This is a genomic window from Paenarthrobacter sp. AB444 (assembly GCF_028736865.1).
GTDB classification, from domain to species: domain Bacteria; phylum Actinomycetota; class Actinomycetes; order Actinomycetales; family Micrococcaceae; genus Arthrobacter; species Arthrobacter nicotinovorans_B.
The window spans coordinates 171,115-228,785 of record NZ_JAQZBY010000006.1 but is presented as its reverse complement, the minus strand read 5'-3'; the positions used below and the strand labels follow the sequence as shown (position 1 = coordinate 228,785).

Annotated in this window: 50 protein-coding genes and 1 tRNA gene (2 of these 51 only partly in view); 38 read left to right on the top strand and 13 right to left on the bottom strand. The window is 63.5% G+C overall.

Going from position 1 to position 57,671, the window contains the following annotated elements:
- From treY to PQ627_RS10095, 4 genes are all read left to right on the top strand, one after another.
- Nucleotides 1-2,168, top strand: partial view of a malto-oligosyltrehalose synthase gene (gene treY / locus PQ627_RS10110; protein ID WP_274260581.1) — the 3' portion only. The gene continues 145 nt to the left of window position 1, outside the view; 2,168 of the gene's 2,313 nt are visible here — the last part of the coding sequence; the start codon falls outside the window, past its left edge; it ends in the stop codon at nucleotides 2,166-2,168.
- Between the two features lie 53 nt (nucleotides 2,169-2,221).
- A complete protein-coding gene (gene treZ, locus PQ627_RS10105) occupies nucleotides 2,222-3,994 on the top strand; it encodes a malto-oligosyltrehalose trehalohydrolase (protein ID WP_274260578.1) in 1,773 nt (590 codons plus the stop codon).
- A gap of 82 nt (nucleotides 3,995-4,076) precedes the next feature.
- Nucleotides 4,077-5,114, top strand: coding sequence for an L-glyceraldehyde 3-phosphate reductase (gene mgrA, locus PQ627_RS10100; RefSeq protein ID WP_274260576.1), 1,038 nt, complete (start codon nucleotides 4,077-4,079; stop codon nucleotides 5,112-5,114).
- 170 nt (nucleotides 5,115-5,284) lie between these two features.
- Nucleotides 5,285-6,370: an inositol-3-phosphate synthase gene (locus tag PQ627_RS10095; RefSeq protein ID WP_274260573.1), complete on the top strand. Its 1,086-nt coding sequence runs from the start codon at nucleotides 5,285-5,287 to the stop codon at nucleotides 6,368-6,370.
- Between the two features lie 286 nt (nucleotides 6,371-6,656).
- Here the strand turns inward: PQ627_RS10095 and PQ627_RS10090 are convergent, their stop codons facing one another.
- Nucleotides 6,657-8,345, bottom strand: coding sequence for a formate--tetrahydrofolate ligase (locus PQ627_RS10090; RefSeq protein ID WP_274260571.1), 1,689 nt, complete (start codon nucleotides 8,343-8,345; stop codon nucleotides 6,657-6,659).
- Between the two features lie 101 nt (nucleotides 8,346-8,446).
- Nucleotides 8,447-9,691 carry a D-inositol-3-phosphate glycosyltransferase gene (gene mshA, locus PQ627_RS10085; RefSeq protein WP_274260569.1) on the bottom strand — a complete coding sequence of 415 codons (1,245 nt, stop codon included), beginning with the start codon at nucleotides 9,689-9,691 and terminating at the stop codon, nucleotides 8,447-8,449.
- 153 nt (nucleotides 9,692-9,844) lie between these two features.
- On the opposite strand from mshA, the gene PQ627_RS10080 reads away from it, so the two are divergent.
- Nucleotides 9,845-10,354 carry a GNAT family N-acetyltransferase gene (locus PQ627_RS10080; protein ID WP_274260567.1) on the top strand — a complete coding sequence of 170 codons (510 nt, stop codon included), beginning with the start codon at nucleotides 9,845-9,847 and terminating at the stop codon, nucleotides 10,352-10,354.
- 10 nt (nucleotides 10,355-10,364) lie between these two features.
- Here PQ627_RS10080 and PQ627_RS10075 read toward each other — a convergent pair whose 3' ends face one another.
- Nucleotides 10,365-11,738, bottom strand: a complete 1,374-nt coding sequence (locus tag PQ627_RS10075) for a family 4 glycosyl hydrolase (RefSeq protein WP_274260565.1) — start codon at nucleotides 11,736-11,738, stop codon at nucleotides 10,365-10,367.
- A gap of 47 nt (nucleotides 11,739-11,785) precedes the next feature.
- Here PQ627_RS10075 and PQ627_RS10070 point away from each other — a divergent pair, with 47 nt between their 5' ends.
- Genes PQ627_RS10070 through tsaD form a run of 6 tightly spaced genes read left to right on the top strand, consistent with a single transcriptional unit; the run spans nucleotide 11,786 to nucleotide 17,078 of the window.
- On the top strand, nucleotides 11,786-12,880 hold the full coding sequence (locus PQ627_RS10070; protein ID WP_274260563.1) for a carbohydrate kinase family protein: 1,095 nt from the start codon (nucleotides 11,786-11,788) through the stop codon (nucleotides 12,878-12,880).
- Nucleotides 12,881-12,937: 57 nt separating this feature from the next.
- Nucleotides 12,938-14,191, top strand: a complete 1,254-nt coding sequence (gene alr, locus PQ627_RS10065; protein ID WP_274260561.1) for an alanine racemase — start codon at nucleotides 12,938-12,940, stop codon at nucleotides 14,189-14,191.
- Nucleotides 14,188-14,757, top strand: coding sequence for a tRNA (adenosine(37)-N6)-threonylcarbamoyltransferase complex ATPase subunit type 1 TsaE (gene tsaE, locus PQ627_RS10060; RefSeq protein WP_274260559.1), 570 nt, complete (start codon nucleotides 14,188-14,190; stop codon nucleotides 14,755-14,757). The genes alr and tsaE overlap by 4 nt, the downstream gene beginning before the upstream one ends.
- Nucleotides 14,757-15,428, top strand: coding sequence for a tRNA (adenosine(37)-N6)-threonylcarbamoyltransferase complex dimerization subunit type 1 TsaB (tsaB, locus tag PQ627_RS10055; protein WP_274260557.1), 672 nt, complete (start codon nucleotides 14,757-14,759; stop codon nucleotides 15,426-15,428). Before tsaE ends, tsaB begins: the two co-directional genes overlap by 1 nt.
- 13 nt (nucleotides 15,429-15,441) lie before the next feature.
- Nucleotides 15,442-15,945, top strand: coding sequence for a ribosomal protein S18-alanine N-acetyltransferase (gene rimI / locus PQ627_RS10050; protein ID WP_274260555.1), 504 nt, complete (start codon nucleotides 15,442-15,444; stop codon nucleotides 15,943-15,945).
- On the top strand, nucleotides 15,942-17,078 hold the full coding sequence (tsaD, locus tag PQ627_RS10045; protein WP_274260553.1) for a tRNA (adenosine(37)-N6)-threonylcarbamoyltransferase complex transferase subunit TsaD: 1,137 nt from the start codon (nucleotides 15,942-15,944) through the stop codon (nucleotides 17,076-17,078). The genes rimI and tsaD overlap by 4 nt, the downstream gene beginning before the upstream one ends.
- Nucleotides 17,079-17,153: 75 nt before the next feature.
- On the opposite strand, the gene PQ627_RS10040 is transcribed toward tsaD, so the two are convergent.
- Nucleotides 17,154-18,305, bottom strand: coding sequence for a glutamate--cysteine ligase (locus tag PQ627_RS10040; protein ID WP_274260551.1), 1,152 nt, complete (start codon nucleotides 18,303-18,305; stop codon nucleotides 17,154-17,156).
- A 179-nt stretch (nucleotides 18,306-18,484) separates the two neighbouring features.
- On the opposite strand from PQ627_RS10040, the gene PQ627_RS10035 reads away from it, so the two are divergent.
- Genes PQ627_RS10035 through PQ627_RS10025 form a run of 3 tightly spaced genes read left to right on the top strand, consistent with a single transcriptional unit; the run spans nucleotide 18,485 to nucleotide 20,620 of the window.
- Nucleotides 18,485-19,612 (top strand): GTP-binding protein, encoded by a 1,128-nt coding sequence (locus PQ627_RS10035; RefSeq protein WP_274260548.1) that lies wholly within the window; start codon nucleotides 18,485-18,487, stop codon nucleotides 19,610-19,612.
- 42 nt (nucleotides 19,613-19,654) lie between these two features.
- Complete coding sequence (gene ykgO / locus PQ627_RS10030) at nucleotides 19,655-19,777, top strand: type B 50S ribosomal protein L36 (protein WP_011775528.1); 123 nt, start codon at nucleotides 19,655-19,657, stop codon at nucleotides 19,775-19,777.
- Between the two features lie 30 nt (nucleotides 19,778-19,807).
- A complete protein-coding gene (locus tag PQ627_RS10025; RefSeq protein WP_144659486.1) occupies nucleotides 19,808-20,620 on the top strand; it encodes a shikimate 5-dehydrogenase in 813 nt (270 codons plus the stop codon).
- Between the two features lie 4 nt (nucleotides 20,621-20,624).
- Here PQ627_RS10025 and PQ627_RS10020 read toward each other — a convergent pair whose 3' ends face one another.
- On the bottom strand, nucleotides 20,625-21,854 hold the full coding sequence (locus PQ627_RS10020; RefSeq protein WP_274260541.1) for a THUMP-like domain-containing protein: 1,230 nt from the start codon (nucleotides 21,852-21,854) through the stop codon (nucleotides 20,625-20,627).
- Nucleotides 21,855-21,921: 67 nt separating this feature from the next.
- On the opposite strand from PQ627_RS10020, the gene PQ627_RS10015 reads away from it, so the two are divergent.
- From PQ627_RS10015 to PQ627_RS09985, 7 genes are all read left to right on the top strand, one after another.
- The gene (locus tag PQ627_RS10015; RefSeq protein WP_274260539.1) at nucleotides 21,922-22,284 is read left to right on the top strand and encodes a hypothetical protein; all 363 of its coding nucleotides are present in this window, start codon (nucleotides 21,922-21,924) and stop codon (nucleotides 22,282-22,284) included.
- A gap of 192 nt (nucleotides 22,285-22,476) precedes the next feature.
- A complete protein-coding gene (groES, locus tag PQ627_RS10010) occupies nucleotides 22,477-22,773 on the top strand; it encodes a co-chaperone GroES (RefSeq protein WP_018776625.1) in 297 nt (98 codons plus the stop codon).
- A gap of 84 nt (nucleotides 22,774-22,857) precedes the next feature.
- The gene (groL, locus tag PQ627_RS10005) at nucleotides 22,858-24,471 is read left to right on the top strand and encodes a chaperonin GroEL (protein WP_144659493.1); all 1,614 of its coding nucleotides are present in this window, start codon (nucleotides 22,858-22,860) and stop codon (nucleotides 24,469-24,471) included.
- A 286-nt stretch (nucleotides 24,472-24,757) separates the two neighbouring features.
- Nucleotides 24,758-26,869, top strand: a complete 2,112-nt coding sequence (locus PQ627_RS10000) for an acyltransferase family protein (protein WP_274260534.1) — start codon at nucleotides 24,758-24,760, stop codon at nucleotides 26,867-26,869.
- Nucleotides 26,866-28,944 carry an acyltransferase family protein gene (locus tag PQ627_RS09995; RefSeq protein ID WP_400372929.1) on the top strand — a complete coding sequence of 693 codons (2,079 nt, stop codon included), beginning with the start codon at nucleotides 26,866-26,868 and terminating at the stop codon, nucleotides 28,942-28,944. The genes PQ627_RS10000 and PQ627_RS09995 overlap by 4 nt, the downstream gene beginning before the upstream one ends.
- Nucleotides 28,945-29,148: 204 nt before the next feature.
- Nucleotides 29,149-30,660, top strand: coding sequence for an IMP dehydrogenase (guaB, locus tag PQ627_RS09990; protein WP_144659498.1), 1,512 nt, complete (start codon nucleotides 29,149-29,151; stop codon nucleotides 30,658-30,660).
- 89 nt (nucleotides 30,661-30,749) lie between these two features.
- Complete coding sequence (locus tag PQ627_RS09985; protein WP_274260530.1) at nucleotides 30,750-32,648, top strand: ABC transporter ATP-binding protein; 1,899 nt, start codon at nucleotides 30,750-30,752, stop codon at nucleotides 32,646-32,648.
- Here the strand turns inward: PQ627_RS09985 and PQ627_RS09980 are convergent.
- From PQ627_RS09980 to PQ627_RS09970, 3 genes are read right to left on the bottom strand one after another with little or no spacing between them, the layout of a single operon-like run.
- Entirely contained in the window at nucleotides 32,645-33,295 is a 651-nt protein-coding gene (locus PQ627_RS09980; protein WP_274260528.1) for a hypothetical protein, read from the bottom strand. The two genes, PQ627_RS09985 and PQ627_RS09980, sit on opposite strands and share 4 nt — an antisense overlap.
- Before the next feature lie 5 nt (nucleotides 33,296-33,300).
- The gene (locus tag PQ627_RS09975; RefSeq protein WP_144659504.1) at nucleotides 33,301-33,930 is read right to left on the bottom strand and encodes a hypothetical protein; all 630 of its coding nucleotides are present in this window, start codon (nucleotides 33,928-33,930) and stop codon (nucleotides 33,301-33,303) included.
- 49 nt (nucleotides 33,931-33,979) lie between these two features.
- Nucleotides 33,980-34,879 (bottom strand): WXG100 family type VII secretion target, encoded by a 900-nt coding sequence (locus tag PQ627_RS09970; RefSeq protein WP_144659507.1) that lies wholly within the window; start codon nucleotides 34,877-34,879, stop codon nucleotides 33,980-33,982.
- A 147-nt stretch (nucleotides 34,880-35,026) separates the two neighbouring features.
- On the opposite strand from PQ627_RS09970, the gene PQ627_RS09965 reads away from it, so the two are divergent.
- The 7 genes from PQ627_RS09965 to PQ627_RS09935 all read left to right on the top strand — a co-directional run bounded on the left by PQ627_RS09965 (nucleotide 35,027) and on the right by PQ627_RS09935 (nucleotide 46,009).
- The gene (locus tag PQ627_RS09965) at nucleotides 35,027-36,160 is read left to right on the top strand and encodes a GuaB3 family IMP dehydrogenase-related protein (RefSeq protein ID WP_144659509.1); all 1,134 of its coding nucleotides are present in this window, start codon (nucleotides 35,027-35,029) and stop codon (nucleotides 36,158-36,160) included.
- Between the two features lie 90 nt (nucleotides 36,161-36,250).
- A complete protein-coding gene (locus tag PQ627_RS09960; RefSeq protein WP_274260521.1) occupies nucleotides 36,251-38,002 on the top strand; it encodes a glycerol-3-phosphate dehydrogenase/oxidase in 1,752 nt (583 codons plus the stop codon).
- 47 nt (nucleotides 38,003-38,049) lie between these two features.
- On the top strand, nucleotides 38,050-38,538 hold the full coding sequence (locus PQ627_RS09955) for a PTS sugar transporter subunit IIA (protein WP_144659511.1): 489 nt from the start codon (nucleotides 38,050-38,052) through the stop codon (nucleotides 38,536-38,538).
- 80 nt (nucleotides 38,539-38,618) lie between these two features.
- Complete coding sequence (locus tag PQ627_RS09950) at nucleotides 38,619-39,494, top strand: SURF1 family protein (protein WP_274260517.1); 876 nt, start codon at nucleotides 38,619-38,621, stop codon at nucleotides 39,492-39,494.
- On the top strand, nucleotides 39,491-39,991 hold the full coding sequence (locus PQ627_RS09945) for a DUF3817 domain-containing protein (protein ID WP_144659516.1): 501 nt from the start codon (nucleotides 39,491-39,493) through the stop codon (nucleotides 39,989-39,991). Before PQ627_RS09950 ends, PQ627_RS09945 begins: the two co-directional genes overlap by 4 nt.
- A 109-nt stretch (nucleotides 39,992-40,100) precedes the next feature.
- Entirely contained in the window at nucleotides 40,101-41,690 is a 1,590-nt protein-coding gene (gene guaA / locus PQ627_RS09940) for a glutamine-hydrolyzing GMP synthase (RefSeq protein WP_144659519.1), read from the top strand.
- A gap of 161 nt (nucleotides 41,691-41,851) precedes the next feature.
- Nucleotides 41,852-46,009 (top strand): DUF4011 domain-containing protein, encoded by a 4,158-nt coding sequence (locus tag PQ627_RS09935; RefSeq protein WP_274260511.1) that lies wholly within the window; start codon nucleotides 41,852-41,854, stop codon nucleotides 46,007-46,009.
- Between the two features lie 14 nt (nucleotides 46,010-46,023).
- Here PQ627_RS09935 and PQ627_RS09930 read toward each other — a convergent pair whose 3' ends face one another.
- From PQ627_RS09930 to PQ627_RS09920, 3 genes are all read right to left on the bottom strand, one after another.
- Nucleotides 46,024-46,824: an RcpC/CpaB family pilus assembly protein gene (locus PQ627_RS09930; protein WP_274260507.1), complete on the bottom strand. Its 801-nt coding sequence runs from the start codon at nucleotides 46,822-46,824 to the stop codon at nucleotides 46,024-46,026.
- A gap of 71 nt (nucleotides 46,825-46,895) precedes the next feature.
- A complete protein-coding gene (locus PQ627_RS09925; RefSeq protein ID WP_274260504.1) occupies nucleotides 46,896-47,168 on the bottom strand; it encodes an FmdB family zinc ribbon protein in 273 nt (90 codons plus the stop codon).
- Nucleotides 47,169-47,311: 143 nt separating this feature from the next.
- On the bottom strand, nucleotides 47,312-47,926 hold the full coding sequence (locus PQ627_RS09920) for a 5-formyltetrahydrofolate cyclo-ligase (RefSeq protein WP_274260501.1): 615 nt from the start codon (nucleotides 47,924-47,926) through the stop codon (nucleotides 47,312-47,314).
- Between the two features lie 97 nt (nucleotides 47,927-48,023).
- Between PQ627_RS09920 and galU the strand changes: the two genes are divergently transcribed.
- The 6 genes from galU (at nucleotide 48,024) to PQ627_RS09890 (ending at nucleotide 52,061) form a co-directional block, all read left to right on the top strand.
- Nucleotides 48,024-48,959 carry a UTP--glucose-1-phosphate uridylyltransferase GalU gene (gene galU, locus PQ627_RS09915; protein ID WP_186313510.1) on the top strand — a complete coding sequence of 312 codons (936 nt, stop codon included), beginning with the start codon at nucleotides 48,024-48,026 and terminating at the stop codon, nucleotides 48,957-48,959.
- Nucleotides 48,960-48,964: 5 nt separating this feature from the next.
- On the top strand, nucleotides 48,965-49,591 hold the full coding sequence (locus PQ627_RS09910) for a GNAT family N-acetyltransferase (protein WP_274260499.1): 627 nt from the start codon (nucleotides 48,965-48,967) through the stop codon (nucleotides 49,589-49,591).
- Between the two features lie 130 nt (nucleotides 49,592-49,721).
- Nucleotides 49,722-50,600, top strand: a complete 879-nt coding sequence (locus PQ627_RS09905; protein ID WP_274260605.1) for a hypothetical protein — start codon at nucleotides 49,722-49,724, stop codon at nucleotides 50,598-50,600.
- A gap of 6 nt (nucleotides 50,601-50,606) precedes the next feature.
- Nucleotides 50,607-51,407, top strand: a complete 801-nt coding sequence (locus PQ627_RS09900) for an SDR family oxidoreductase (RefSeq protein ID WP_274260497.1) — start codon at nucleotides 50,607-50,609, stop codon at nucleotides 51,405-51,407.
- A gap of 36 nt (nucleotides 51,408-51,443) precedes the next feature.
- Nucleotides 51,444-51,516: transfer RNA gene (locus tag PQ627_RS09895), tRNA-Ala, on the top strand.
- An 80-nt stretch (nucleotides 51,517-51,596) separates the two neighbouring features.
- The gene (locus tag PQ627_RS09890; protein WP_274260495.1) at nucleotides 51,597-52,061 is read left to right on the top strand and encodes a DUF3806 domain-containing protein; all 465 of its coding nucleotides are present in this window, start codon (nucleotides 51,597-51,599) and stop codon (nucleotides 52,059-52,061) included.
- 10 nt (nucleotides 52,062-52,071) lie between these two features.
- Here PQ627_RS09890 and PQ627_RS09885 read toward each other — a convergent pair whose 3' ends face one another.
- Entirely contained in the window at nucleotides 52,072-52,962 is an 891-nt protein-coding gene (locus tag PQ627_RS09885) for a helix-turn-helix domain-containing protein (RefSeq protein WP_274260491.1), read from the bottom strand.
- A 213-nt stretch (nucleotides 52,963-53,175) separates the two neighbouring features.
- Between PQ627_RS09885 and PQ627_RS09880 the strand changes: the two genes are divergently transcribed.
- Nucleotides 53,176-54,570: an MFS transporter gene (locus PQ627_RS09880; protein ID WP_274260603.1), complete on the top strand. Its 1,395-nt coding sequence runs from the start codon at nucleotides 53,176-53,178 to the stop codon at nucleotides 54,568-54,570.
- On the opposite strand, the gene PQ627_RS09875 is transcribed toward PQ627_RS09880, so the two are convergent.
- A complete protein-coding gene (locus PQ627_RS09875) occupies nucleotides 54,553-55,170 on the bottom strand; it encodes a DedA family protein (protein ID WP_443192750.1) in 618 nt (205 codons plus the stop codon). The genes PQ627_RS09880 and PQ627_RS09875 overlap by 18 nt on opposite strands.
- Nucleotides 55,171-55,236: 66 nt before the next feature.
- Between PQ627_RS09875 and PQ627_RS09870 the strand changes: the two genes are divergently transcribed.
- From PQ627_RS09870 to PQ627_RS09860, 3 genes are all read left to right on the top strand, one after another.
- Nucleotides 55,237-55,530: a transcription initiation protein gene (locus PQ627_RS09870; RefSeq protein WP_274260488.1), complete on the top strand. Its 294-nt coding sequence runs from the start codon at nucleotides 55,237-55,239 to the stop codon at nucleotides 55,528-55,530.
- A gap of 81 nt (nucleotides 55,531-55,611) precedes the next feature.
- Complete coding sequence (locus tag PQ627_RS09865) at nucleotides 55,612-56,145, top strand: PadR family transcriptional regulator (RefSeq protein ID WP_260842340.1); 534 nt, start codon at nucleotides 55,612-55,614, stop codon at nucleotides 56,143-56,145.
- A 3-nt stretch (nucleotides 56,146-56,148) separates the two neighbouring features.
- Nucleotides 56,149-57,671, top strand: the 5' portion of a protein-coding gene (locus PQ627_RS09860; RefSeq protein ID WP_274260485.1) for an ABC1 kinase family protein. Its footprint extends 190 nt past the window's final position; the window shows 1,523 of its 1,713 coding nt (coding positions 1-1,523); its start codon is at nucleotides 56,149-56,151; the stop codon falls past the right edge of the window.

The window sequence follows — 57,671 nt, the reverse complement described above, 5'->3', positions numbered from 1 at the left end:
ACCATGGCTATGACGTGACCGACCCCTCCACCGTTGACCCGGCCAAGGGAGGTCCCGAGGGCTTGGCCGCACTGTCCAAGGCTGCCAAGGACCATGGCCTCGGGATTCTTGCGGACATCGTGCCCAACCACATGGGTGTTGCCTCTCCCAAGCAGAATGCCTGGTGGTGGAGCCTCCTGAAGGAAGGGCAGGAGTCCAAGTACGCGGAGGCGTTCGACATCGACTGGGACTTCGGCGGCGGCAAGATCCGGATCCCGGTGCTCGGCAGCGACGACGACCTCGATGAACTCAAGGTCGTGGACGGCGAACTGCACTACTACGATCACCGTTTCCCGTTGGCTGATGGAACCTACGGGGCCGGCGACAGCCCCAAGGATGTCCACTCACGCCAGAACTACGAGTTGATCGGTTGGCGACGGGCCGACGCGGACCTGAACTACCGCCGGTTCTTCGCCGTGAACACCCTGGCGGGCATCCGGGTCGAGATCCCGTGGGTCTTCGACGAATCTCACGCCGAAATTGTCCGCTGGTTCCGTGAGGGCTTGGTTGACGGCCTCCGCATCGACCATCCGGATGGGCTTGCCGATCCTGAAGGCTACCTTGCAAGGCTTCGCGAAGTCACCGGCGGCGCCTACTTGCTGGTGGAGAAGATCCTGGAACCTGGCGAGCAGCTTCCGGAGACCTTCAATTGCGAAGGCACCACCGGGTACGACGCCCTCGCGGACGTCGACCGCCTGTTTGTGGACCCCACGGCCGCGGAATACCTCAACTCGCTCGATGCGCGGCTGCGGAACTCGGAGAAACCGGCCGATTACGCCGAGATGATCCATGGGACCAAGCGCCGCATCGCCGACGGCATCCTCCGCTCGGAGATCCTCCGGCTTGCGCGCTTGGTGCCGGCCACGCTGGAACTGCCGTTCGCCAAGGTAGCCGATTCCCTGGCCGAGATCATCTGCTGGTTCCCCATCTACCGGACCTACCTGCCCCATGGCGCGAAAACACTGGTCGAGGCGATCGAGAAAGCAGGGCGTCACCGTCCCGAACTTGAGCCCGTCCTGGGCAAACTGCAACCACTGCTGCTGGATGCCGGCAACGCTCTGGCTCAACGGTTCCAGCAGACCTCGGGCATGGTGATGGCCAAGGGGGTGGAGGACACCGCGTTCTTCCGCTACACCCGGCTCGGCTCGCTCACCGAGGTCGGCGCGGATCCGACCGAGTTCTCCCTGCCCAACGGGGTCTTCCACGAGCGGATGGCGCGTCGCCAGCAGCTCCTGCCGCACTCCATGACCACCCTGAGCACGCACGACACCAAGCGGAGCGAGGACGCCAGGGCCCGGATATCGGTCATTTCCGAGGCCGTGCCGGAGTGGGAACTGTTCCTTGGCACGGTGCAGCAGCTCGCACCGATCCCGGACGGCCCGCTGGCTGCCTTGGTGTGGCAGTCGATCGTTGGTGCTTGGCCGGCAGACCGCGGACGCCTTCAGTCCTATGCACTGAAAGCGGCACGCGAGGCCGGCAACTCAACCAACTGGACCGACCCGAACCCGGAGTTCGAACGGCAGCTGGCAGCCGCCGTCGACGCCGCGTTCGACGTTCCCGAGGTCGCGGCCGCGCTGACCAACTTCGTGGCCGAGCTGGAACCGTATGGAACCTCCAACTCACTGTCCGCCAAGCTGATCCAGCTCACCATGCCAGGCGTCCCGGACGTCTACCAAGGCACGGAGTTCAGGGACGGCTCCCTGACTGACCCGGACAACCGCCGGCCAGTGGACTTCCAGGCCCGCCAGGCGGCACTGGCGAAGCTGGACCAAGGGACCACTCCATCCTTCACGGAGGAATCCGCCAAGCTGCTGGTGGTTTCCCGTGCGCTGAGGCTACGGAAAACCCGGCCGGAGCTGTTCGAAGGGTACTTGCCCGTCGCAGCGCAGGGGGCTGCAGCGGCGCATGTTGTGGCCTTCGACCGCGGTGCGGGCCGACGAGGTGCATTGACTGTGGCCACGCGTCTGCCCAGGCGTCTCGCCCGGGAAGGCGGCTGGCGGGACACCACCATCGAACTCACCGTGAACTGCAAGGACGAACTCACCGGAGCAAGCTACGGCCCCGGCCCCGTCCAGGTGGGGAAGCTGCTGGAACGGTACCCGGTGGCGCTGCTGGTACCCACCGACTGAAGCCAACCTGAATTCGCGGCAACGCACGCTTAAGGAACGTACAGGGGAACATCATGCTCAAGCACGCTGCTGGAAAAAATAGATTTGATGTGTGGGCGCCGAACGCCAAGAGCGTTCGGCTGGTGGCCGGAGGCCACGAGTACGGCATGGAGCAGTTCGACGACGCCGCCGCTCACGGTTGGTGGCACGCGCCGGCTGACGTCGTGGCGCAGGATGCCGACGGCGTGTCGTACGGCTATCTCGTGGATGGAGAAGGGCCGTTCCCTGACCCACGCTCACGGCGGCAGCCGGAGGGAGTCCATGGGCTGTCCGCAATTTTCGACCCTTCCATCCATGAGTGGAAGGACGGCGGGTGGAAGGGGAAGAACCTCAAGGGCTCGGTCATCTACGAGCTGCACCTCGGAACCTTCACCCCCGAGGGCACGCTGGATGCTGCCGCTGCGAAATTGGACTACCTGGTGGACCTGGGCATCGATTTCATCGAGCTCCTGCCGGTCAACGGGTTCAATGGGGTGCACAACTGGGGCTACGACGGTGTTCTTTGGTACGCCGTCCACGAGCCCTACGGTGGCCCGGCCGCCTACCAGCGCTTTGTTGATGCTGCGCATACGGCGGGGCTCGGAGTCATCCAGGACGTTGTCTACAACCACCTCGGTCCCAGCGGGAACTACCTGCCAAAGTTCGGGCCCTACCTGAAATCGGGGGAGGGCAACACCTGGGGCGACTCAGTGAATCTTGACGGCCCGGGCTCGGACGATGTGCGGCGCTACATCCTGGAGAACGCCGCGATGTGGCTCCGGGATTACCACGTGGACGGACTCCGCCTCGATGCCGTGCACGCCCTCCGTGATGAGCGTGCCGTGCACATCCTCGAGGACTTCGGGGCGTTGGGGGACCAGATCGAATCCGAAACGGGGATCCCACGGACCCTGATTGCGGAATCGGATCTGAACAACCCGCGCCTGATCTACCCCCGCAAGGACAACGGCTACGGTCTGGAAGGCCAGTGGAGCGACGACTTCCACCATGCAGTCCACGTCAACCTCAGCGGGGAGACCACCGGCTATTATTCGGACTTCGATTCGTTGTCCGTATTGGCCAAGGTCCTTGAGCACGGCTTCTTCCATGATGGAAGCTACTCGAGCTTCCGGGAACGCCACCACGGACGGCCCATCCGGCACGACCTCGCCCACCCCTCGGCTCTGGTGGTGTGCCTCCAAAACCACGACCAGATCGGAAACCGGGCAACCGGCGACAGGCTCACGGCGTCGTTGTCCTACGGCAAATTGGCTGTTGGGGCAGTCCTGACCATGACCTCTCCATTTACGCCCATGTTGTTCATGGGAGAGGAGTTCGGGGCGTCAACTCCATGGCAGTTCTTCACTTCCCACCCGGAACCGGACCTGGGCAAGGCTACAGCCGAGGGCCGGATCAAGGAGTTCGAACGGATGGGGTGGGATCCGGCCGTCGTGCCCGATCCCCAGGATCCCGAGACGTTCCAGCGCTCCAAGCTCAAGTGGGAGGAAGCCGGCGAAGGGGACCACGCACGGCTGCTGCAGCTGTACAAGGATTTAGCACAGCTGCGCCGGAACACGCCTGAACTCGTCGACGGCGGCTTTGGAGATACCTCCGTGGAGTTCGACGACGACGAGCACTGGCTGCAGTTCTCCCGCGGCAGTGTCCGCGTGGTGTGCAACCTGGGTGAGGACGCACTCTCGACCCCCCTCCAAGGCTCACTGTTGCTGGCCACCGACCCTGAAGCAGTCCTCGACGAGGACACGCTGACGCTTCCCGGCGGTAGCGCCGCCGTCGTACGCGTCAGCTGAAGCAACCACCAGGCCGGGGTGACGGCGCCCACATGGCGGACAACGCCGTCGCCCCGGTTTCTGCAGTGGCAGGATGGTGCGTATGACTTATTCGGCCGCGGAAAACCGCTACGAAACAATGCCCTACCGCCGTGTTGGACGCAGCGGACTCAAGCTGCCCGCCATCTCGTTGGGCCTTTGGCACAACTTCGGCGACGACAAGCGATTCGACGAGCAACGCGCCATCCTGCGACGTGCTTTCGATCTCGGAGTCAACCACTTCGACCTCGCCAACAACTACGGTCCGCCGGACGGATCTGCTGAAACGAACTTCGGGCGTCACCTGAAGGACGACTTCAAGCCCTACCGCGACGAGCTGGTTATCTCCACCAAGGCCGGCTACTACATGTGGCCTGGACCCTACGGAGAGTGGGGCTCGCGCAAGTACCTGATTTCCAGCCTCGACCAGTCCCTCGAACGCATGGGCCTGGATTACGTTGACATCTTCTACAGCCACCGGCCCGACCCCGAGACGCCGCTGGAAGAAACCATGGGCGCATTGGATTACGCGGTCCGCTCAGGCAAGGCGCTGTACGCGGGTATCTCTTCCTACACCCCGGAGCAGACCCTCGAAGCGGCCCGAATCCTCAAGGAACTTGGCACTCCGCTCCTGATCCACCAGCCGAGCTATTCGATGCTGAACCGCTGGACCGAGAACGGCTCACCCAACCTCTACGAAACCCTGGACCAGGTAGGTGCCGGTTCCATCGCCTTCTCGCCGCTGGCACAGGGGATGCTGACCGACCGCTACCTCAACGGAGTGCCGGCGGATTCACGCGCGGCCAAGGAACGGTTCCTGTCCGAGTCGCAGCTGACCGAAGACAAACTTGACCGTGTTCGTGGGCTGAACGCCATCGCCAAGGAGCGTGGGCAGACGCTCGCCCAAATGGCCGTAGCCTGGATCCTCCGGGACCAGCCAAAGGGTTCTCCGGTGACGTCGGCGTTGATCGGTGCCTCGAGCGTGACGCAGCTCGAAGACACCCTCAGTGCCATCAACAACCTGGAATTCAGCACGGAAGAACTGACGGCGATCGACGAGTTCGCCGTCGAATCCGACATCAACCTGTGGGCGCAGAAGTAACCGTCCAGTAACGACATAAACGGAAGGGACCGGCGGGGAACAAAGCCGGTCCCTTCCCTGTTGGCTACAATGCAAGTGTGCGCCGAATGGCGCCGTGCCAATCAGCCGCGCCCTGTGCTCAGTCAGGGTTTTGCGCTTGGCACCTGAGCTTTAGTTCTCAAAGGAGTTCCGTGTCTTCACATCCGATTCGTGTTGCCATTGTCGGCGTAGGAAACTGCGCCGCATCGCTGGTCCAAGGTGTTCAGTACTACCGCGACGCTGACCCCAAGGCCACGATCCCGGGTCTGATGCACGTCGAGTTCGGCCAGTACCACGTAAACGACGTCCAGTTCGTTGCTGCTTTCGATGTCGATAGCAAGAAGGTTGGACTGGACCTGGCGGACGCCATCGGCGCCAGCGAAAACAACACCATCAAGATCGCCGACGTCCCCGCCACGGGCGTCACCGTTCAGCGTGGCCACACCCTGGACGGCTTGGGGAAGTACTACCGCGAGACCATCGTTGAGGCCCCCGAGGAAGCAGTCGACGTCGTTGCCGCCCTCCGCGAAGCCAAGGTCGACGTCATGGTCTGCTACCTGCCCGTCGGTTCTGAGCAGGCTGCAAAGTTCTACGCCCAGTGCGCCATCGACGCCGGCGTCGCCTTTGTGAACGCCCTCCCCGTGTTCATTGCCGGTACCAAGGAATGGGCCGACAAGTTCACCGAAGCAGGCGTGCCGATTGTTGGCGACGACATCAAGAGCCAGATCGGTGCCACCATCACCCACCGCGTCATGGCCAAGCTGTTTGAAGACCGCGGCGTCACCCTGGACCGTACGTACCAGCTGAACGTCGGCGGCAACATGGACTTCAAGAACATGCTTGAGCGCGACCGCTTGGAATCCAAGAAGATCTCCAAGACCCAGGCCGTCACCTCCAACGTCGAGGCCGAGCTGCACGCCGACGACGTCCACATCGGACCGTCCGACTACGTTGCCTGGCTTGATGACCGCAAGTGGGCATTCGTCCGCCTTGAGGGCCGCAACTTCGGCGATGCCCCGGTTTCCCTCGAGTACAAGCTTGAGGTATGGGATTCCCCGAACTCCGCCGGCGTGATCATCGACGCCATCCGCGCCGCCAAGATCGGCCTGGACCGTGGAGTCGGCGGCCCGCTGCTCTCTGCCTCCAGCTACTTCATGAAGTCGCCGCCGGAGCAGTTCAACGACGACATCGCCCGTGAGAAGGTTGAAGCCTTCATCCGCGGCGACATCGAGCGCTAAACACCGCGCTATCTCTGACGCCCCCGCACTTCTGTGCGGGGGCGTCAGTCGTTTCGGGGCCTCTCTCACGTTCCCGGGGTTTGTGCGGGTCCCTCTCTCATGTTCCCGGGGTTTGGGCGGGTCGCTCTCTCATGTTCCCGGGGTTTGGGCGGGTCCCTCTCTCATGTTCCCCACCCCAATGGAGGAGGGTTTGGGATGAAGCGGTCGGGACGTGAGTGAGGGATGGGGTGAAGCGGTCGGGACGTGAGAGAGGGTTTGGAGGAAACACGGGGGATGTGAGAGAGGGTCAGAAGAGGCCGGTGGGGTTGCCGTCGGCGTCGACGTCCATGCGCATCGCGGCCGGTTCCTTGGGCAGCCCGGGCATCGTCATGACGGCCCCGGTCAAGGCGACGATGAAGCCCGCACCGGTTTTGGGAATCAGGTCCCGGACATGCACCCTGAAACCCTTGGGCGCGCCGATCCGGGAGGCGTCATCGGTGAATGAATACTGCGTCTTTGCCATGCAGACCGGCATGCCGGACCAGCCGTTCTTCTCGATCTCCGCCAGCCGACGCAACGCAGGCACCGAGAATTCGACGCCGTCGGCCCCATAGATCTCCTGCACAATCGTCCGGATCTTGTCCTCGACGGGCAGCTCCAGCGGATAGAGGTGGTGGAAGTCCGACGCCGCGCCCAATGCGGCCGCCACCTTGGCTGCGAGCTCGTCTCCGCCGTCGCCACCACCGCCGCGACCCCAGACATCGGCGACGGCGGCCTCCACGCCTTCGGTGGCGCACCAGGACAAGAGCCATTCGAGTTCCTCGGGCGTATCAGTGGCGAACTTGTTAATGGAGACAACAGGCGTGATGCCGAACTTGGCCACGTTCCGCAGATGCCTCCTAAGGTTCTCCACCCCGGCCGCCATCGCGTCCAGGTCCGGTTCACTGAGGCGCTCCCTGGGAACTCCGCCTTGCATTTTGAGCGCGCGGATGGTGGCAACAACCACGACGGCGGATGGCGCCACGTCTGCGATGCGCGCCTTGATGTCCATGTACTTTTCTGCGCCAAGGTCCGCGCCGAAGCCGGCTTCGGTGACCACGACGTCAGCCAGCTGCATGGCCGTCCTGGTGGCGATCAATGAGTTGCATCCATGGGCGATGTTCGCGAATGGACCTCCGTGAACCAATGCCGGAGTCCCGGCGATGGTCTGGACAAGGTTTGGCTTGATGGCGTCCTTCAGCAGCATGGTGAGCGCGCCTTCAACGCCGAGATCAGCCACGGTCACCGGTGCGCGGTCGTAGGTGTACCCAAAGGTGATCCGGCCCAGTCGGGTCCGCAGATCGTCCAGGTCAGAGGCCAGGCAGAACACGGCCATGATTTCCGACGCCACGGTGATGTCGAAGCCGTCCTGGCGCGGTACGCCCTGGGCGGGGCCGCCGAGGCCTATGACCACTTCCCGCAAAGCACGGTCATTCATGTCCAGCACGCGTTTGAACGTCATGCGCCGTGGATCGATGCCAAGCTGGTTACCTTGGAAGATGTGGTTGTCCACCAACGCCATGAGTGCGTTGTTCGCTGAGGTGATCGCGTGGAAATCCCCGGTGAAGTGCAGATTGATGTCGTCCATCGGCAGGACCTGGGAATATCCGCCGCCCGTGGCCCCGCCCTTCATTCCAAGAATGGGACCCAGTGAAGGCTCCCTGAGGGCAATCATCACCTTGTGGCCCGCACGTGCCAGGGAATCGGCAAGGCCCACCGTTGTGGTCGACTTGCCCTCGCCCGCCGGGGTGGGGGACATGGCAGAGACCAGGACCACTTTTCCCGGTGACTTGTTCCCGGGAACAACCAGCTTGCCAGTGTTGATCTTCGCTTTGTAAGGCCCGTACAACTCCAGGGCGTCACGCGGGATGCCGGCTCTCTGGGCGATCTCCTCGATGGGGAGGATGGCGGCTTGATGGGCAATCTCAAGATCACTCAAGACCTGGTCTTCAGACATCGTTGTCCTTCGGCTGGATGTTCCCGTTTCAGGGCTGACGCTTGTGGCGCAGACGCTGTGCGCGCCAATCTACCAGCACTGGGGCAGGATGCTGAGGAACCTCAACCCCTGGGGAGCAGCAGTCCTCCGACGGCTTCGCGGTAGCTCTCCAGAGTGATGGCAGCCGTGCGTTGCCACCCGAAGGATTCAGCGTGGGTGGCAGCGAGCCTGCCCATGTCTTCGCGGGTTTGCACGTCGTCGTACAGATCCTCGAGGGCATCTGCCCAGTCGGAGGGGTTGTGTCCGTCCACGAGGATGCCGGTGCGGCCATCCGAGATGGCCCGGGAGAGCCCTCCGACGTTGGTGGCAACCACGGGCGTGCCGCACGCCTGTGCTTCCAAAGCGACCAGACCGAAGGATTCACTGAAGGAAGGCATCACTACGACGTCGGCCGAGCGGAACCAGCCAGCCAACTCCGTCGCCACCACCGGCGGGCGGTGAGTAACGACGTCGTCCATTCCGGCGTCGCTGATGATTTGCTGGAGATTGAAGTCCTTGGCCCCGCTGAGCGCACCAAGAATGGTCATTTCCAGGTCAATGTCGGGTCGCCGCTGACGGAGGATGCTGGCGGCCTTGACAAAAATCTGGGGGCCCTTGAGCCGCTGGATCCGGCCTGCGAACAGGATATGGAAGCTGTTCGGCCGCACGTCCAGCCTGGCGCGGGACTTCTTGCGGAAAGCGGGCGTGAAAATGTTCAGGTCCACACCGGGCGGAGCGACATCAATGCGGTCACGGTCCGCTCCATAGTGCGACACGAGCTCATCAGCCTCGGCGGGGGTGTTGGCAATCAGGCGGTCGGCGCCGTCGACAATCCGTTGCTCGCCGTTCTCCCGGCGTCGCGGCTCCGGATGTTCGCCCGGTTGCAGCACCAGGTTCTTCACCTTCGCCATGGTGTGCATGGTGTGCACCAGTGGGACGCCCCACAAAGCGGACAGTTCCAGGCCCGCAACACCGGAAACCCAATAGTGGGAATGGATGGCGTCGTAACGGCCATGCAGCTGCCGGTTCCGAATGTTGTCTATCTCCACCACCATCTGGTGCAGGAGTTCGGGCAGTTCTTCCTTGGGAACCTTGCGGCGGGGTCCGGCGGGAATGTTGTGGACGCACACGCCCGGGCCCGGATGCTCGACGGCGGGCTGGCTGGCTTTGGTGGCCCGGGTGAAAATCTCCACCTCCACGCCGGATTCAGCGAGGGCCATTGCCAAAGCTCGAACGTAGACATTCATTCCGCCGGCATCGCCGGCGCCGGGCTGCTCCATGGGGGAGGTATGCAGCGACAGGAACGCCACACGACGGACCATCGGCATGGCATCCCTCCTGACTTTCACCACTTCACTGCAGAAAACACTACTCCTGCCGGTGCATGCCCCGGGAAAGTGCCCCCCGGTATGTGGACAGTCGCTGGAAAGTCGCCGCTATGTGGAAAACCCCCGCCCTACCAGGCTGCTAGCGTGTGGCCTGTGAGCCAAGAACAAACCTTCGACATCCGCAAGGCAAGCGCAGAGGACTGGGCCGGGATCTGGTCCATCCTGGAGCCCGTGATCCGTGAAGGCGAGACCTTCACCTGGGACCGGGACACCACCGAGGAAGCGGCCAAGGCCAAGTGGACCAAGGAAGCTCCCGGCCAGACCTTTGTTGCCGTGGACAAGGAAACCGGCAAGATCCTGGGCACCGGTGAGTTCCATGCCAACCAGGGCGGCGGCGGAAGCCACGTGGCCAACGCAGGCTATATGGTGGCGGCCAACCATTCGGGCCAGGGTATTGCCCGCGCTCTCTGCGCATACTCCCTTGAGGAGGCCAAAGCCTCAGGTTTCTACTCAATGCAATACAACGCCGTGGTGGAGAGCAACGTCAGGGCCGTATGGCTGTGGCAGTCGATGGGGTTCCGTATCCTCGCCACCGTCCCGGAGGCCTTCAACCACCCTGAGATCGGCTACGTCGGCCTGCACGTGATGTACCGCAAGCTGTAAAGCCGGAGCGTCACTCCCAGAGCCCGGCCAGCGTGGGAAATGCCTCCTCATACCCCGCGAGCAGTTGCCGGCCCAACAGTTCCGATCCAACCAACGGATGCGAGGCAAAGGCCTGGACAGCTGCCTCGCGGTCGTGCTCGCGCACCGCGCGGATCGTGAGCCGCTCCACCTCCTTGACGTGCTGCATCAAGGTGAGGAACTGCCCGGGCGGGCGATCCTGCGCAACCGCCACCGCGCCGTCGGGCGTCACCTGGGACGGGACTTCGACGACGGCGTCCGCCGGCAACCCGGGCACCGCCACCCCAGCGGCGGTGTGAGTCGCCAGCACTGGCGCGTTGGGCACGTTGAGGATGAGCTGGGCGGTCCCGCCTCCCGCGAGAGCCCGCATGACGGACAAAGCCACCCGCTCATAACCGCCGCCGGCGAGGTCGGCCTCATCCCGTTGTTCCCCGTGGAGGCGGGCTTCGGCAAGGTATCCCTCTTCTCGGGACCGCCGCGCCGCGTCCCAGAGGGCGTAGGGATCGCCGGACCGGAGCAACTCCGGATACAGGGAATGCTGCTGTTGGTGGATGGATGCCCCACGGGTCTGGCTTTGTCCACGGATGGCTGCCGTGGCCTGCGCTGTTTGGTAGTAGTAGTACAGGTACTCGTTGGGGATGCACTGGAGTCTCTCCAAGAGGTGTTGCCCGAACAGCCGCCCTTCCTCCAGCGACTCCAGGGCGGTGCGATCCTGCAGCAACCCGGGCAGCAGCTCCGTTCCACCTGGCGCCAGCCGGTAGAGCCAGCCGAGGTGGTTCAGCCCGTAGTAGCCCACGCCGTCGAGATTTCCCTCCTCCAGCGCAAAGCCCGCCGCCCGCGATGCCCGCTGGACCAGTCCTCCGGCGGAATCGCAGATCCCGATGACCCGCTTCCCAAGGACCGGCACCAAGGCCTCCGTGACCATTCCCGCAGGGTTGGTGAAGTTGATCAACCAGGCCTCGGGGCAATGACGCAGCATGGCCTCGGCGAGTTCCAGCATCCGGGGGATGGATCGAAGGGCATAGGAAATTCCCCCCGCGCCGGTGGTCTCCTGGCCCAGCAGGCCAAGGGACAACGGAACGCCTTCATCAGCGATCCGGCCAGCCGTTCCGCCGGGCCGGATGGCCGCGAATACGACGTCGGTCCCCGTGAGCGCTTCGTCAAGATCCGTACAGCCCACGACGGCGGGAACGGAGCCGGAGGTTACTGGCATGGCGCTCAGTACGGTCTGGATGGCCCTGAGCCGCTGATCGTCGACGTCGTAAAGCACCAGTTCGCTGACCAGGCCGGCGAACGGGCCCTCACACAACGCCCGGTACACAAGGGGAACCCGGAACCCGCCACCACCGGCGATCATGAGCCGCATGCTCCGAGTCTATGCAGCCCTGCAAGCTCCGGCGTAGTGTGCCGTTCATGGACGCTATGCCCCAGCGACGATTCGACCCCCTGTCCGCCGTGAGGTCCGACGCCGACGCCGGATGCGATCTCCTCCTGACCGGCACGGTCTTCCAAGACATTATTTTCACGGGCCTTCCCCAAGCACCTGAACCCGGTACGGAAGTATGGAGCGAGGGGATGGGAAGCTGCCCGGGAGGAGTCGCAAACCAGGCCATCGCCGCAGCCCGGCTTGGACTACGTACCAACCTTGCTGCCACCTTTGGCGATGACGGCTACGGCGACTACAACTGGCAGATCCTGGAAACACAGGAACACGTGGACCTGTCCTTGTCCCGGCGGATTCCCGGATGGCACTCACCCGTGACCGTCTCCATGTGCGTGAACCAGGACCGCTCCATGGTCACGCACGGCCACCCTGCCCCGATCACTTCATCCCAGTTGATTGGCCAGCCTCCCCGGGCGCTCGCAGCAGTGGCCGACTTGGAAGAGGAGATGGAGCCGTGGATGGTTGCAGCAAAGGCAGCCGGCACCAGGCTCTTCGGCGTCGTGGGATGGGACCCGACCGGACAATGGTCGGAGCGCAGGCTGGACCAGCTCGAAAATTACTATGCCTTCCTGCCCAACGCGCCGGAGGCCATGGCCTTCACCGGCAAGTCCGATCCCTGGGCGGCGTTGTATGCCCTGGCCGACCGCGTTCCGGTGGCGGTGGTGACCCTTGGCCCCCAGGGTGCGGTGGCAGTCGATTCCGAAAGCGGTGAGGAAGAGTGGGTTCCCTCCTTGCCTGTTTCGGCCGCGGATCCTACGGGGGCGGGGGACTGCTTCGGGGCGGCCTTCATTGTGGGATGCCTCTCCGGATGGCGGCTGGGGGACCGCCTCCGCTTCGCCAACCTGTGCGCCTCCCTGGCCGTCCAACAAGTCGGCGGATCCTTGGCCGCGCCAGGGTGGGGTGACATCGCGGACTGGTGGCAACGGGCCAACGCGCGGAAGGAACGCCAATCCAGCCAATGGTTGCGTCGCTTCGCGTTCCTGGAACCGATCGTGAAGGATATCCCGGCCGAAGCCCAACGTCGCGCGCGTGCCACGATAGCCCACTTGTCGGACGCCCAGTAGAGCTGGGAGCACACCCGCAGTTAACCCGAATTCACTGGCACCACTAGAATCTCTAGGGTGACTTATGAAGCAGCTGCAGATATCGGGATCGGCTCAAAGGCCGCAATAGCCAAAGCGGCGGTGCTTGAACGGTCCGCTGTGATCGATCTCGAAGCAGTGCGCCACAATGTCCGGCAGTTCGTCGGCATTGCCTCTCCTGCCGCCGTGATGGCCGTGGTGAAAGCCGACGCGTACGGCCACGGCGCCGTCCAGGTCGCCCGGGCCGCCCTCGACGCCGGTGCCGCCTGGTTGGGGGTCGCCCACATTTCCGAGGCCCTCGCCTTGAGGGCCGCCAGCATCGACGCCCCGCTTCTTGCGTGGCTGCACACCCGGGAGAGCAACTTCCAAGCGGCCGTAGCCGCCGGCATCGACGTCGGAATCTCGGGCTGGGAACTTGACGCTGTCGTCGCGGCAGCGCGGGAGCAGGAACGGCCCGCACGCGTGCACCTCAAAGTGGACACCGGCCTGGGCCGTAACGGCTGCACCATCGCCGACTGGGACGAGCTTCTGGGCCAGGCCATGGACTACCAGGACCAGGGCCTGCTGCGGGTGGTCGGTATCTTCTCGCACCTGGCCGTGGCTGACGAACCCCGACGCCCGGAAACCGATGAGCAACTCGCCGTGTTCCGCGAAGCCATCGCCATGGCCGAGGACGCAGGTGTGGACACCGAGGTCCGGCATATCGCCAACACGCCAGCGACCCTGTCCCGCCCGGACTCGCATTTCGACCTCGTCCGCGTAGGCCTCGGGATCTATGGTTTGTCTCCCTTTGAGGGCGCTACCTCGGCCGAACTTGGCCTGCACCCGGCAATGACGGTCCGCACGCTCCTGTCCAACTGCAAGAAGGTACCTGAAGGCCAGGGTGTCTCCTACGGACTGAACTACAGGACCAGCGAAGAGAGCACCCTTGGCCTGGTGCCGTTGGGATATGCCGACGGCGTTCCCCGGATTGGTACCGGCGGTCCGGTCCGCGTCAACGGCGTCAACTACCCTGTGGTTGGCAGGATCGCCATGGACCAGATGGTGATCGACCTTGGACCGATGACCCCGGAGACTGCGGCGTCCTACAAGGGCGCGGAGGCCACCATGTTCGGTAAGGGTGCAGATAACGGTCCCACAGCAGATGACTGGGCTGCCGCGGCCGGGACCAACAACTACGAGATCGTCACGCGTATCAGCTCCCGGGTACCGCGCAGCTACGTCAACGAGGTACCTGCGGCTGCGGAAGAATCCTCGGCTGTTTCCGCCCACCCTGAAAAGGCGGCGCTGTGAGCGGAGCCCTTTGGGAGCGCACGTTGACGGTTACGACGGCGGACCAGACCCACGCACTCGCCGCGGGGTTGGGCGGGGTGCTTGAAGCCGGTGACCTTTTGGTCCTGACCGGCGAGCTCGGTGCTGGCAAGACCACGTTCACGCAAGGGCTGGGGGAGGGCCTGGGCGTTCGTGCCGGCATCATCTCGCCCACCTTCGTGTTGGTCAGGATCCACCCCAACCTGCCTGACGGGCCCCGGCCGGGCGGCCCTGACCTTGTCCACGTGGACGCTTACAGGCTGGAGTCCGCCGCCGAGATCGACGACATCGATCTTGAGAACACCATGGATACCGCCGTCACGGTGGTGGAGTGGGGCCGCGACCGGGTAGAGCACCTGTCGGAGAGCCGGCTGGAAGTTCAGCTGCACAGGTCCGTCGGCGGCGAAAGGTCCACGGAGGCGCTGGATGTGCTGGACTTCGATACCGATGACGACGACGAGCCCCGCACCATTGTTTTCCGGGGTTTCGGTCCCCGGTGGGCCGAGGCTCCCTCGATTCTTGACAACGCAGAACTGGGAGGCAACTGATGCTGATCCTGGCTATTGATACCTCGGCTGTGGCCAGTGCCGCACTCATTTCCGATGACGCAATCGAAGGCGTGGTGGATTCGTTCGCCACGGAGGACACCCGCAGCCACGCCGAAGTGCTGGCCCCGGGCATTGAGAAGCTGCTGGCGGGCGCCGGCGTTACGGGTGCTGACATCGATGCCATCGTCACAGGAGTGGGCCCCGGCCCTTTCACCGGCCTCCGATCCGGCATTGCCACCGCCCGGACACTTTCCTTCGTATGGAACAAGCCTCTGTACGGCCTGATGAGCCTGGATGCGATCGCGCTGGAAGTGGCTGAGTCCACGGCTGCTGTCCCGGAGTTCCTGGTGGCCACGGATGCCAGGCGCAAAGAGGTTTACTGGGCCCGCTACATTTATGTCCAGGGGCAGCTTCCGGAACTCGTCGATGGCCCGCACGTCGGCTTCGCCTCTGAATTGCCGGACCTGCCTGTTTTTGGAGCGGGTGCGGGTTTGTACGCTGACGTCGTGCGTGCGGACGAAGACTTCGCCACGACACAGCCGGACGCCGCCTCCCTGGGTCAATTTGCTTTGGCCCGCCTGAACGCCGGGCAACCACTGCTGGACTCCACGCCGCTGTACTTGCGGGAGTCGGATGCCCAGGTGCCCGGTCCCCGTAAGCGCGCGCTCTGATCGGACGGAAACTGTGAAATTGGCACCGAAGCTGGAGCTCGCCGGGATTTCCCTGCGGGACATGGGGCACGCGGATATCCGGGAAGTGGAGGCGTTGGAGCGCCGGCTCTTCCCCGTCGACGCTTGGCCGCTCCAGATGTTCATTGATGAATTGGCCCAGCCTGGGACCCGCCGTTATGTGGTGGCAGAGGTGGGCAACGAAATCGTGGGGTACGCGGGCCTGATGTGCATTGAACCCATCGCGGATGTGCAGACGATCGCCGTCGTTCCCGAATATGAGGGCAAGGGGATCGGATCGGCCATGTTGACCGAACTGATCGATGAAGCCCGGCGACGCGGCGCGGCTGATGTCCTGCTCGAGGTCCGGGCAGACAACCCCCGCGCCCAGCAACTGTACTTGCGCTTTGGCTTTGAACAGATCCACATTCGGCCGCGCTACTACCGTGATGGCACCGATGCCCTGATCATGCGACTGCAGCTCGGCGACGCCACATCCCCGGAAGGACCCACAGCATGAGCACGCCCGTTCCGCAGCAGCCCTTGGTGCTCGGCATCGAATCGTCCTGCGATGAGACCGGCGTCGGCATCGTCCGGGGAACCACTTTGCTCACCAACACGGTCTCATCCTCCATGGATGAGCACGTACGGTTCGGCGGGGTGATCCCGGAGATTGCCTCCCGAGCACACCTCGACGCCTTTGTCCCCACCTTGCAGGAGTCACTGCATGAAGCCGGTGTGACCCTGGACGACGTCGACGCCATTGCCGTGACGTCCGGACCCGGCCTTGCAGGGGCACTGATGGTGGGAGTCTGCGCGGCAAAGGCCCTGGCTGTTGCTACCGGAAAGCCGCTGTACGCGATCAACCACTTGGTGGCTCACGTGGGTGTGGGCCTGCTGGACAAGCGGCCCGGGGCGGACGGAAAGCCCGACGGCGGTGCTGCCGCCGGCCTGGGTGCCGGGACGTTGCCGGAGAACCTGGGAGCACTCCTGGTATCGGGTGGGCACACGGAAATCCTGCGTATCCGCAGCATCACGGACGATGTTGAGCTGTTAGGCTCGACCATCGATGACGCCGCCGGGGAAGCCTACGACAAAGTGGCGCGCATCCTGGGCCTTGGCTATCCGGGCGGTCCTGCCATCGACAAACTGGCCCGCCAAGGCAACCCCAAATCGATCCGTTTCCCGCGCGGCCTGACCCAGCCCAAGTACATGGGCACCGCGGAGGAGAAGGGGCCGCACCGTTATGACTGGTCCTTCAGCGGTTTGAAAACCGCGGTGGCACGCTGCGTGGAACAGTTCGAGGCACGGGACGAGGAAGTGCCCGTGGCGGACATCGCGGCTGCTTTCCAGGAGGCCGTGGTGGATGTCATCACGTCAAAGGCAATTCTGGCCTGCAAGGAGAACGGCATCACCGACCTCCTGCTCGGAGGTGGCGTCGCCGCCAACTCGCGGCTCCGGGAACTTACCGGGCAGCGCTGCACCTCGGCCGGAATCAGGCTTCACGTACCGCCGTTGGACTTGTGCACTGACAACGGAGCCATGGTGGCTGCCCTCGGAGCCCAGCTGATCATGGCAGGTGTGGGACCCAGCGGGGTGGAGTTCGCGCCGGATTCGTCAATGCCGGTCACCACGGTGTCGGTGCCCGCCTAGCCAACAAGCAACGCGGGGTCACTTATGGCCCATCCCGACGGGAATTATGGGCCATAAGTGACCCCGCGTTGCCTCTTAGGCGTCCGGGCCCTTGCGCATCTGCTGCACCAGGTCCATCACCACGGCCTGGAGGTCGCCGTTGTGTTCGGCGGCGACGCGGCGCTGGCGCTGGTAGCTGGCACCCCGTTCAATGATCTTCGCTACGTCCTTGAGTTCCTCGGAGCAGCCGAGTTCGGCAGCGATGGGTTCCAAGCGTTCCAAGGTCTCGGCCAGGTGCTCGGTCACCAGCTTTTCGTTGCCTTCAGCGTCGAGGATGATGATCGCTTCCATGCCGTAGCGGGCAGCGCGCCACTTGTTTTCCTGCACGTGCCACGGAGGCATGGTGGGGATGGTTCCACCGGCGTCGAGGATGCCGGAGAACTCGTGGACCAGGCACTGCGTCAACGCCGCGATCGCGCCCACTTCCTCCAACGTGGCGAGTCCGTCGCAAATCCGCATCTCGATGGTGCCCAAAGCTGCGACAGGCCGGATGTCCCAACGGATCTCCGAGATCGCGTCAATCACACCAGTTGTGAACATGTCCTGGACGTAGGCTTCGTAGCCTTCCCAGGCGTCGAACTGGAAGGGCAGTCCCGCCGTCGGGAGTTGCTGGAACATGAGCGCGCGCTGGGAAGCGTAGCCCGTTTCTTCACCGGCCCAGTAGGGGCTGGAGGCCGACAACGCCTGGAAGTGCGGGAAGAAGTTGACCAAACCGTCCAGGATCGGAAGGACTTTTTCCTTGCGGTCGATGCCCACGTGGACGTGCACGCCGTAGATGACCATCTGGCGTCCCCACCATTGGGTCCGTTCGATCAGCTTGGCGTAACGCTCTTTGTCTGTGACCGGCTGGAGCAGGGGAGGGCTGAAGGGATGGCTGCCGGCGCAGAACACTTCGACGCCCATGGGATCGGTGACTTCCCGTACTGCTTCGAGGGAGCGGCTGAGGTCCTCTTTGGCGTCCTTGACTGTCTCGCAGATGCCGGTGACGAGTTCCACCGTGTTCAGGAGGAGTTCGCGCTTGATATGGGGGTGTTCGTCGTCCTCGTTGAGGTCGGGGTGGTTTGCCGCCACGCCTTTGAGGACATCGTTTGCCACGGAGACAAGTTCTCCGGTGCGTGCATTGACGAGCGCCAACTCCCATTCCACACCCAGTGTCGATTGCCTTGATGGCGCAAAATCAATCTGCACGTAGTCCCCTCGGTATGTACTTTCCGGCTGGGGGTTGCCCCGGCCGGGCGTGGTTCCCCGCTGCGGGGCCGCCAGCGGTCGGATCAAGTCTAATGCAGGGGAAAGATCCGGCATCACGGAGCGTAACCGTTCCTTGCCCGCAACTTGCTATTGAGAACCATTCGCATTATTGTCATTTCATGCATTTCACCGTTGTCAGTTCCCTCGACAGTCAGTGCCGCGAAGCCGCCGCAGAACGGCTGGGCCGCACCCACGACAATTCCGTGGTGGTCCTCCACGACCTCCTGGACGGATCGCTGGTCCTTCGTCGCGTATTTCGCGATGGCCGGCTCTTCGAGCGGGAAACGACGCTGTTGGAACACGGCTGCCTTAGCTGCACAGTCCGGTTGGATGTAATTCCGACGGCGGAACGGCTCGCCGCGTGCGGCTTCGACCACGTGGTCCTGGGCCTGCCGCCAGGAGTTGCCACGGGTATGGCCGTGGACGAGCTTCGTCGCGGACTGGACGCCCCCGTCGTGGTGGACAACGCAGTGCTGGCCTTGGACCCGGCGGAGGTGGACAACCAGATCTGGGACCGGCACACGCTGTTCGAATCCGGCTTCACCTCGATGCCCAGCGACGAGCGCACCAGCGGCGAGTTCCTCGTCGGAGAATTCGGGCAGGTGGATACCGTGCTCATGTCCCCGGGCCTGGGCTCGGTGTTGTCCGGAAATCCGGGCGAAGGATCGGAACCATGGTTGACGGGAGTTGAACTGCTGGGCGAGCTGGCGCCCCATGCCCACCTCGTGGCTCCGGCTGACACGTTCCGGCCGGGGTGCTTCGACCCCGCCGAAGCGGCGGCCCGGAACAAGCCCGGCGTCGTACGTCTTCCTGTCAGCGAATCCCAAGGTTCCTTCACCACAGTGCTGCATAAGGCCGGTCGTCCCTTGCATCCGGGGCGTTTCCGCGACGCCCTGCCACACCTGGCCAGCGGAACGCATTGGATGCGCGGGCGGCTCTGGATTGCCTCGGCCCCTGCAACCCGGATTGCCGTGCAGGGGATTGGGCCCCGGGTGTGGCTCGAAAGCACCGGAGCATGGTTGGCTGACAGGCCTGAATCAGTGCCCGGAACGGACGTCGACGCTGCCCTTGATTGGCACCCAAACCATGGCGACCGGGGCACCGTCCTGGCCCTCACCGGCTATGCGCAGGACATCGACGCGCAGGAAGTCCGCGATCTCCTGGACAGCTGCCAGCTCACGGAAGCCGAGATGGAAGCGGATTTTGCCGTGTGGGAGGATCCGCTGGATCTGAGCAACTCCCTGTAGAAGCCTCCAAGGCCAAGTCACCAAAGAAAAAGGAGAAACACCATGAAGGTCAGGAACTCGCTGCGTGCACTGAAGAAGATCCCGGGCGCCCAAATCGTCCGCAGGCGGGGCCGCACATTCGTCATCAACAAGAACAACCCACGGATGAAGGCGCGCCAAGGCTAAACGGTCAACGGCCCGTTGTTTAATGGGGGAATGCCCATCCTGAATAAAGACATGTCCCTGTGCATTTCGCTCGCGGCCCGCCCCAGCAATATCGGGACCCGGTTCCACAACTATCTGTACGATCTGCTCGGGTTGAACTTTATCTACAAGGCATTCGCACCTGCGGACATCACGCTTGCAGTAGCTGGCATCCGCGGCCTCCCGATCCGGGGCGCCGCGGTGTCCATGCCCTACAAAGAGGCCGTCATCCCGTTGGTGGATGTGCTGGATCCGTCGGCCAAAGCCATCGATTCGGTGAACACGATCGTGAACGACGACGGCGTCCTGACCGCCTACAACACGGACTACATCGCCATTGCGCGGCTGCTGAAAGACCACGAGGTTCCCACAAGCCACACGGTCCTGCTGCGCGGTGCCGGGGGTATGGCGAAGGCCGTTGCGGCAGCCCTCCGGGATGCCGGCTTCACCGCCGTCACCATTGTGGCCCGCAATGAAACCACCGGCCGCGCTCTTGCGGAGCTGTACGGTTTCGGCTGGCAGGACGACGTCAACGGAGCGACCGCGGACCTCATCATCAACGTCACACCGCTTGGCATGGCCGGAGCGGATGAAACTGCGCAGTCCTTCGATGACGCCACTATCGCCGCGGCGCAGGTGGTTTTCGACGTCGTTGCCCTGCCCTCCGAAACCCCGCTCATCACTGCTGCGCGGGCTGCCGGAAAGCCGGTCATTACCGGGGCCGAAGTCATCGCCATCCAAGCCGAGGAACAGTTCGTCCTTTACACAGGGGTGCGCCCGACTCCCGGGCAGGTGCGCGAAGCCTCTGAATTCTCGCGTCGCTGACGCCTCAGGCAGTCACCGGCTCCACCACAACAGCCACCCGTTCCTCGCCGATCCTGGTGAGGACCAGGGTGGCTGTTTTTGCATCCTTGCCCTTGGCAGGCTTGCCCGGCAGCAGTTGCTTGCGGAGCTCTTCGGGGGTCACTGCGGTGCCACGCTTCTTGATGTCCAGGACAGTGATGCCGTTGCTCTTGACCCAGGCTTTGAGGGCCTTGACGTTGAATGGCATCACCTCCAGCACCTTGTAGGCACGGGCAAAGGGAGTGTCGTGGAGTTCGGGCGCACAAATGTAGGCGATGTGCTCGTCCACCAGGTGCCCGCCCAGCCGCTCGGCGACGTCGGCCACCAGCCCCGCGCGGATCACGGCACCATCGGGCTCATAGAGGAAGCCTTCAACAGGCCCGACGGCGGCTGCCGGACCGCCGTCGAAATCCTCACCGCTGGTGATTTCCGCGGCACCCTGGCTGCCAAGGACCAAAGCCGCGCGGCGAACGCCCGGCCGGGCAACGCCGTTGAACCACAGCGTGGCCTCGGTGACGTCGCCGCCGACGGAGACCCACTGGACCTCGCAACCCGATGGAACGGAGTCGTGGGGGATGCCCGGGCCCATCTTGACGCCAACCGCACGCCCCGTAGCGGCGAGGCTTTCAACAAACGACAAGGGCGGGGAGAAGGCCTCCGGATCCCAGATCCTCTTGGTTCCCGAGGTGGAGGTGGTGCGTCGGGCGGGATCCAGCCATACGCCGTCGATCCCTTCAAGGTCCACCGACTCCGCGTCCGTGTGCACAACGCTCGCATGAGGAAAAGGCATGAGGTTGATCATGGCGCAGGCCGCGGTGGTTTCATCCATCTCCACGGCAGTGACCGCGATGTCCATGGAAGCCATCGCCATGGAGTCGGCACCCAGGCCGCAGCCGAGGTCTGCGACGTGGCTGATGCCGGCCTGGGCGAATCGTTCGGCGTGGCGGGCGGCGACATTCAATCGGGTTGCCTGTTCCAAGCCAGCCTGGGTAAAGAGCATCTGGCGGGCGAATTCGCCGAACTTGGCCTCGGCGCGGGTCCGCAGGCGCGATTGCGTCAGGACGGCGGCAACAAGTTCGGGGGAGTGGCCGGCCTTGCGGAGCTCGGCGTTGGTGCTGAAAGCATCGGCCTCCCGGTAGGGCCCCAGCGAGGCAAGAAGTTCCCATCCTTCAGTGGTCAGCAAGGGCGCGATCTGTTCCTGCGGTGCGTGAGGCATGCGTACAAGCCTAACGTCGCGCGTCATGGCGGTGTGACTGTGGAATCAGCCGGATAGGGTTGTTTTTATGGAAGACAACGCAGCCCCGCCGCCCTCCCGCCTCATCAAGTACGCCCGTCCAGCCCTGATCGCGGGAGCTGTCATCGCGGTGGTCTGCATCGGTTTGTTGATTGTCATTTTCGCGCTGGACTCCTTCAACGCCGCGGCCTATTCCGTGACCGGCAAGAGCGTCAGCGACGCCACAGATGAGGCGCGGGACATCCGCGAACTCTACAGTGGTGCGCGCCTGGGTGGCGTCATCGCGCTGGTGATCTCCGGCGTCGTGGCGGTGGCCTCCGCGGTGGTCCTGTACGTCAATCGCGGCAGCGGCTCCTTGGACGGAGACGACGACGGCGAAGACTACGACCTCGACGACCTCCGGGACCAGTGACCCCGGTTCACCGATGACGAAATGCTGGCACTCACCTTGACCGAGTGCTAACGCCTTACATAGAGTCTAGTTAGCACTCTCCCCGTGAGGGTGCTAATCCCGCCAGGCGTCCACCGGCACCGCGACGACGGTTGAACGCCACGGCACCCTAGTTCTTAGTCCATGAATCAGCTCATGAAAAGGAGAGTCCGAGTGTCGGTCTCGATTAAGCCTCTTGAGGATCGTATTGTTGTTCGCCCGCTCGAAGCAGAGCAGACCACGGCTTCCGGCCTGGTTATTCCGGACTCCGCACAGGAGAAGCCGCAGGAAGGCGAAGTCGTTGCAATCGGCCCCGGCCGCTTCGATGACAACGGCAACCGCGTACCGGTGGACGTAGCTGTCGGCGACGTCGTCATCTACTCCAAGTACGGTGGAACCGAAGTCAAGACCGGTGGCAGCGAGTACCTCGTTCTGTCCGCCCGCGACGTCCTCGCGATCGTCGTAAAGTAACTTCCTGGAGCCCCGCACCGCCGTCGCGTTGGAATCATTCCGAGCGTCAGCGGTGCGGGTTTTCTGTCTCGAAAGGACACAACCATGGCAAAGCAGCTTGCTTTTAACGATGCTGCCCGCCGGTCGCTTGAGGCCGGTATCGACAAGCTCGCCAACACTGTCAAGGTGACGCTGGGCCCGCGCGGCCGCAACGTCGTCCTGGACAAGAAGTGGGGCGCCCCCACGATCACCAACGATGGCGTCACCATCGCCCGTGAAGTCGAGCTCGACGACCCCTACGAGAACCTTGGCGCACAGCTGGCCAAGGAAGTCGCCACCAAGACCAACGACGTCGCCGGTGACGGCACCACCACTGCCACCGTGCTTGCACAGGCCCTGGTCAAGGAAGGCCTGCGCAACGTTGCAGCCGGCGCCGCACCGGGTGAGATCAAGCGCGGCATCGAAGTTGCGGTTGAAGCTGTCGCTGCCCGCCTGCTGGAGAACGCCCGCGAAGTCGAAGGCACCCAGGTAGCCAACGTTGCAGCCATCTCCGCGCAGAGCGATGAAGTTGGCGAGCTGCTGGCCGAAGCCTTCGGCAAGGTGGGCAAGGATGGCGTCATCACCATCGAAGAGTCCTCCACCACCCAGACCGAGCTGGTCCTCACCGAAGGCATGCAGTTCGACAAGGGCTACCTGTCCCCGTACTTCGTCACCGACGCAGAGCGCCAGGAAGCTGTCCTCGAGGACGCCCTCATCCTGATCAACCAGGGCAAGATCTCCTCGCTGCAGGACTTCCTGCCGCTGCTGGAGAAGGCCCTGCAGGCCAACAAGCCCCTCTTCATCATTGCCGAGGACATTGAAGGCGAAGCCCTGTCGACGCTGATCGTCAACCGCATCCGCGGCACGCTCAACGTTGTTGCCGTCAAGGCTCCCGGCTTCGGCGACCGCCGCAAGGCCATGCTGCAGGACATCGCCACCCTGACGGGTGCGCAGGTTGTTTCCCCGGACCTCGGCCTCAGCCTGGACACCGTTGGCCTCGAGGTACTGGGTACGGCACGCCGCATCACGGTCACCAAGGACAACACCACCATTGTGGACGGTGCCGGAACGGAGCAGGACGTTGCAGACCGCGTTGCACAGCTGCGTGCAGAGCTCACCCGCACCGACTCCGACTGGGACCGTGAGAAGCTGCAGGAGCGCCTGGCCAAGCTGGCCGGCGGCATCGGCGTCATCAAGGTTGGCGCAGCCACCGAAGTTGAGCTGAAGGAAAAGAAGCACCGCATCGAGGACGCTGTGTCCTCCACGCGTGCAGCCCTCGAAGAAGGCATCGTTTCCGGTGGCGGCTCGGCCCTCATCCACGCCCTCAAGGCACTGGATGAGTCCCCGGCCGTCAAGGGCCTCGAAGGCGACGCTGCCGCTGCTGTCGGCATCGTCCGCCGCGCCCTGGTCCAGCCGCTGCGCTGGATCGCCCAGAACGCCGGTTTCGACGGCTTCGTCGTTGCTGCAAAGGTCTCCGAGCTCGAAGCCAACCACGGCTTCAACGCCAAGTCCGGCGAGTACGAGGACCTGATCGGCGCGGGCGTGATCGACCCCGTCAAGGTCACCCGTTCGGCACTGCGCAACGCCGCATCCATCGCAGCCCTGGTTCTCACCACCGAGACCCTGGTTGCCGAGAAGCCGGCTGAGGAAGAAGACGCACACGCAGGCCACCAGCACTAGGCTTGCCTGTTCCGGAAAGCCCCGGCCGCTCTCGAAGTGGCCGGGGCTTTTTGCTGCCCTTCCGCCGACGATTTTAGGTGGGATGCATCACATTTTCGCCGGTCACATTGAGTAAGAACACTTAGTATCGTTTTGCCACGTCATGGCCACATTGGCTCTGCCAGCCACAGGCCAAGCACAGGTCCAGCACGGTAAATCCATAGCGGAAGGTGGACTAATTGACCTGCGGAAGCCCCCGCGGGGAACCAAATTGACATGAGCGGTGGGCCAAAACCGCGTATTATGGATGCTTTGTGCCACCCGCTGTGCCACTTGCTTTAAGGAACTGCCTCACGTGACTACCCCAACGACGACCCCCGCCGCCCACCGTAGTAGGCGGGCTTCCGGTCCCGTTGGAAAGTCAAAGTTCCGCCCTGAAATCCAAGGACTCAGGTCCCTCGCCGTCCTCATGGTGGTGAGCTACCACATCTGGATCGGCAGGGTTTCCGGCGGTGTGGACGTCTTCCTGCTCATCTCGGCGTTCCTCATGACGCTGCAGTTCACGGGGCGTTACAAACAGGGCCGTCCGATGGACCTCCTGCGGCACTGGCTGCACCTGTTCAGGCGACTGCTGCCCGCCGTCGTTGTTGTCCTTCTGGGGACCTTGGGGGCGACTTTCGTCCTCCTGCCTCCCACTCGATGGGCGGAGATTGTCCAGCAGGCGTGGGCTTCGTTGTTCTACTACGAGAACTGGCTGCTGCAAAAGCTTGCGGTAGATTACTACGCCACAGACCACAGCCTGGCCAGCCCGGTCCAGCATTTCTGGTCGCTGTCCATCCAAGGCCAGGTCTTCATTATCTGGCCGGTCATCTTTGCCGTCGTCGCGCTTGTTTGCCGGCGCTTCGCCCTCAGGTACCGGGCCACCTTGGTGTACGTCTTCGGGATCATTTTCCTGGCCTCGTTCATCTACTCCATCATTTTCACGGCGACCAACCAGGCAGTGGCCTACTTCGATACCTTCGCCCGCCTGTGGGAATTCGCCTTGGGCACCTTGCTTGCCCTGATCCTGCCTGGCTTGAACTTCACCAAACCCGTCCGGGTAGTGATGGGCTGGGTCGGCGTCGTCGCCATGCTCACTTGCGGCATCGTGCTGCAGGTCCAAACCGCTTTCCCGGGCTTCGTGGCGTTGTGGCCCACCCTTGCTGCCGTCGCGGTGATCGCGGCAGGCCAGACGGGCAGCCGCTTCGGGGTTGACCGGATTCTGAGTTCCAAGTTCCTGGTCCGCCTGGGCGACAACTCCTACGCCCTCTACCTGTGGCACTGGCCCATCCTGGTCATCGCCCTGGCTTGGAGCGGCAAGGACCATGCCGGCTGGCTCTCCGGTACTGCGATCATCGGCCTCTCGCTGGTGTTGGCCTTCCTCACCACGAAATACATTGAGAAGCCCTTCCGCCAGTGGAAGTGGCCCGAAGTGAAGCGTCGTCGTGCGATTGTCGCCATTGCGGCCTGCGTGGCAGTGGCCTCGGCGCCCCTCCTTGGATTCCAGTACAAACTGGACTTGGATGAACAAGCCGCACAGGCGCGGATGGTCTTTGACAACCCCGGCGCCAAGTCCCTCCTGCCTGGCTACGTGAACCAGATCGCCCCGAACGCCCTCACGCAGCCTTCTGCGGAACGAATCGGACGTGACTGGGCCAAGCTCCCGGACGGCTGTTCAGGTGATACCAAGCCCGAATCGCAGCTGCTCCAGGATAACTGCCAGCAAAACGACGTCGGCTCCGACGCCACCAAGACCGTGCTCGTGGTGGGTAACTCGCATTCCCAACAGTGGCTTGCCGCCCTGGGGCAACTGGCCGAGGAGCACCACTGGAAGTTGTACGCCTTGCTGTACGGGGCCTGTCCGTTCGCTTCCGACGATCCCGACGTCGAACCCGTATGCAACCAGTTCAACCAGGAAGTCCGCCAGCACATCGCTGAACATGCACCCGACGCTGTCTTCACGGTGGGCACCAAGGCTGAACCGTCCGAGCCTGACGAGAAACTGACCCGCGGGTTCGAGGAACTTGTCTCTGAAATCACCGCGCGCGGAACCCAGGTCATCGCCATCCGGGACAACCCCCGGTTCACCTACAGCCTGACTGACTGCACCCTCAACAAAGGCGTGGACAGCCCGGACTGCCGCCCGCTCAAAGCTGACGTCCTGGCCGAACCAAGTCCTTTCGAGGAAGTGACGGGCAAGTTCCAGGACCTTTTCCTCATCGACATGACTGACGTGATCTGCATAGGGATCTACTGTCCGCCGATCATCGGAAATACCTTCGTCTACCTGGACGACAACCATCTGACCAAGACCTATGTGAAGAGCATGACGGACATGCTTGATGAGAGGTGGTTTGCCGCTACGGGGTGGCAACAATGATGAGCATCCGTACCAGCACGGCCGCGCGCAGCGCGGTTCAAGGCACGACGCCGGAACGCGGCTTCCGTCCGGAGGTCCAGGGCCTGCGTGCCCTGGCAGTGCTCATGGTGGCGGCTTACCACATCTGGCTGGGCAAGGTGTCCGGCGGCGTGGATGTCTTCCTGCTCATCTCGGCTTTCCTGCTGACGTTATCGTTCACCCGGAAACTCGAAACCGGTTCGCCGTTGAAGCTGTTGCGGCACTGGCTGCACGTGTTCAAGCGGCTGCTGCCAGCCGTCGTCGTGGTCCTGTTGGGTGTCCTGGCCGCCACCTGGGCCTTCATCCCGCAGAGCCGGTGGCCGGATGTCCTCGCCGAAGCCTGGGCATCGCTCTTCTACCGCCAGAATTGGCAGCTCGCCGACAACGCCGTTGACTACTACGCCCAAAACCATTCCGGGGCCAGTCCCCTTCAGCATTTCTGGTCGTTGTCCGTCCAGGGCCAGGTGTTCATCCTGTGGCCCCTGATCTTCGCCGCAGTTGCCCTGCTGCAACCGAGGTTGGCCAGGTTCTTCCCGGGGAAGGCGTTGACGCATCGGAAGCTGCTCTTGGTCGTATTTGGCGCTGTGTTCCTTGCATCCTTGGTGTTTTCCATCGACCAGACAGCCAACAACCAGGAGTATGCGTATTTCGATACCCGCGCCCGGCTGTGGGAATTTGCGCTGGGGTCCCTGCTGGCACTGGCGCTGCCGTACCTGAAACCGGGACGCAAGCTCCGGGTGTTCCTTGGCTGGGCCGGTATCACGGCGATGCTCGCTTGCGGCCTGGTGCTGACAGTGGACCGCTCCTTTCCAGGATTCATCGCGCTCTGGCCCACGCTGGCCGCGGCAGCGGTGATCGTCGCTGGGCAAAGCAACAGCCGATTCGGTGCGGACCGTTTCCTGGCCTCGCGACCTTTGGTCCTGGTGGGAAACAACTCCTACGCCCTCTACCTGTGGCACTGGCCGGTGCTGGTGTTTTTCCTGCTGGTCAGCGGCACCACAGCTCCGGGGCTGTTCCAGGGACTTGGCATCATGGCTGTGTCCATGCTGCTCGCCGTCGGCACCACGAGGTTCGTGGAGGAACCCATGCGCCGCTGGGAGTGGCCGGCCGTACGGTCCTGGCGTGCCGCCGTCGTCATTGCCGCCTGCGGTGCGCTGCTGGCGATGCCCGTTACCGTCTGGCAGGGTGTCATAGCGGCCGAAGACGCCGCGATCGCGGGCCAGCCCAAGGAACTGACGCCAGGTGCCGCAGCGTTGTCGCCCGAGTTCGCGGGACAACCGGCGCAGGAAGCCATGATCATTCCCGCTCCGGGAGCCATGAAGGACGAATGGGCCGACATCGACGGCCTGTGCACGGGGGACAACGTACCCAGCGATCCCTTGCTCCAGGGTTGCCTGCAGAACGACAAACCTGAGAACGTCACCAAGGAAATCGTGGTGCTGGGGGATTCGCATGCCCAGCAATACATGGCGGCCCTGGGCCCCATCGCCAAGCAGCACGGCTGGGAAGTAGTGACGCTGCTCAAAGGCAGCTGCCGTTTCGGGGCCGAATCCCCGGAACGCACGGACGAATGCAATGAATTCAACAAGGCCAGCGCCAACTACGTGATGGAGCACAAGCCTGACGCCGTGTTCACGGTTGCTTCGCTGACGCACGCGGATGCCCCGTTCGAAACGGAGGTGCCCGGTTACCTGGACGGCATCAAGCCGTTCACGGATGCGGGGATCGACGTCGTGGGAATCCGCGACAATCCACGCTTCAGCATCAACATGCCCGAATGCGTGCAGAAGAAGGGCCCGGACTCACCCGATTGCAACGCACCTTTGCAGGAGTCCTTGGCTGAATCGTCGCCGTTGGATGACTACGTAGGCAAGGTCGATCGCCTGTATCTGATGGATATGAGCGACTTCATCTGTGAGCAAGGAACGTGTCCGGCTGTGGTGGGCAACGTCTACGTCTACAAGGACGACAACCACCTCACCAAGACGTATGTGCAAAGCATGATCCCGATGTTCGAGCAACGCCTTCTGGCGGCCACCGGCTGGACGGCCAGCTAGGTCTCCGTCACAAGGGAATCGGACGACGGCGGCCTGCCGCCAGTGCTGTTGCTCACACTCCGGCGTTACGGAATATGGCGATCGCCGCTGAGGTTCTACTATTTATTCAACACTTCTGCACAGGCCAGTCCCGTAATGACGGGCTGGTCATCAGTTGCAACCCCTACCAGTTAAGCCCCCGGAACAAAGGTAAGAGGCGCACTCATGACCCAGCCCGAACACAATCCCTTTGGCCTCATTGGCCTGACCTACGACGACGTTCTGTTGCTCCCGGGACACACGGATGTCATTCCGTCCGAGGCCGACACTTCCTCCAGGATTTCCAAGCGCATCAGCGTGCAGACGCCTTTGCTTTCCGCTGCGATGGACACCGTCACCGAATCCCGCATGGCCATCGCCATGGCACGTCAGGGTGGCCTGGGCGTGGTTCACCGCAACCTCGCCATCGACGACCAGGCTGAGCACGTGGACCGCGTCAAGCGCAGCGAGTCCGGCATGATCACCAACCCGCTGACCATCAACCCGGAAGCCACGCTCCAGGAGCTCGACGAACTGTGCTCCCGTTACCGTGTCTCCGGCCTTCCGGTAGTGGATCCCGAGGGACGGCTCCTTGGCATCGTCACCAACCGCGACACCCGCTTCATCCCCGAGTCCGAGTTCCCGACGCGCCGCGTCAGCGACACCATGACCAAGATGCCGCTCATCACCGGGCACGTGGGCATCAGCCGGGAAGAAGCCTCGCACAAGCTGGCCACCAACAAGATCGAGAAGCTCCCGCTGGTGGACGAGCAAGGCCGTTTGAAGGGCCTCATCACCACCAAGGACTTCACCAAGGCAGAGCAGTACCCGCTTGCCACCAAGGACGACGAAGGCCGCCTCCGGGTGGGCGCTGCCATCGGCTTCTTCGGTGACGGCTGGGAACGCGCCATGAAGCTGATCGACGCCGGTGTGGATGCGCTGTTCGTGGACACCGCCAATGGCCACTCCCAGGGCGTCCTGGACATGATCCGCCGCTTGAAGTCCGATCCCGTCGCTGCCCACGTGGACGTCATCGGTGGCCAGGCCGCCACCCGCGAAGGCGCCCAGGCATTGATCGACGCCGGCGCTGACGGCATCAAGGTTGGCGTTGGTCCCGGATCCATCTGCACCACCCGCGTTGTTGCCGGCGTTGGCGTCCCGCAGATCACCGCCATCTACGAATCCGCCAAGGCTGCCATCCCCGCAGGCGTTCCCCTGATCGCCGACGGCGGCCTGCAGTACTCGGGCGACATCGGCAAGGCACTGGTTGCCGGAGCCGACACCGTCATGTTGGGCTCCCTCCTTGCAGGCTGTGAAGAGTCCCCCGGAGAGCTCATCTTCGTCAACGGCAAGCAGTTCAAGAGCTACCGCGGAATGGGTTCCCTGGGCGCCATGCAGTCCCGTGGCAAGAACACCTCCTACTCCAAGGACCGCTACTTCCAGGCAGATGTCTCCGGCGACGACAAGCTCATCCCCGAAGGCATCGAGGGACGTGTCGCCTTCCGTGGCCCGCTGGCATCGGTGGCCTACCAGCTGGTCGGCGGCCTCCGCCAGACCATGTTCTACACGGGCGCGCCGACCATCGCCGAACTCAAGGCACGCGGCAAGTTCGTCCGCATCACTCCTGCAGGTTTGAAGGAATCGCACCCGCACGATATCCAGATGACCGTCGAAGCGCCGAATTACAACTCGCGCTAAGCACTTACTGATCCCCGCGGATTCTCCGCGGGGATCAGTTGTTTAACCACCCGACCCTCGATGTCCGCCTACAGGAATAGGCTGGGCACATGTCAGAGCAGCCCGCAAAACCGCGGCACCCGGAGTCGGTCCCGCTTCACCCGGTCCCACCCGGCAAAACACCGCCCCGCAAGCTGGCTTTGCGGCCGTACGCCCGCGCCGTCGGGCAGGTCTTGAAGGTGAGTTTCAACGCCTCACCGGCAGCGGTGATCATGAAGGTCCTGGGCTCGGTCATCTCCGCCACCCTGCCCTTGGTCACCACGTACTTCGCGTCGTTGACCACCACGGCCTTGGCGGCCGGCTACGCAGGAGACCCCGACGCCGGTCCGCGGGCAGTTCTCTACGTCATCATCACCGCGGCTTTGGGCCTGTTCTGGGGCGCCTTCAGCAGCGTGGACCGCTACATCCAACAGTTGATGAGCTTCAGGGTCGGGGCCATTGTGGGCGACCTGATGTACCAGCGGTTCCTCGCCTTGGACTTCTGGCGTTATGACGACAAAGAGACGGTGGATCTCTACGACCGCGCCAAGCGCTTCTCTGATTCCTATGCGCGGGTCCTGGACCGGATCGCGGCGATTTTCACCCAGCTCGTCTCGGTGATCCTCGCCGTTGGCGCGCTGCTGTTGGTGAGCTGGTGGATCGCGGTGATAGTCCTGGTGGCGATCGTGCCCAGCGTGTACCTGCAGTTCAAGTTGTCCCGGGAACAAATAGCCCACTGGAACACCCAAGTGGACTCGCGGCGCCAACGCAGGATGATCGAGCAGAACCTGCTCCGGCCTCAACATATCGCCGAGATGAGGCTTTACGGCATTGTTGGCTACCTCATGGATTTGCGCTCCCGCTTGCGGGATGCCGACGAACGCAGGCGACTGGATTTCCAAAAGCGGTACATTCCCAAACAGCTGGCTGCCGACTCGCTGCAGTACGGTGCCGAAGTTGTGTCACTGGTGTGGGTGGTGGGGCAAATCATTGCCAGGGCGCAGCCTGTGGGCCAATTCCTGTATGTGCAACAGATTGTGAGCCGGGCCCTCTCCACGGCCAACAACCTGGTGTCGTCGCTCAGTTCCATCGACGAGGACCTGGCCAACCTCAAGGACTATGAACTGTTCATGGCCTTGCCCGTGCCCAGCGGCAAGGAGGAGCCCCTCGCCGCGTCGCCCACCACCGTCGAACTGAGGGACATCCACTTCAGCTATACCGGCAGCGACATCGAGGTCATCAAAGGTATATCCATGACCATCAGGGCCGGCCAACACATCGCGATCGTGGGGGAGAACGGTGCGGGAAAGTCCACTTTGATCCGGATACTGGCCGGGCTGTACCGGCCTGATTCAGGCCAGGTCCTGCTGGACGGCAAGGATCTGGCCGGCATCGACGTGACCAGCTGGCACCGGCACTTGGCGGTCCTCAGCCAGGAGTTCCTCAAGTATGAGTTCGCCACCGCAGCAGAGAACATCTATCTCGGCGACGTCGACCTGCCCCGGGACGATCCCCGCATCCGCAGGGCGGCAGCCGACGCCGAGGCCATGGACTTCATCAACAAGCTGCCCAATGGACTGGAGAACCACGTCAGCAACTGGATGGAGGATCCACGCGGGCGCAAGGGGAGCGGGCTGTCCGGCGGGCAGTGGCAGCGGCTGGCAATGGCCCGCAACTTCTACCGGGACGCTTCGTTCATGGTGATGGACGAGCCCACCTCGGCCATCGACGCCTTGGCTGAACACCGGATCTTCACCAGGCTTTTCGCGGACCGCAGCAGCACCATCATCGCCATCAGCCACCGCCTCGCCACGATTGAGAAGGCCGACATCGTCTACATGCTCGAAGATGGGCGCATCGCGGAGCAAGGAACCCACAAGGAATTGGTCGCGCTCCGGGGCCGTTACTTCCGGATGTTCGAATCCCAGCTTTCCGTGGACGAGGCAAGCCGGGCGGCCCCCGAGGCTTAGAGCGGGCCGTATCCGGCTTCTCCGTAGGGATCACGCCAGGTGGCGAGGTCTTGTTCCAGCAGCGCCCTGAAGCGTGGGTCAACTGCAGCCCTGCGCCGAAGCGATTCCCTCGAACGGCCCATGATCGTGGCCGGGACGATGATCCCAACCACAAGGAGGGAGACCATAAAGGCGAGAACCAAGGCCAGAGTCAGCAGTGCGTCAGGATCCTGCCACGTTGAGGGTTTGGCCGTGAAGGCGAACAGCCCCATGAAAACGAGCAGGACGAACGCCACGAAAGAGAGCGCACCCCGCAGGCTCCCAGGCCCACGATTGACCAGGGCCCGGCTTGTGCGCGGCAACCGGTTCCGAACCCGCACGAAGAAGATTCCGCACAGTGCGCCGAGGGCGGCGCCGGGAAGGCCGAGCGCAGGAAGCGTTACGAGCGTGCCGAGCCGGACTGACAGGACTACGCCCAGAAAGACAAGGACGGCGCCGACGCCGATTCCGGCAGCCCACGCGCCCATGTATGCACCCCGGGCGCCGGCGAGCTCACGCAGGCGTGAGCGTGCATTTGCCGGTGTGATGGCAGCAAGCTCGGGGGAAAGCCAGTAGTCCAGGGAGCGGTCTGAGTGGAACAGCGGTGCGGGGCCTGACTGGTAACTCACCCGGGTTATCGCTCCAGGCCTGCACGGACGCGGGCGTCGAGTTGATCACGTGTAAGGGCCGTCGAGTCGAGGTTTTCGCCTTCGCCGGCGGCGATCGACAGGGAACCATCGGCCTCAGCTTTGACGTGCACTGCGCGGGAGGTTCCGTCGTCAAAGTGTCGGCGCGTGGTGGCGGCTGCGGGGAAGCCGTCCGGCGCTTGGTTCAGGTAGTAGTCGGCCATCTGCACTGCAGTGGTGACCATGCCTTCAGCGCCCGTAATGGGGTGCAGCTCGTGAACGCCGTACTTGCTCAGATTGAGCAACAGGGCGCCCTGCTCTGCGCCGAACATGAAGGAAACGTGCTCCGAGGCCGGGGTGACGAGGGCTGTTTCCAACCAGGCTGTGGCATCGGCAAGGACTGCTGTCACCGTGGCGGCCGGCCCAACCGGAAGGAGTGCGTCGTTTTCTATCTTCATCAACCCGCGTTCCAACAGCGTCGCAACACCGGCCTGTTCCAGCGGCGACCCGGCTGCGTGGTCCAGGCGGAACAGGGTCTGGCACCTCAGGGCGCCATCGGTGCCAGCCAGCGCGATGAGTGCAATGAGCTCATGTTCGGTGATGAGCAGTGCCTGGTTTTCTTCGGTCTGGGTGGTCATTTCTGCCTTCTTTTGTGCGGTTCTCTGTCCAGTCTATGAAGCGGCGCGGTCAGGTGAGCCATCCCCAGACCTTCTTGGCGCCGTCGGCTATTGCTCCAGCGGCGTCCTGGGCACCCTCCCAGACATGCTTGGCGCCGTCAGCGATCATCGAAGACGCGGAGTCGTAGCCCATGTTGGTAGCCAACAGGCCCAGGCCACCCCAAGCGATGCCGGCAACGGCGCAGGCGGGGCCAACCACCGGAAAAAAGCTGCCCACTGCCAAGGCAGCAGAGATCCCGCCGTCCACCGCCATTCCGGGATGTCCCGTCTGGAATCCTTGGTAGACCTGAATTCCGCCAGTGACGAACCCCAAGGCCCCCGAGAGCCGCCCGAGCATGGAAGTGCCGTTCAGAAGCTGGGTGCCCTTGACATATCCGGCGCCGGCGGCCTGGCCGTACTGTGCGCTGAGCCAGGGCCACTTGGTTAGCTCCGTAACCAACCCGCCCTTGGCCATCCGGGCCAGGATCGAGTCCGCAGCCAAACCGTTGGCAGTCACGAGTGCGTTCCCGGCCCACCATCCCTGGCTGCCGGTGACGCCCAAAAGTCCCTCCCAACCAGTGGTCGGAGTGTCGTCGCTGACGGTGCCACCGGGAGTCTGCGGGCTGTTGGCCCCTGTAGACCCTCCACTGGAGGACCCACCCTGGGTACTGGCCTGCTGCTGTTCGTCAGCCTGGGTCCGCAGTGTTTTGGAAACGTCCTCCAGGGAACGGGAGGCTTTGTGCAACAGGGGCCGCAGGGTGCTGCTCCATTCGCGGCGGAAACGCTCTCCGTCGGTTCCTTTCCATGCAACCGTGGAGATCAGGCCGTTGATCTGGAGTTCCTGGTTCTGGAGCCGGCTCCCGGCCTGTCCCATTTGTTTGGATAACGACCGAAGCTGTTCAATGTCGGCTCCGTAGAGTCCAGGCGCCATGGGTCCCCCTTGCATGGTGTACGTGTGTTTTCCGCAGGCTATCTGATCCGCAAAGGATGCTGCCATGGGCACAGCTGCCCATGTGGAAAGCTGCCCGGCCTGCGGGGCGGTGCCAGGTTGCGCGAGGGGTCCAGTAAAGTTAGAGCCGTGACTTATGAGATTGAGATTGGCCGTGGCAAGCGTGGGCGTCGTGCCTACTCCCTGGATGACATCGCGATCGTTCCGAACCGACGGACGCGTGACCCGAAGGACGTCTCGGTTTCGTGGCAGATCGACGCCTACAAGTTCGACATGCCCGTCATCGCTGCACCGATGGACTCGGTGATGTCGCCGGAGTCCGCCATCGCCTTGGGGCGTTTGGGCGGTCTCGGCGTCCTGGACCTTGAAGGACTGTGGACCCGGTACGAGGACCCGCAGAAGGTCCTTGACGAGATCGCCGGCTTGGCCGACGAGACCAGCAGCCCGGCCGTGACGCGGCGCATGCAGGATCTCTACCAGGCTCCAGTGCAGCCGGAACTTATCAGCTCCCGCTTGGCCGAGATCCGCGCCGCAGGCGTGACCGTGGCAGGTTCACTTACCCCGCAGCGCACCCAGGAACACTACAAGACCGTGGTGGCTGCCGGCGTCGATATCTTTGTCATCCGCGGCACAACCGTCTCCGCCGAGCACGTCTCCAAGAACCACGAGCCACTGAACCTCAAGCAGTTCATCTACGAACTCGATGTTCCCGTCATCGTCGGTGGCGCGGCCGGATACACCCCCGCCCTGCACCTGATGCGGACCGGCGCGGCCGGCGTCCTGGTCGGCTTCGGCGGCGGCGCCACGACCACCACCCGCCGCGCGTTGGGCATCCACTCGCCGATGGCCTCGGCCATTTCCGACGTCGCCGCAGCACGCCGTGACTACATGGATGAGTCCGGCGGACGTTACGTCCATGTCATTGCCGACGGCGGCATGGGCCGCTCAGGCGACATCGTCAAGGCCATCGCCATGGGCGCTGACGCCGTCATGCTCGGCAGTGCCCTTGCCCGCGCCGAAGAAGCCCCGGGCCGCGGCTGGCACTGGGGTCCGGAAGCCCACCACCTGGAGTCCCCCCGCGGCGACCGTGTCAACGTTGGCACTGTTGGGCCGCTCGAGGAAGTCCTGTTCGGGCCCGGTCACCACACGGACGGAACATCCAACCTGATCGGCGCCCTGCGCCGTTCCATGGCGACCACCGGATACTCGGACTTGAAGGAATTCCAGCGGGTCGACGTCGTCGTCTCGCCGTATCTCGGCTAAACCTTCGGGACGGAACAGCAGCCCTGCCCAACTCGACGGGCAGCAAGTAGGGTAGGGGATTACCAGCTGTTGCGTTTGAGGAGGGGTCCGATGAGCAATGTCGCAGGCGGTCCGCAGGCATCTCCGGGAGCACTGAGCCCGGAGTCCCGTGCCGCATCCATTGATGTCCTGAAATCCACTGCCGAGCCCGGCAAGGAACTGGACATCCTGATCGTCGGTGGTGGCGTGGTGGGCGCCGGGGCTGCATTGGATGCAGTCACGCGGGGACTCACTGTTGGGATCGTCGAAGCCAGGGACTGGGCCTCCGGTACGTCATCGAGGTCCTCCAAGCTCATCCATGGTGGCCTCCGCTATCTGGAGATGTTGGATTTCGGCCTGGTCCAGGAAGCCCTCCAGGAACGCGGACTGTTGATCCAGCAGATCGCTCCCCACCTGGTCCGGCCGGTGCCGTTCCTCTACCCGCTGACCCACCGCTTCTGGGAGCGCCCCTACGTGGGTGCGGGCATCATGCTGTACGACACCCTGGGATTGACGTCCGGCCACAGCCGCGGCGTACCGATGCACAAGCACCTCTTCCGCCGTGGCACACTGCGTGCGGCTCCCAGCCTCAAAGACGACGCCTTCGTAGGATCCATCCGCTACTACGACGCCCAGGTTGACGATGCCCGGCTGGTGGTCAACCTGGTCCGGACCGCCGTGCACTACGGAGCCCACGCCGCCAACCGCGTACGCGTAGTGGACTTCCTCCGCGAAGGTGAACGCGTGGTGGGTGCCAAGGTGGAAAACCAGGAAGACGGCAGCGTCTTTGAGGTGCGGGCCAAGCAGGTGGTCAATGCCACCGGCGTGTGGACTGACGAAACACAGGCCATGGTCACCGACCGCGGCCAGCTGAAGGTTCGTGCGTCCAAGGGCATCCACCTGGTGGTGCCACGCGACCGCTTCCAGTCCACGGTGGGCTTGATTCTTCGGACGGAAAAGTCCGTGCTCTTTGTGATCCCCTGGGGCAGACACTGGATCATCGGGACCACCGACACCGACTGGAAGCTGGATAAGGCCCATCCTGCTGCCTCCAGCAAGGACATCGACTACGTACTGGAGCACGTCAACAAGGTGCTCAAACGTCCGCTGACCCGTGAGGATGTCGAGGGCGTCTACGCCGGTCTGCGCCCGCTCCTGGCCGGGGACAACGACTCCACCGCCAAGTTGTCGCGCGAGCACGTCGTTGCGCATCCAGTTCCCGGCCTTGTTGTGGTGGCGGGAGGCAAATACACCACCTACCGCGTCATGGCCAAGGATGCTGTGGACGAAGCAACCCGGGCCATGGATGAGCGCGTCCCGTCCAGTTGCACGGACACCATTCCCTTGCTGGGTGCCGAAGGATTCAAGGCTGCCTGGAACAGGCGTGGCAGGTCCGCCGAGCAGGCCGGGGTGCATGTGGCGCGTGTCGAACACTTGCTCAACCGCTTCGGATCCATGGCATCGGAAGTGCTGTCCGTGATCTCCGAACGGCCCGAGCTGGGGGAGCCGCTGCCGGGGGCCGATGACTATCTCGCCGCCGAAGTTGTCTATGCAACCACCCATGAGGGTGCCCGGCATGTCGACGACGTCTTGACCCGCCGCACGCGTATCTCCATTGAAGCCTGGGACCGGGGTGTGTCTGCGGCGCCCGTAGTGGCTAAGCTGATGGGAGAAATCCTTGGCTGGAGCGATGCCCAGCGTGAAAGCGAGATCAAACACTACCTGGCACGGGTGGAGGCTGAGCGACTGAGCCAACAGCAACCCGATGACGAATCGGCCGATGCCGCGCGCATGGGAGTGGATGACATCGTTCCGCTCCGCTGACCGGCCCAGGGAATTGAGGCCGGCAGGCCACATGGAGGGAACACGACTTGGCTGAACCACTGGACCGATACGACGCGGAACTGACCACCCCGGACACGGTCATTCTTGAGCTTGTTGCCGAGGACAAGATCGACGCCGCGGCACAGTTGGCCCATAAACTCCATCAGGCCGGAAGGATTTCGAACCTCGAGGGCTTCCTGGAGCAGGTGCATTCACGCGAACACCAGCTGGCTACGGGCCTTCCCGGCGGAATCGGCCTTCCGCATGCCCGCAGTGAGTTCGTGGACCGGATCTCCATCGCGGTTGGGGTCACCAAGTTTGGGCACGCGTTGGATTTCGGTGCCGCCGACGGCCCGGCAACGCTCATCCTGCTCATCGCCACGCCGGCCAGCTCTTTCTCGGACCACCTTGAGGTCCTGGCCACCCTGGCGCGCTCCCTTTCGAAAGAATCCTTCAGGGAATCCCTGCGCCGCGCGCACGACCCCGAGGTCATTTCCGAACTCATCAATTCCAGCCTGGTGTTCTTCGACCACTAAGGGCCGGTGCGGTCTCCCGTCAGGCCACATCGCAGAGGCCCGTTTCGTTGTTCTACAGCCGGACGAAGTACGGTTAAGGGGTGTTGAAAACTGCCCTGAAACCCCGCTGGATCGCAGGATTGGTCTTTGCGCTTCTGCTGTCCGCGGTGTTTGTGCTGCTCAGTCAATGGCAGCTCAGCCGGTCAACCCAGCACGAGGCCCCGGCGCCGTCCAGCGTCGAAGAAGTGAAGCCCTTGGCTGACGTACTCAAGCCGGGTCAGTTCTTCCCTGGCTCGGTTTCGGACCAGATGGTCACGGCCACAGGGAGTTATGACCCCGGCAAGCAAGTACTGGTGGAGGGGCGCCTGTACAACAACCAGAAGGGTTTCTGGATCGTCTCGGCCTTCGCGGTCAACGACGCTCCCGTGCTCAAGGGTGTCGCAGCCTCGCCGCAAACCTGGATTCCAGTAGCCCGCGGCTGGGTGGCTGACGCCGCCCAAGCCGGCCCGCCGCCGTCGGGCACTGTGACGCTGACCGGTCGCCTGCTTCCCTCCGAAGCTCCCGTACCAAATGTCGACGCCGGCCCGGGCCGGGCATCAGCGGTCTCCACCGCGGAACTGATCAATACCTGGAAAGTTTCCAGCTACCCCGGCTTCATCGCTGCGACCTCCGAAATCAGTGGTGGCGCCACCATCCCGCTGGACGGAGACGTCAAGGCACTCAATATCCCGGCACAGCCACCGGCGGAGCAGGTCAACTGGTTGAACCTCTTCTACGCTGTGGAATGGGTGGTCTTTGCCGGTTTCTCCGTCTTCATCTGGTGGCGCCTGGTGCGTGACGATTACCGTCGGGACCTTGAGGACGACGAAGACGACGAAGACTACGAGTACTCCGACGGGTTTCCGGACGAACCCGACGCCGTCCCGGCGGCAACCGAACCTGCAAGTCAAGACCCAGAACCTAAGGTGCAGCAATGATTGAGCCCAAACCGGCCATCCAGCCTGAGCAGTCAGGACCGAAGCCCAAGAAGCGGCGTTTCGGAGGGACGGAAGCCCAGATCCGTTCGGCCCTGAAGTTTTACAAGGTCATGGCGTACCTCACCGGCGCCATGCTGCTTCTTCTGTGTGCCGAACTGATCGCACGCTATGGATTCGGCGTTTCACTCTTCGCCGGTGGCACCAACGCGGTCACCGGCCAGCCGTTTGGGTTCGGTTTCGCCGAATCCGAACCCAAGGGTGTCATTGGCGGTTTCAACATTTCCACCACCGTGCTGATCGTGCACGGCTGGATGTACGTTGTGTACCTCGTTTCCAACTTCCGCCTGTGGTCCCTGATGCGGTGGCCTTTCTCCAAGATGGTCCTGCTGGCCTTGGGCGGTGTTGTTCCCCTGCTGTCCTTCATCGTGGAGAAGAAGTTCCACGCTGAGGTGGAGGCGGAATTGGCCGCCAACCCCCAGGCGTCAAAGCGCTACTAGGAGCCTGCGGGCATCCCCGATGTGAGATCCCTAACGGGATGGCCTCTTTTGGCCGCTGACCGCCCTTGTCAACGTGCACGGGGGCGGTCCGGCAAAGTAGTCTTGACTGGTGACTACTCCCACCGCACCCCAGACTTCACAGAAGCCGGTGCTGGTTGTTGACTACGGTGCCCAGTACGCGCAGCTGATTGCCCGCCGCGTCCGTGAAGCAAATGTGTATTCGGAAATCGTTCCGCACACCTTCACCACCGAGCAGCTTCTGGCCAAAGACCCGGCAGCCATCATCCTCTCCGGCGGACCTTCCAGCGTCTACGCCGAAGGTGCCCCGTTCGTGGAGGCTGACCTCTTTGAGGCCGGCGTTCCCGTTTTCGGTATCTGCTACGGCTTCCAGGCCATGGCCAACGCCCTGGGCGGCAAGGTAGCCCAGACGGGCCTGCGTGAGTATGGCGCCACCGAGGCGCTCCTTGTGGGAGATGCACGTTCCATCCTCGACGGCGTCCCGGCCTCCCAGAACACCTGGATGAGCCACGGCGACTCTGTCCATGAGGCGCCTGAAGGCTTTGAGGTGCTGGCGACGACGGCCGGCGCGCCGGTCGCTGCCTTCGCCAACGACGAGAAGCGCCTTTACGGTGTGCAGTGGCACCCGGAAGTGAAGCACTCCGTCCTTGGGCAGCACGTCCTGGAAAACTTCCTGTTCAAGGGCGCCGGTTTGAGCCCGAACTGGACCACCGGCAACATCCTCGAAGAGCAGGTGGAGCGCATCCGCGAGCAAATCGGGGACTCCAAGGTCATCTGTGGCCTCTCCGGTGGCGTCGACTCGGCTGTTGCGGCTGCACTTGTCCAGCGTGCCGTTGGTGACCAGCTCACGTGTGTCTTCGTCGATCACGGTTTGCTCCGTGAGGGGGAGGCTGAGCAGGTCGAACGTGACTTCGTCGCCGCTACGGGTGTCAACCTGTATGTCGCCAACGAGCAGGAACGCTTCCTCTCTGCCCTGGCCGGCGTCAGCGATCCCGAAACCAAGCGCAAGATCATCGGCCGAGAATTCATCCGTGCTTTCGAAGAAGCCGAGCGGGCCATCATCGCCCAGGCAGCTGCCGAAGGCGAAAAGATCAAGTTCCTGGTCCAGGGCACGCTCTACCCGGACGTCGTCGAATCCGGTGGCGGCGAGGGCGCTGCGAACATCAAGAGCCACCACAACGTTGGCGGGCTTCCGGAGGACCTGCAGTTTGAGCTCGTTGAGCCGCTGCGCGCCCTCTTCAAGGACGAAGTCCGCGCCGTTGGTGCACAGCTTGGACTGCCCCAGGAAATCGTGGGCCGCCAGCCGTTCCCCGGCCCGGGTTTGGGTATCCGCATCGTCGGTGAAGTGACCAAGGAGCGTCTTGACCTGCTCCGCAAGGCCGACGCCATTGCCCGCGCGGAACTGACGGCCGCAGGCCTGGACAACGACGTCTGGCAGATGCCGGTGGTTCTCCTGGCCGATGTCCGCAGCGTCGGCGTCCAGGGTGATGGACGTACCTACGGGCACCCCATCGTCCTGCGTCCGGTATCTTCCGAGGACGCCATGACGGCGGACTGGTCGCGTTTGCCATACGACCTTCTGGCCCGCATCTCCAACCGCATCACCAATGAGGTGGATGGCGTGAACCGTGTGGTGCTGGACGTCACCAGCAAGCCACCGGGAACCATCGAGTGGGAATAGCATTCTGAGTGGCCGGCTTCCTTCGGGAGGCCGGCCACTTTGTATTTGGCGCAGTTCCCCCGTGGTATGAGAAGGGCAGCAAGCTGTGAAAACCGGTGAATTTCGCGTTGGAACAGCGTTGCGGAGCGGGCTGGCCATGGATTCCCGCTACCCTCGAAAGTATGCCGGTATGGTCCAAGGCGTCTAAAGCTAGTACAGAAAAGAAGGCAGAAGTCGTGTCAGTAGGTCAAGGCCAGGAAGAGGGCTCTGAAGAGCTCCGCAAATGGCTGTCTGGTCTCAAACCCGTCACAGGGGCAGACACTATGCTGCGTTTCGTCAAGACGCCCGAAGGCGCCATTGACCTCAGCAACGCGCATCCCTCAGGGTTGGCGCAGCTGTTGGCGGGCCGCAGGACACGCTTGTCCACCCTGATCAGGGACCGCCAGCAATATCTCGTGGCTGCCCGGGCAGCCCGGAACATCAGGTCGAAGATTTTCGAGCTCAGCAATGACCGCGGTATCGAAGCCGGGTACTTGTCCGCAGGTACCGTGGTGTGGACATCAGCTGTCGGCGGCAAACCGCAGCGTGTCTCCGCGCCTGTCATGCTCACCTCCATCGTTCTCACGGTCCGGCCGGGGGAGGACGATTTCGAACTTCAGCTCACTGAGCAAGCACGCATGAACCCGGCCCTGGTACGTCACCTGAAGACGGTCCACGGCATCGTTTTTGACGTCAACGCAGTGGCCCGCATGGCGTACAACACCGCGCGGTTGGATCCGCAGCCTGTCCTGGACCGTTTGTCCACGCTGGTTCAGCCCATCCATGGCGCCGAGGTGGAATTCAACCTCCTGGTCACAACCCTGGCTGACCTGTCGGGCAACCTGGACGATCCGTGGATCAACCTGAACAACCCCACGGTGGCCGCGCTGGCCACTGCAGCCAACGGTGGCGACATCGAGCCGGAATCCATCAAGGCAGGCAGGTTCCCCAGCCTTGACCTCCGTGATCCGGCCGATGAGCTCCTCTTGCTTGATGCCGACACGGACCAGCAATACGTGGTTGACGCCGTACGCGCCGGTGACTCCCTGGTGGTCAGTACGCCTCCGGGGAGCGGGCAAACCCAGACTGCCATCAACGCCATCGGTGCGTTGGTCTGCGAAGGAAAGTCGGTCCTGGTGGTGGGGGACCGGCAGTCCAGCCTCGCAGGATTGTCCGCGCACCTGGAATCACTGGGACTTGATTCGCTGCTCTTCCGCCCCGGTAACGGAACCACTCCGCAGCAGCTCAAAGCGCAGCTGGTTCGGGCAATCATGCGCAACGAGAAGGCGCTCGAACCCCAGCTCGGCAACCTCCACCAGACGCTGACCGGGCATCGGCACGCCCTCATGGACCACGTAGCGTCCTTGCATAACGTCCGGGAACGCTGGGGTTGCTCGCCGTACCAGGCCATGCAGTCTCTCGCGGAACTGACATCCATCCATCCGGCTCCCTCCACGACCGTGCGTCTGAAGCGCAGCGTCCTGGACAACATCAAGGACCGCGAGGAACTTGCTGCACGGCTCCGGCGTGCCGCAGAACTTGGAAGCTTCAGCCGGGCTTCGACCAGCAGTCCTTGGTACGGCGCCCGCTTGGTCACCCGCAAGGAAACCGAGGAAGCGCAGCAGCTTGCCCGCCTGGCCGCGGAGAAACTCCCCGTCCTGCGCGACCGCATGAAGCAGGTGTCCGATCACGCCGAGATCCGCCTGGGCGACACCTTTACGGAATGGGGTGCCCAGCTCGAACTGCTGATCGCCGTGCGCGAGAGCCTGGACAAGTTCACGCCGGACATCTTTGACCGACCGGTGCACGACCTCATTTCGGCCACTGCCAGTTCGGCATGGCGGCGTGAGCGGAACATCGAGATGCCGTCCATGCAGCGCTCCAGGCTGCGGCGCGTGGCCAAGGAATATGTACGGCCCGGCGTTCACATTGCCGACCTCCACAGTTCGTTGGTTCTTGTCCAGGAGCAGCGCGCGCTCTGGGCCGGTTACGCCACAACCCAACGCCACCCGGCCGTTCCCTCCGGCCTGGCCGACCTCGGTGCGCTCTACCGCGAGCTCGATACCGAACTCCGGCGACTCGGCGACGCCCTCAAGCACACCTCTGCCGGCGGCTCGCTTCACGGTACGCCCTACCCGGAGCTCATGGAGCGCCTTGAGAGTCTTGTGGCAGACACTGACACGCTGGAGTCGTTGCCGGAGCGCACCCTCCTGATCGAGGAAATGCGTGAGCACGGCCTTGGAGAGCTGCTGGCGGATCTGGCCGAACGCGAAGTCCCCGCGTCCTCGGTGGCTGCCGAATTGGACCTGGCCTGGTGGCAGTCCGCCCTGGAAGCGATGATCAGCGGCGACGACTACCTCGCCATGTCCGACGGCGACTCCCTGCGCCGCCTTGAAGCCGAGTTCAGGTTGGCTGACCAGGCGCACATCGCCAGCGGTGCTGCCCGGCTCCGGTGGCAGCTCGCACAGAGGTGGCGCCAAGGACTGGTTGACCACCCCCGCCAGGCCGAGCTGCTGCGTGCCTTGCTGAAGGATGGGCGGGTAACCTTGCCTGCCCTGAGCGCCCAAGCTCCGGACCTCGTGCCGATGCTGGTCCCGGTGTGGTCTGTCAGCCCTTATCTGCTCACCGGAGTCCTCCCCGCCGAGCAGAAGTTTGACGCCGTGGTGGTCATCGACGCCGAGTCGACGTCCCTGCAGGCAGTCCTGCCCGCGATCGCACGTGCCCAGCAAGTGGTGGCATTCGGCGATGCCAAGATCGCCAACGCGCGGACCTTCAGCGTGGCTGTTGAACCGCCGGTGGCCGGCGTGGCCGGCCACGAAACAGTGGAGAGTGCCTTCAAGGCTCTGTCCCGGGTCCTGCCCTCGTGGCAATTGAACTGGGTGTACCGGGCAGTTGACGAGGACTTGATTCTGCAGTTGAGCAAGAACTACTACGACGGCGGCCTGAAGCGACTGCCCGACGGCAACTCGGTCACTGGCTTGGATCGTTCGATCCTTGTCGAGTACATTCCCGACGGCACCGGACTCCCCGGAGCCGATCACGAGGGCGTGGAGTCGGTCACCGCAGAAGTGAACCGTGTGGTTGACCTCGTCTTCGAGCACGCCACGTTGCGTCCACGCACCAGTTTGGCCGTGGTAACAGCAAGCCTGCGCCACGCTGCCAGGATCGGCGAGGCCATCAGGCTTCAACTGCCGAACCATCCTTTGTTGGCGTCCTTCTTCGCGGCCGGCCCTGAGTCCTTCCGTGTGGTGGATCTTGAACGCGCGCAAGGTCTGGTCCGGGACCACGTGATCTTCTCCCTCGGTTACGGGCGCACACCCCACGGCCGGGCACTCCACTCCTTTGGCCCCTTGTCGGCTGAAGGTGGCCGTAACCGCTTCGCCTTGGCGATGACCAGGGCCCGGCGCTCCATGCACGTACTGAGCTGCTTCCGGCCTGAGGATCTTGACCTGGACCGTTTGTCGCACGGTGCTGTGGACTTCTATGAGTTGTTGGACCGGGAACTCTCCGGCAACAGCAATCTCGGAACCCCGGCGTCCAGGGCAGTTGCCAGTGAGCAGGCCCTCGGCGAAGACCCTTTGGTTGCCGACCTCGGAGAACGCCTGCGCGCCAGGGGTGCGCGGGTGTGGCACCTCTACGACGGCGTCCTGGACATTGCCGCCGCTGCCGATCCGGTGCACACGATTGGCCGCGAGGGAGCCGAGATCCCAACGCCGGTGGCCATCGAATCCGATGGCACGGAACGCTACCGGCGCATGAGTGTCCGTGAACGCAGCAGGTTGCGGCCGCAGCTCCTGGAGCGCATGGGCTGGCGGTACATGTCCCTCTGGACGATCGAGGTCTTCACGGACCCGTCCTCCTGCGCGGACCGTATCGGTTCCTACCTCGGCCTGGAGAACCACATTCTCACCTCCACGGATTCTCCGCAGCATGGTTTCCTGGACATGGATGTTGAACAATTGAATCTGGACAAGGCAAAGCCAGCGTTCACCCGCCCTTCGACCGCCGCCTCGGGTAAGCAGCCCGGGGAAAATGGCAGCGAGCGGGACCAGGCAGCGGACAGGAAAGCAGCAATGACGGAACAAGACAGCGGCACCGGCAACGGCGGTGCCGAAGGCGACGCCGGCGGCCAGGACGAGGCCACTGCTGAAAAAGCTACGGAAACGACCCCCGCCAAGCACAGCTCCGGCGGCATCCTGCCCACGAAAGCCGCGGAGGACGACCCCCGCGCCTGGGGCGACGAGACCGGCTACGATCACGAGCAGTGGTTGAAGGAGCAGAAGCCCCCGCACTGGGGCTGATCGCCTGAAAAGCTTCATGGGCTGACCAATACAAAGAAAAGCTTGCCTTGCGTTGATGCGCCGGCAAGCTTTTCTGCTTGTTGGGGGTTGGCTGCAACCACCACCAGCCCGTCGGTGTCGCTCGTCCCAAGCCACTCGCCTGCCTTGCCGCCCTGAGTCGAGGTCCACAGCACGGGAACAGGTCCGGCAAGAACCTGGCTTGGCCGCGATTCATCGTAGGAGCCGGACGCGGTAAGGACCACCGTCACCAGCTGCCCTGGCGAAAGGAGCTGGATCGAGGAGGCGTCGGCCATGCGGAGGGGGACGGCAGCGGAACCTGCGGGAGTGCCGGTGAGCAGGCCGGGGCCCAGGAGAGCTGAGTCGGTTGGGATTTGCCCCTTGCCAAGCGGAGAAGCCAGTTGGCGCCCAACGAGACCCCCAAGGTCCTTCGCCTGTGCGGGCACGGCGAGTTCGGGTGCGACGTCAACAGTAGTGAAGTCGGATTCCCTAAGACTGGCACCCGCCGGTAGTTCCCGTGCTGCCACAAGGACGGTGACGCGTTCCGCCGACGCTGGAGTCAGCTGTTGGACGGCCAACCCTGCGGCAAGGCACAGAAGCAGGGCGATACAGAGCCGGCGATTCCGCGAAAGCCATGCTCTCGGCGTGCGTCGTGGCTGTTGGCGTGGTGTTGGAGGCCCGTCACGTCTGAATGTTGGGCGGGCGCGCCCGGGGGAGGGCAGGCGGTATTGCATGGGCAGCCGAAATGGCTCGCGGTCAGCTGTTCCTGCCGAACGCTCGGCGCGGGCAAGGAGGGCGCTTCGGGAAGTAGGTGGCATGCCGCCACGCTAACGAGCTTGTCCGGCCCCATGGCAGGGGCCGGCTTCCCTATGTGGAAAAGTCCCGGGACTTAGCTCGCTGCTGCCGCGGCGGCGGGAGCGGGCGTGGCGGCCGCAGTTGCGCTTGGAGTGGAGGGCGCTGCCGAAACGGTGCTGCTGCCCTTCGTGTCACGCGAGTCGGTGCGGTAGAAACCGGAGCCCTTGAAGACGACGCCAACGCTGTTGAACTTCTTGCGCAGCGTGCCTTTGCATTCCGGGCACTCTGTCAGGGAGCTGTCTGAGAAGGACTGGACGATGTCGAAGGCATGGTCACAGTCTTTGCAGGCGTATGCGTATGTGGGCACTGAGTTCCTCCTTTAGGACAAAGTTCAGGTCCTGTGGCGCCGCAGCGAAGAGTTTCCGCATTAGCAGTCCCAGGGCCTGAGTGCCAATTCTATCACCCGTCCCTGCGGCGTTCGCCAGCACCTGTGCCGGAACTCACCACCCTTTAGGCGTCTTCTCCGGCGTCATCCAGGGTGACGACGCCGGACGGCGTCAGTACTTCCCGCACAGGGCGATCAAAAGCTTCGGCGGGTATGGAGCCGGAAGGCAACAAATCGTCGTCGTACACCACCGCGATGGTGGGCGGCCGCTGACCGGAGGCATCGAGGCCCTGCAGCAGCCGGTCGTAGTATCCGCCGCCTTGGCCGATCCTGTTCCCATCACGATCCACGGCGGTTGCCGGCATGAAGATCCCCGCGGCCGTGGCCACCACTGAACTGTCCAATCGCTCGCCCAGGGGTTCGTCGATGGGTGCGTAGGTGGAGCGCTCAAAGACCGTCGACGGAGTCCAGTACACCCAGCTCAGTTGGCGTTCCGGTTCGCAGACCGGAAGCAGCACCTCGTGGCCCGCGTCATGAAGGGCCTCAAGCAGTGGCATGGTGGGTGGTTCGAAAGCGACCCCCACATACACCGCGAACCTGGCCGGTTCGCCGGAGGTGATGCCCTTGGCCCAGGCGGTTCCATGCTGGGCCAGGGCCTCGCCCGCTGTTGCGATCTGCTCCGGGGACAGGGCCCTTCTGTAGAGTCGCCGGCTGCGGCGGATGTCTTCTTTCGATGCCATCTGTGTCCAATCCTCAGGTTCGTGGGGTCCGATTGAATTGTTGCGTGGTGTTGAGCAGCCAAGAAAATGTGCAAGCCGCGCGGCGGGGGTTTAGCCGATGATCTGTTCCTTCCGTTACATTAGTCCGGTGACTCTCGATAACAACGCTGTCCGTAAGGCTGTCATCCCCGCAGCGGGTCTTGGTACCCGGTTCCTTCCCGCCACCAAGGCGATGCCGAAGGAAATGCTGCCCGTGGTCGACAAGCCCGCCATCCAGTACGTCGTCGAAGAAGCGGTCAAGGTGGGCCTGCACGACGTCCTCATGATCACAGGACGCAGCAAGCGCGCCCTGGAAGACCACTTTGACCGGGTGCCGGCGCTTGAAGCGACCTTGGCTGAAAAGGGCGACACCGCCAAGCTTGAAGCCATCCAGTCCGCCACCAACCTCGGTGACATCCACTACGTCCGCCAAGGCGATCCGAACGGTCTGGGCCACGCTGTCCTGCGTGCAAAGCAGCACGTCGGTTACGAGCCCTTTGCCGTACTCCTTGGTGATGACCTCATTGACGCCCGCGACGACCTCCTGAGCGAAATGATCGCTGTCCAGCAGAAGACCGGCGGTTCCGTCGTGGCCCTGATCGAGGTGGAGCCTTCCAAGATCAGCGCTTACGGTTGCGCCGACGTTGAGGACATCGACGAGGACGGTTACGTCCGCATCAAGCAGCTGGTGGAAAAGCCGTCTCCCGAAGAGGCCCCTTCGAACCTTGCCGTAATTGGCCGCTATGTGCTGCACCCGGCTGTCTTCGAGGTCCTGGAGAAGACCGGCCCGGGCCGCGGTGGAGAAATCCAGCTGACCGATGCCCTTGAGGTCCTGGCAGCCGGCGAAGGAGAGGGCTACGGCGTGTACGGCGTGGTCTTCCGCGGCCGCCGCTACGACACCGGCGACAAGCTCAGCTACCTCAAAGCCTGCATCGAGCTGGCAGCCGAGCGTGAGGACCTCGGTCCTGAGCTTCGCGAGTGGCTGCCTAACTTCACCGCCACGCTTCCCCAGTAACAAGGATGTACGGTTCTGCGATCTGGCCGGTGACGCTGGAGTGCGGAGACCTGGCACTTCGTCCCATCCGGTACCGCGATAAGCGGGAATGGTCCGAGGTCCGTTCGCGGAACAGTGATTGGCTTGCGCCGTGGGAGGCGTCCAACCCGGCTCCGGGTGGCCGCCTCCCCAGCTATCGCCAGATGGTTGCATCCTTGAACGAGCAGGCGCGCCACTCCACGGCTTTGCCGTTTGTCATCGTTGAACGCACAGCCGGCCTCCGTGAACCCGCAATCGTGGGTCAGCTGACGGTTTCCTCGATTATCTGGGGATCAGCCATGATGGCCACACTTGGCTATTGGGTGGACAAGGACCGTGCCGGCCGCGGCATTGCCCCCACAGCGGTAGCGATGGCGACGGATCACTGCTTCAACGTGCTCGGGCTGCATCGGATGGAAATCAACATCCGGCCTGAAAACGGGCCCAGCCTTCGGGTCGTGGAGAAGCTTGGATTCCGCGATGAGGGGTACCGGGAAAGGTATCTGCACATCAATGGACAGTGGGCTGACCACCGCTCCTTCGCCTTGACGTCGGAGGAAGTTCCGGAGGGTCTGCTTCGCAGGTGGCTCAAAGGACAAACGGGCAGGTCATAGGCCATTTCGGCCTTATCTCCAGTCATTTGCGGACTCGACCACGACACACCGGCCGCAATGCCGCCACCCCCGGTGATTTGCTTCTACGGTTTTGAATGTGGACTTCCCTCTCAGCAGCTCAGTGATACTTGTGGTCACTGTCGCGCTGTGGATGGTCTGGGTGGCGCCGTATGTTCTGCGGAACAGACGCCAGCAAGTCCAAGCGGCCGCTGTTCCAGCAGAGGCTTTCGACGACGAACCAGACGAACCGCAGGCAGGGGTGGTACTGACTTTGGCACCTCAGCAGGAGAAACCGATGGAGACCATGCACAGCAAAGCACAGGCGTCGCCCCAGGAATCCCGTGTGTCCGAGTCCTCGGCGGGCAAACCGGCCCCCACGCCCTTCACTATCCGCTATGCGCGGCTCACTCTGGCCTTGTCAGGGCTTGTCCTGCTGCTGACGGCTATCGTTTCGGGCATTGTGCGTCTTTTCGGTACAGGCACTGTCTGGTTGCCGCTGGTCTCGTTCATCGGTGCGGTGGTCGCCGTCGTGGTTTTGCGCAAACTGGCCCTGCGCGACCTTCGCGAACGGCGCGCCCGCCGCGAAGCGCAGGCATCGCCCATTCCCACGCCTGCGCGTTATCTGCCGAAAGAACCGGCGGTTGAGGTCAAGGAAACTGCAGTTTTCGATGCCGAGGCCACCAGCCGCGAGAACGCCCGCTTGTCGGCGGTGGAGCTGCGCCAGGCAGCGTTGGCCGTTGCTGTCGCCGCTGGAGATGAGTCGGCGCAGGCCGCCGCAGACTCCAAGGGTGCCAGCTGGCAGCCCGTCGAGGTTCCGAAGCCTACCTACGTTGACGCAGCGAAGGCCCAGCGCCCAGCGCCTGAACCGCTGGATCTGCCGGAAGCGCCGAAGCCCGTGGGCAAGCCGGTCCTGAAGCAGTCGACTGGACAAGCTGAAGCGTCAGTTTCCCCCAAGGGCCAAAGCGCCCTGAGCAACCTGGACGACGTCCTGCAGCGACGCCGCGCCTGAGACCACATGAGTTCCATCTGCGTTGCCGGTGGTACTGGCCAGGTGGGCCGCGAGGTCGTCCGGCTTGCTGTGGATGCCGGGCACCAGGTTTCGGTTCTTAGCCGCCATGTCCCGGACGCCGGTTCTTCAGGCCATCACGACGGCGTCACCTACTTCGCCGGCGATGTCACCACGGGCGCTGGCCTGGCGGCCGCGGTGGCAGGTGCCGACGTCGTTATTGACTGCCTCGAAGGCCAGTTCGGGAAGGCGCAAAAGCAATTCGCCGACGGCGGTGGGCGGCTTCTCGCTGCCGCCGTGGCGCAGGGTGTCCGGAGGGCCGTGCTGCTGTCCATCATCAACTGCGATCTGAGCACATTCCCGTATTACGTTTCCAAGGCTGCCAAGGAAGGCAAGTATGCGGAGGCGGCCCTGGAGACGGCGGTGGTGCGCGCAACCCAGTTCCACGGCCTCGTCGCCGGCATCTTTGCCGCCGGGGCTCGGGTGGGATTGATCCCTGTGTTCAAGGGTGTGGCGTTCCAGTCGATCTCGCCGGCCGACGTTGCAGGGGAGTTGCTGGCGGTGGCGTTGGCGGATTCGCCTGCGACTGGGGAGTGGGTGCGGACGGTGGGTGGGCCGGAAGTGCTGCCAATGCGTTCAATGGCCGAGCAGTGGAAGGCCACTACTGGGTCGCGGGGAAGGATTATCAGCGTGCCTTTGCCGGGTTCCATGGGTGCTTTCCTTCGGGCCGGCCACAATCTTGTCCCGGAGCACGCGGTTGGCATGGAGACGTTCGTGTCGTGGTTGGAAAAGCGCCGGGAAAGTTTGTAGCCTAGGGACACTGGTCGGGCGGAAATGCCTGGTCCGGGGGCTATAGCTCAGTTGGTAGAGCGCTTCGTTCGCATCGAAGAGGTCAGGAGTTCGAATCTCCTTAGCTCCACATTTTGTCCCGTTGCCTCACCTTGGTGCCGCTGGTGTGGCGTCCGGCTCTCGTTATGGAAACCTGATTAGCTGTTTCCCATGGGATTCTTCAGAAAGCGGACAACGGCTACCCCCGTCGAGGACTTCGAGCAGCCGGTTTACAGCGAGCTAAGCGTCGATCACAGGGCCTTCCTCGCCGGCCACATCAAACTTGCGGACCAGGCGGAAGTGAACCTCGAGGATCCCGCCAGCGTAGCCGGGTTTTATGAGCTGGTGTACGCGACGTGGCAGAGTTCCCCGGAGGGCACCCACGCGGAGCTTCAAGAGCCGTACTGCAACGCTGCCGGCGTCGCCTATGGTGAGCTGTTGGCGCGGACCACGCCGTTGCGTTGGGTGATTGCGGAGGACTCCCTCGGGCGGGAGTTGGCGCTTCACGCTGAGCAAAACAACATGCTGGTCTACCCCCTGAACGCCGTGGAAAAGCGCTGGGTGCGGGGCGAGGACGGCGACTTTATCCCGGCACTCGCCACTGCGGTGTACAAGCAGTTGGGTCGACTGAGCTAGTCCCCGCGGCCTACCGCTGGCCGGATTCCAAGGGGCGGTCCGCCTCAAGATTGGCCACTGGCTGTACGGACGACAGCAGTTGAAGCGCCTCAGCGGCAGGAGATCCCGGATCAGCTGAGTACATAAGAATCCGGTGACCTGATTCATCCGGCGGGCCAAGGACTTCGAAATGGAGCTCAAGGTGGCCAACGTCGGGATGATGCATGTGTTTGATGCCCGACATGCAGTTTTCGACCGGATGCCTGGCCCACAGTTTGGCGAACTCTTCGCTGGTCATGGTCAGCTCACCAACAAGGGAGGCCAGTTCAGGGTCTTCGGTTGAGCGCCCGGCGAGCAAGCGCAGTGACGATACAGCCCGGGCGGCTTCCTCACGCCAACGGGTATACAGCTCACGGGTGTGGGGGTCCAGGAACAGCATTCGCGTCATGTTCGGCCTCGCCGCGGGCCGCGAGGGTGCCTCGAAAGCCAAGTGACCGGCGACCAAGCGGTGTCCGAGCCGGTTCCACGCCAGGACTTCACTGCGACGCCCCATGACGACAGCTGGAGTGTTGGGCATGGACTGGATGAGACGCAAGGTTCCGGACCTTGCTTTGTCCGGCCGGATCGATGGACGCCGCTTGATGCTCGATGGCCGGGCGAGGTTGAACAGATGCTTGCGCTCGTCGCTGTTCAGGTTCAGGGCCCTGGCGATGGCGTCAATGACGGCCTCGGAAGCGTTGTTGCTCTGGCCCTGCTCCAAGCGCGTGTAGTAGGTATTGCTCACCCCGGCAAGCATCGCCAATTCTTCCCGGCGGAGCCCGGGAACGCGGCGGATTCCGTAGTTGATGAGGCCGACATCCTCCGGCTGCAAAGCGGCTCTTCGGACGCGAAGGAACTCCCCAAGTTCGCTGTAGTTGCTCATGAACCCCATTCTGCCGGTCTTCCTGGGTGCTGTCCTGTCCCTGTCAGGGGTAGGCACGAGGGGGTGTGGTTGAGTCACCCGCGTTCGGTGACAGTGGAGATTCCAGATGGTGCGCAACAGCAGCGCCACCTCCACGGAAGGACTCCCATGACATCGCACGTTGCAGCAGAACCCGACGGACGGCCCTCGGGTGCCGCCGTTCCACCCGGGCGGATGACGGGCCGGCAAAGGCTTGCGCTCGTCGTCTTACTTGCGGCCAGTTTCACCCTGGCAGTTGACTTCTCCATCCTCAACGTCGCACTCCCGGCCATAGGTGCCGACGTCGGCTTCGGCTTGGAGAACCTCCAATGGATCGCGACGGCGTTCGCCTTATGCGCCGCCGGTCTGACGCTGCTGTTCGGGCGTGTCGCCGACATCGCAGGCCGCCGCCGGATGTTCCTCCTCGGCATGGCCTTGCTTGGCGTGGCCTCGCTGGCCGGTGGCTTGGCCACGGTCCCGGCGGTGCTGCTCATCGCCCGCGTGGGCCAGGGCATCGCCACTGCCATGGTGGTCCCCGCAGCCTTGGCACTCCTCCTTGCCTCGTTCCCGGAAGGGCCGTTGAGGGATAAGGCGCTGGGCCTTAACGGTTCCCTCATGGCCGCCGGATTCACTACCGGTGCCATCCTTGGCGGGCTGCTGACCGATCTGCTCAGTTGGCGCTGGGCATTCCTCATCAACATCCCCGTAGCCCTCGCTGTGCTCATTATTGGCCCGATGGTTCTGTCCGAAAGCAAGCCAGCTACCAGGCTGCGCTTGGACGTACCGGGCGCCATCACGGTCACGCTGGGTCTCCTGGCATTGGTTTTCGGCCTCACGAACGCGGCCGAGCACTCATGGAGCGATCCGCTGACGCTGGGTTCCCTTGTGGCCGCCGTCGTGCTTTTTATCGCTTTCGTCGCCGTCGAGCGTCGTGCATCATCGCCGCTGGTACCCTTGAGCATCCTGAAGCGGTCCACTGTAGCGTGGGGGAACACGGCGGGCATCCTGGCCTTCGTCACCGAGACGTCCCTGGTTTTCCTCCTGACCCTGTACTTGCAGCAGGTCCTCGGCTACACCCCGCTCGGCGCCGGTCTGGCCTTTGCTGTGCTGGGTCTTGGTACGGTCCTTGGCGGAGTCCTGGGCCCCAAGGTCATAGGCAAGCTCGGGAACAAGAAGGCGATCGTCTATGGATTCGTCGTCCAAGCCATTGCCTCCGGTGCGCTGGTGCTTCTGAGCGCCGACCCTGCCTCCATCGGACTGCTGCTGGTGGCGACCTTCATCGGCGGAGTGGCGAACCTGGTGGTCATCGTGGGCTTTATGGTCACTGCGACGTCGGGAGTGACGGACACCGAGCAGGGGTTGGCCACTGGACTGGCAACCATGAGCCAGCAAATCGGAATCACCCTGGGCATACCGGTGATGAGCGCCATTTTTACTGCGCGGATTGTGGCCATCGGCAACCATGCTGCCCCGGCCGTGCTCGGAGGGGTGACCACTGCCATCTGGGTCAACGCCGGCCTGTGCTTGGTAACGGCCCTGTTGGTTGCCGTGTTTCTGCGGAAAACGTCCGGGCTACCGGCGTTCCGCTGACTTCCGGCGCCTGACACTCCGCAGAACTAGCCAGCCCACGAACACGGCCAGCGCTGCGTACACGGCGTAGTTGAGGAACCGGGAATACTGTTCGATCAGGTGGTACTGCGTGCCGAGCAAGGAGCCCAGGCCGATCAGCAAGGCATTCCACAGGCCGGCACCGGCGATAGTGAAAATGGAGAACGTCAGGATTTTCATCCGTTCGGCACCCGCGGGCAGGGAGATGAGACTTCTCACGCCAGGCAGGAGCCTGCCGAAGAAGATGGCGGATTTGCCGTGGCGTTCAAACCACGCGGACGCTTTTTCGAAGTCCTCCCTGTCCACCAGGGGCAGTTTCGAGAGCAAAGTAATCGCCCGTTCCAAGCCGACCTTATAGCCGAGCCAGTACAGGAACAAGGCACCCGCGTAAGCGCCAAGTGTGCTGGTGACGAAGACCAAAACGATGCTCATGCTGCCTTGCTGGGCCAGAAAGCCTGCGAGAGGGAGTATCACCTCGCTGGGGATCGGAGGAAAGACGGTCTCAAGGAACGTCATCAGGCCGATGCCCCACTCACCCAAGGCGTCAATCACTTGAGCTGCGATGCCCACTATTCCGGTCAAGTTTTCGATCGAACCTGGGGCTCGCAGTACGCTGATCAACCCGTCGCCCTTTCATTCGTCTCCGCCATGGTCAACGCTATTGCCATCTGCGCCATCGGGCAAAGCGGAGCCACACACGGAGCCTGGCCGCGAATTCCTTCCGAGACCCCGCTCTTCGATGAAAGCGTCCCGCCGGTAATGGTCGACGGCGGTGGTTCGGTTCGGGAGGAAACGTACCCCCAGACATCGCAGCTTGAAGGTGGCTACTCCATCCTGGAGCTGCCATCTCATGACGCGGCGCTGGAATGGGCTGCGAAGATGGCAGCGGCTTGCCGCTGCGCCCAGGAAGTCAGGGCGTTCCAGTACGATCCCGCCAGTTGATGTCCATTGTCTTGGCACTGCACCAGCTATATCGTTAGGTATATCGTTCAGTATCGTTCGCGATGTCATGAGGTGGGCTCAATGCACAATTCAAGCGGCTTTATGGGAAACAATTTCGACGGAATGTGGCAGGCCGTGGAGGAGTTCCGGTCGAGATTCGAGAAGCGCTCCGGAGGGCGGGCCGGCCGGGGTGAGCTAAGGACCGCAATTCTGGCCCTGCTCGCCGAACGGCCGATGCATGGCTATCAGATCATCCGGGAAATCGAAGAGCGCAGCGGTGGCAACTGGAAACCAAGTGCGGGTTCGGTCTACCCCACGCTTCAGCTCCTCTCGGACGAGGGTTTTGTCACTTCGGAGGAATCCAGCGGACGCAAGATCTATTCCTTGACTGAAGCAGGCCGGGAGGACGTTGCCGGTTCCGGGACGTCCGCCCCCTGGAGCTCAGAGGGTGCCTCCTCGGGCCCGGGTTTTGCCGCACTGCCCAAAGCCGGGATGGAACTTGCCCAGGCTGCAGCACAAGTGGGCCGGACAGGCACACCGCAACAGGTTCGGGAAGCGGTGACGGTGCTTGAAGAAGCACGCCGCCGGCTGTACTCGATCCTCGCTCAGGACTGAGGGGTGGCGTCGGGTCGACGTGATCAAGCAGGAGATGTGGCGGGCGGAGTGAGCGCCAGTGCCCGCTACCGCCGTATCCTGCGTTTCGCCGCCTGGCACCTCGCGGTGACGTGGTGGTTCGAGCTTTTCCTGCCCCGGTTGGGCCTGCGCCGGCTGACTGAACGCAATCGTGCCCGGAGAATGACGCGCTTCGCCCAACGCTTCCACCAACTCGCGGTGGAGCTTGGCGGCCTCATGATCAAGGTGGGCCAGTTCATGTCCTCGCGACTGGATGTCCTGCCTCCGGAAATCACGGCGGAACTGGAGGGGCTCCAGGACGAGGTGCCACCGGTGCCGTTTCCGGCCATTCGCCAGCTTGCCGAGGCTGAACTGGGGGCACCTCTGGAATCGGTGTTCGCCTCGATCGAGGAGACGCCCATCGCAGCCGCGTCCCTCGGGCAGGCCCACCGTGCCAAACTCCTTCCCGGCAACGCCGAGGATACCGGGCTGAGTAGTGTGGTTTTCAAGGTCCAGCGGCCCGGCATACAGGGCATCGTTGACATTGATCTCGCCGCCCTGCGCAAAGTGGGAGGGTGGCTGAGCCGGATCCGTATCGTCTCTGACCGTGCCGACGTCCCGGCGCTGATCAGGGAGTTTGCCCAGACCAGCCTGGAGGAAATCGACTACCTGAATGAGGCGGCCAACTCCGAACGTTTTGGCGCGGACTTCGCCCATGATGCCAAGGTGACGGTGCCCGCAGTGGTGTGGGAGCGGACCACGCGCCGGGTGCTCACCCTTGAGGACGTCACTGCCATCAAGATTACCGACGCCGAGGCGCTCCGCTTGGCCGGCATCGATCCCTCAGACGTCGCACCCGTATTTGCATCGGTGATGTTCGACCAACTCTTCACGAATGGCTTCTTCCACGCTGATCCCCATCCGGGCAACATTTTCGTGACCCCCAACGGTGGCGACGCGGAGCATCCTTGGAAGTTGACGTTCATTGATTTCGGCATGATGGGCGAGGTTCCCACGAAAACGCGTGCCGGGCTTCGCAAGCTCCTGATCGCTGCCGCCTCCCGGGACGGAAAAGGGCTGGTGGCTGCGATCAGTGACATCGGAGTGCTGATGCCCTCGGCTGACACAGGGGAGCTCGAACGCGCCATGACGCAGCTGTTTGCCCGCTTCGGCGGCATGGGCTTCGCGGAACTTCGCGATGTGGACCCGCGGGAGTTTCGCGATTTCGGGGCCGAGTTCGGAAGCGTCATCCGCTCTCTTCCGTTCCAACTGCCGGAGAACTTCCTGCTGATCATCCGCGCGATGTCCCTGACGTCGGGTGTTTGCAGTTCCTTGGACGCGCGCTTCAACCTGTGGGATTCGGTGGAGCCTTACGCCGCCCGACTGTTGCGCGATGAACGCGGCAACCTGCTCAATGACATCGCCTCGCAGACACTCGACGCCGCGACGCTGGCCTTCCGCCTGCCCAAACGACTGGACGGGCTGGTGACGCGGTTGGAGGAGGGCTCGCTGCAGGTGTCCAACCGCCG

Coding starts and splice junctions, on each gene's coding strand:
- PQ627_RS09945 (WP_144659516.1), top strand. CDS start 39,491: ATGATTGAGCCCAAACCGGCCATCCAGCCTGAGCAGTCAGGACCGAAG.
- PQ627_RS09870 (WP_274260488.1), top strand. CDS start 55,237: ATGGTCAACGCTATTGCCATCTGCGCCATCGGGCAAAGCGGAGCCACA.
- PQ627_RS09920 (WP_274260501.1), bottom strand. CDS start 47,926: ATGGCATCGAAAGAAGACATCCGCCGCAGCCGGCGACTCTACAGAAGG.
- mgrA (WP_274260576.1), top strand. CDS start 4,077: ATGACTTATTCGGCCGCGGAAAACCGCTACGAAACAATGCCCTACCGC.
- treZ (WP_274260578.1), top strand. CDS start 2,222: ATGCTCAAGCACGCTGCTGGAAAAAATAGATTTGATGTGTGGGCGCCG.
- galU (WP_186313510.1), top strand. CDS start 48,024: ATGATCTGTTCCTTCCGTTACATTAGTCCGGTGACTCTCGATAACAAC.
- PQ627_RS09890 (WP_274260495.1), top strand. CDS start 51,597: ATGGGATTCTTCAGAAAGCGGACAACGGCTACCCCCGTCGAGGACTTC.
- PQ627_RS10070 (WP_274260563.1), top strand. CDS start 11,786: ATGGACGCTATGCCCCAGCGACGATTCGACCCCCTGTCCGCCGTGAGG.
- PQ627_RS09930 (WP_274260507.1), bottom strand. CDS start 46,824: ATGCCACCTACTTCCCGAAGCGCCCTCCTTGCCCGCGCCGAGCGTTCG.
- PQ627_RS09910 (WP_274260499.1), top strand. CDS start 48,965: ATGTACGGTTCTGCGATCTGGCCGGTGACGCTGGAGTGCGGAGACCTG.
- PQ627_RS10035 (WP_274260548.1), top strand. CDS start 18,485: ATGCATTTCACCGTTGTCAGTTCCCTCGACAGTCAGTGCCGCGAAGCC.
- PQ627_RS10075 (WP_274260565.1), bottom strand. CDS start 11,738: ATGCGGCTCATGATCGCCGGTGGTGGCGGGTTCCGGGTTCCCCTTGTG.
- mshA (WP_274260569.1), bottom strand. CDS start 9,691: ATGCCGATGGTCCGTCGTGTGGCGTTCCTGTCGCTGCATACCTCCCCC.
- PQ627_RS09935 (WP_274260511.1), top strand. CDS start 41,852: ATGCCGGTATGGTCCAAGGCGTCTAAAGCTAGTACAGAAAAGAAGGCA.
- PQ627_RS10025 (WP_144659486.1), top strand. CDS start 19,808: ATGCCCATCCTGAATAAAGACATGTCCCTGTGCATTTCGCTCGCGGCC.
- groL (WP_144659493.1), top strand. CDS start 22,858: ATGGCAAAGCAGCTTGCTTTTAACGATGCTGCCCGCCGGTCGCTTGAG.
- PQ627_RS10000 (WP_274260534.1), top strand. CDS start 24,758: ATGCTTTGTGCCACCCGCTGTGCCACTTGCTTTAAGGAACTGCCTCAC.
- PQ627_RS09885 (WP_274260491.1), bottom strand. CDS start 52,962: ATGAGCAACTACAGCGAACTTGGGGAGTTCCTTCGCGTCCGAAGAGCC.
- PQ627_RS09975 (WP_144659504.1), bottom strand. CDS start 33,930: ATGACCACCCAGACCGAAGAAAACCAGGCACTGCTCATCACCGAACAT.
- PQ627_RS09995 (WP_400372929.1), top strand. CDS start 26,866: ATGATGAGCATCCGTACCAGCACGGCCGCGCGCAGCGCGGTTCAAGGC.
- tsaB (WP_274260557.1), top strand. CDS start 14,757: ATGCTGATCCTGGCTATTGATACCTCGGCTGTGGCCAGTGCCGCACTC.
- PQ627_RS10020 (WP_274260541.1), bottom strand. CDS start 21,854: ATGCCTCACGCACCGCAGGAACAGATCGCGCCCTTGCTGACCACTGAA.
- PQ627_RS09865 (WP_260842340.1), top strand. CDS start 55,612: ATGCACAATTCAAGCGGCTTTATGGGAAACAATTTCGACGGAATGTGG.
- PQ627_RS09900 (WP_274260497.1), top strand. CDS start 50,607: ATGAGTTCCATCTGCGTTGCCGGTGGTACTGGCCAGGTGGGCCGCGAG.
- PQ627_RS09985 (WP_274260530.1), top strand. CDS start 30,750: ATGTCAGAGCAGCCCGCAAAACCGCGGCACCCGGAGTCGGTCCCGCTT.
- guaB (WP_144659498.1), top strand. CDS start 29,149: ATGACCCAGCCCGAACACAATCCCTTTGGCCTCATTGGCCTGACCTAC.
- PQ627_RS09880 (WP_274260603.1), top strand. CDS start 53,176: ATGACGGGCCGGCAAAGGCTTGCGCTCGTCGTCTTACTTGCGGCCAGT.
- ykgO (WP_011775528.1), top strand. CDS start 19,655: ATGAAGGTCAGGAACTCGCTGCGTGCACTGAAGAAGATCCCGGGCGCC.
- PQ627_RS10090 (WP_274260571.1), bottom strand. CDS start 8,345: ATGTCTGAAGACCAGGTCTTGAGTGATCTTGAGATTGCCCATCAAGCC.
- PQ627_RS09970 (WP_144659507.1), bottom strand. CDS start 34,879: ATGGCGCCTGGACTCTACGGAGCCGACATTGAACAGCTTCGGTCGTTA.
- PQ627_RS10015 (WP_274260539.1), top strand. CDS start 21,922: ATGGAAGACAACGCAGCCCCGCCGCCCTCCCGCCTCATCAAGTACGCC.
- tsaD (WP_274260553.1), top strand. CDS start 15,942: ATGAGCACGCCCGTTCCGCAGCAGCCCTTGGTGCTCGGCATCGAATCG.
- PQ627_RS09960 (WP_274260521.1), top strand. CDS start 36,251: ATGAGCAATGTCGCAGGCGGTCCGCAGGCATCTCCGGGAGCACTGAGC.